Source organism: Synechococcus sp. CB0205 (assembly GCF_000179255.1).
In the GTDB taxonomy this organism is placed as follows: domain Bacteria; phylum Cyanobacteriota; class Cyanobacteriia; order PCC-6307; family Cyanobiaceae; genus Vulcanococcus.
Window position 1 is genome coordinate 1 of record NZ_ADXM01000050.1, and the last position, 55,936, is coordinate 55,936.

Sequence of the window (55,936 nt, forward strand, 5' to 3'; positions counted from 1 at the left end):
ATGTCAGCCATGGTCTCGGGGGAGAGGGCCTGGGGCTGATCGAACACGAAGATCGCCTGACCGGTGCGACCATCCCGCGAACGGGTCATACGGATATCGGGCACGACCGGCTCATCCACACCGGGGAAAAACTGGATCGCGGCCATCGCCCGTTATCGCAAAGGCTGATCCTAGTGATGCTGCCCGGCGGATCTGGTTGCCGCTCCGCTTTCGATCAGTTGCTCGGCGGCTCCCTGCGCAGTGAGCCCCGCACAGTCGAGTCGCTCCCGTGGGCTTGGCTCTTCGGTTTGACCATGGCGCTCGAGCTCGTGGTCGTAGCAGCGGTCGTAGTAGTCCAGCATCTGCGCACAGGCGCCATGCCAATCCGCTTGCTCGATCGCCTCGAGGGCGGTTTTGGTGCGTTGGGGACCCAGGCGTCTGGCGATCCGTTGGGTGGCATCGGCAAGGGCCAGGGGGTCCTGGATCCCGTAGACCGCCACCAGCTGCTCCAGTCGCTCCTCAACCGGTCTTGTGATTTCCAGCAGCGGAGCCCCCTGCATCTGCTGCCAGAGCCCCGAGGGAATCCGGCAGCGGCCCACCTGCACGCTTTCGGCTTCAACCCAAATCTCTTGGGCCGAGCGGTGCTGCTGCAGCACTTCAGCGATTTTGTTTTCGAAGTGCTCCGTGGTCGGCTGGGCCGGCAAACCCAAGCCGCCAAAGCTGCTGCCGCGGTGATTCGCCAGTCCTTCGAGGTCCAGCACCGCCACGCCTTGTTCCGCCAGGGCCACCAGAAGGTCGGTCTTCCCCGTCCCTGTCCGTCCGCCGAGAAGGCGAATGGGCCAGGGCTGCTCCATCAGCGCGAGGACCCACTGGCGATAGCTCTTGTATCCACCCTCCAGCAGCAGAACCTCAAGATCGAGGGTTTCGGCTAGCCAGGCGATGCTCCCCGAGCGCATTCCGCCGCGCCAGCAGTGAATTTTCAGGGGTTGCCCTGGATGGCTTTTGCTGAGTGTCTGCAGCTTTTCCCCTAGGAAGGCCAGCTTTGGCCCCACCAGCGAGAGGCCGAGCTGCACCGCCGCAGTGCGCCCCTGCTGCTTGTAGCTCGTTCCGACCTCTGCACGCTCCTGGTCGCTGAACAGAGGCAGGTTCTGGGCCCCAGGGATATGGCCCTTTTCGAATTCAGCTGGGGCGCGGACATCCACCACCGGACCCGGGTCCTGCAGGAAAGCCTCAATCGATTGGCGATCAGCCATGGCGATGATCCTGGGTGGGCTTCTCGCCGCTATGGGACTGCAATGCCTGACATAGTGGGCCAACGCTGTCGCACCAGCGTCAGGTCAGCCCGTCTCCATGCTCTCCGGACCACCCGTCACAACCACGGTCAGCGCTGACCAGTTGATCGAGCGCTTTCTGACGAGCGCTCCGCGCCAACGGCGCTCCCTTCTGCCGCAGGTGCTGCAGCTCAGCAGTGAGTGCCGTTCTTTGATCGCCGATCAAATTGACCGCTGGGATGCCACTGGAGACGACTGGGCCTGCGGGACCCTGATCCAGTTGTTGGTCTCCGAGGACGACGCCCTCTCCCAGGCTTTTTGGACCCGTTTCCCAGAGGGCTGGCTCGCAGTGACCAGTGGCCAGGGCCTGGATTACGGCCCCCTGCAGTTGGCCTTGATTCGTCAGGACTTCGAGGAAGCCGACCGTCTAACGAGCGAGCACCTGCGCCAGTTGGCTGGACCGGCAGCCGAAAAACGCGGCTACGTCTATTACTCCGAGGTCCCGCCGATGGCCTCCGTGGATCTTGAGAGTCTGGATCGCCTTTGGGTGACCTTCTCCCAGGCTCGTTTTGGTTTCTCCGTTCAACTGCGTTTGCTGCGCAACCTGGGCAACCGCTGGGAGCAGCTTTGGCCGCGGATTGGCTGGAAGCAAGCGGGGATCTGGACCCGTTACCCCAAGGCCTTCACCTGGACCCTCGAAGCTCCGGAGGGGCACATGCCCCTGGTGAATCAGTTGCGGGGGGTCCGTCTGATGGATGCCTTGCTCTCTCACCCAGGGGTGCAACAACGCGTGGCGTCCTGAAGCACGGCGCTTCACTCGGCGGTAGGGTCAAACCGTTCGCTGTTCCCCTCTCCGGGGCTCTATGGCGCTGCGTTGGGCTGACTACATCACCCCATCGACCCTGCATCTCGCTCCGCTGCTGGAGCTGTTGCTGGAGCCGATTCAATGCGCCGAACAACAGGCCACGCTCCAGTTGGGCCTCCAGGAGGTCCTGGTCAATGCCGTGCGCCACGGCAATGGCAACGACCCCCTGAAGTGCGTTCGGATTCGCCGGATCCTCTCCCCCAGGTGGTGTGTGTTTCAGGTTCAAGATGAGGGACCTGGCCTGCCTGCCCAAGCCCGCGTCGCTGCGCTTCCGGACCGACTCGATGCTGCGAGTGGCCGGGGCCTGTTCCTGATCCACCAGTGCTTCGAAGATGTGCGCTGGAGCCGCAGGGGCAACCGCGTCCAAGTGGCGATGCGCAGGGCCTAGTGGCCGTGCGTCGGGCAGCCGGGGTCCTTCAGGTCACCCTTGAGCCAGCCGAGGGCATGCTCCACCAGGGCCGTCGCCTGTTGCCTCTGTGCGCTCACGCCAGCTGAGGCCGGGCCGTTGGCTGGATCCAGCAGCAGCACCAGTGCTGCTGTCAGTTGCTCGGCTGCCCGCCGTTGGGGCTGTGCCTTGAGCGCATGCCAGTCCTGGTTGCTGATGGCCAGCTTCTGATGCAATGCCTGCGCCAACTGCTGGCTCTCCAGGGGCCACTCCCGCGGATTTTGCTTCGCCTGTTGAGCCTGCACTGGACGGATCCGTTGGGACCAGGCCATCCTGACGCCATGCAACAGCGACCGCGCTCCCCCTACCAGCCGATCCGCTGGCTGCATCAACTGGCCAACCTGCTGGCCACCGTGTCGGCCGCTGAGCGCCTGGAACCCTCCGACGACAGCCTCCAGGCCCGTCGTTTGCGACAGCGGCTCTCAGCAGCCCAGCGACTGTTGGATCCGCTCCCAAGTCCGCTTCAGGCCACCCTCTGGAGTGAGCGGGTTGTTTGGCAATTCCTGCGTTGGGGCGGCGTGGGCGCCCTCATGGCCGTCCTGTTGAAGCGTTGAACCGTCACGTTCAGGCGGCGACGCGAATCAGCGAACGTCCGGTGGGGCTAGGAGCCTGTTCTTGACTGCTGCCCTCAGGAGTCAGGCCATCTGGACTATTCGCCTTGAGTCGCTCTCCCCTGAGCCAGGCGGCATGCAGGGCACGGCGGCGCCGGTCCTCTGCCAGAACCAGGCGATCAGCGGCTGCCGTCGGGCTCTCGCCAGCTCGCACCGGAGTCCGCAGACAGATTCCGAAGCCTCGTGCTTCCACTTGAACTGCCCCCTCCATCAGCACGGTCTGGAAGGACCAGCCGTTGAGCCAGCGCACGTGAAAGGGGTTGCTCATCAGCAGACCCTATGGAGCGAGCGAGTAGTGGCAAGCCCTGTGTCAGGGCTTGGTGGCAGTCCAGACCCGGGTCATCAGATGGGATTGGGCACGAATTCCGCTGAATCCTGCTGCGCTCAGGCGAGCGTCGATGTCATCGCCGATGTAGTCGCGGTAGTACGGCTCATGGAACATCCGGCGGAAGTTGTCCATGGCGACTTCAAATTGCGGTGAGTCAGCCAGCTGGACGGAATCCGCAAGCACGAGGACACCACCAGGTTCCAGAACCCTGAAGCAGTCTTCGATCACGGCCTGACGCGCTTCGCCTGGAAGTTCGTGCATTAGGAAGACGCAGGTCACCCCCTGCATGCTCCCTTCTGCAAAGGGCATCGACTCGGCGTTGCCCTGGACCAGCTGCGGTAGTTCCGATGGACGTTGCGAGAGCCAGCGATTGGCCTGGCGCAGGTAGGCCGATGACAGATCCAGGCCCACGAGCTGCGCCTGGGGCAGGGCTGCTCGCAGTTGATGCAGGGTCCGGCCCGTACCGGTGGCGACGTCCAGAACCCGAAGGGAGCTGCTGGGTCGGTCACCGAAGGCGCGAAGGCCTTGGACCAACGGCTTGATCACCCGCCGGCGCATGGGATCGGCCGTGCCGTTGAACAGGATCTCGACCTGCAGGTCGTAGAGGGTCGCCGAGTGATCACTCAGATAGCCATCGGTTTGATGGTGAAAGTTCTGCAGGTAGTAGTCGGGATAGTTCTCGGTCTCGACATTGGTCGGAAGGTCACGGACGTTGCGCTCGGAGCGCCTGGTCCAGGTGCTGGGCATGTCCAGCCAGACCAGGGGGTAGCGCGCGGCCCAATCGCCCCAGGGGGCATCAAAGAGCAAGTTGGTGGGATACAGCCCCGCTTCTGCTTCTTGCCAATCCAGGTCCAGCAGGGCCTTGTGGGAGGCCTGCAGGTCCCGCAGCATCTGGGGCGGAATGGGCAGGGTTTTGGGCGCTCCATCGGGCGCCACAAATTCCATCAGGCGTGTGCTGATCTCCTTGTGGGCGACCCCGACCAGGCTCTTGCCCTGCTGTAGGGCCTCGTAGGCGAGCTTGGTGACGGCGTCAGCCATGGGCGGGATGCCACTGATCTCATGTGGCACCTATTTCAGCCGATGGGATGCAGTCGCCGTGGACTTGTATCGGCTTGAACTCTGATCAAGATTGATGGAGATGCGCGGAAACTGGTAGCAACAGCTACAGAATGAATCTGTGAAACATGATGGAGGAAGTCAATGATCGATACCACCCCCTCTGCTCGTTTGAATGAGCCGCACTATGTCGCCTGGGTGCGAGAGCGCCAGCGTGCTGCCCGTCGGCTGAGCGGCTGGCTGTCACAGCGCCGGGCCAAGCCCGACCTGGACCATGAGGAGCGGGTCGACGCTCAGACCTTGGTTTGGGCCCAGCGCCATGCCCATGAGCAACGGCTGCATGACAGCGCCATCGAGCAGCTGCGTCACAGCTGACTCGCCATCAAAAAGCCCCGGCCGAAGCCGGGGCTGCCATGAACGAGACCCTGATCAGGCGTCGTAGTACATGGTGAATTCGTGGGGGTGGGGCCGCTGGCGCAGCTGCTGCACCTCCTCGTACTTCAGGGCGATCCAGTTGTCGATGAAGTCTTCGGTGAAGACGCCACCGGCCAACAGGTACTCGTGATCAGCTTTGAGGGCTTCCAGTGAGCCGTTGAGGGACGCGGGAACGGTCGAGATCTTCGCAAGCTCCTCGGCGGGCAGTTCGAACAGGTCGACGTCGGTGCCATTGCCCGGGTCGATCTGGTTCTTGATGCCGTCGATGCCGGCCATGAGCATGGCGGCAAAGCCCAGATAGGGGTTTGCCAGAGCGTCGCCTGAGCGGAATTCCAGGCGCTTGGCCTTGGGATTCATGCCGGTCAGCGGGATGCGGACGGCGGCGGAACGGTTGCCCTGGGAGTACACCAGGTTCACCGGTGCTTCAAAGCCGGGCACCAGGCGCTTGTAGCTGTTGGTGGTCGGGTTGGTGAAGGCCAGGAAGCTGGGGGCGTGCTTCAGCAGGCCACCGATGTACCAACGGGCCGTTTGGGACAGGTTGGCGTAGGTGCCGTCGCCCCACATCAGGGTGTCGCCGTTCTTCCAGATGCTCTGGTGAACGTGCATGCCGCTGCCGTTGTCGGCAAAGATCGGCTTGGGCATGAACGTGGCGGTCTTGCCGTACTTCTTGGCAACGTTGCGCACGACGTATTTGTAGATCATCACGTTGTCCGCCGCGGTGATCAGCTCGGCGAACTTCATGCCCAGCTCATGCTGGGAGGTGGCGACCTCGTGGTGGTGCTTCTCGATGGGCACACCCAGGGAGCCCATGGTGAGGAGCATCTCGGTCCTCATGTCCTGAAGGGTGTCGTTCGGGGCGACGGGGAAGTAGCCCTCCTTCAGTTGAATTTTGTTGGCGAGGTTGCCGCCTTCTTCAACGCGATCGGTATTCCAGGGGTTCTCGATCGAGTCGACGCTGTAGAAGCTCGAGCCATTGGCGCTCTTGTAGCGGACGTCGTCGAAAACGAAGAACTCGGGCTCGGGTCCGAAGTAAGCCGTGTCGGCCAGGCCGCTGGAGCTCAGGTAGTCCAGAGCCTTCTGTGCCAGGGCACGGGGGCAGCGGGAGTAAGGCTTGCCACTACGGGGCTCCTGAATGGAGCAAATCAGGCTGAGGGTTTTGTGGCCGTAGAAGGGGTCGATCCAGGCGGTGTTCGGGTCGGGCACCATGGCCATGTCCGACTCGTTGATGGCCTTCCAGCCGCGGATGGAGGAGCCGTCAAAGGCAACGCCCTCGGTGAAGGCTTCCTCTTCAACCAGATCAGGGGTGACGGTGAGGTGCTGCCACTTGCCGTGGAGGTCAATGAACTTGAGGTCAATCAGTTCAATGCCTTCGTCCTTGATCTGACGGAGGACGTCCTGGGCGGTCTTGGCCATGACGCGTTGAGAATGGCTTGGTGAGTGCCGGCCTGTACCGGACGGCTCAGACCGTAGTGATCGGCGTTGACCCCGCTTTGTATCGCCCGTAACCAAATAGAGGACTGATCGGCCTGTTTTGGACTCCTCCGCTGGTTTGAGTAACCGTTTCTGTCAACTTCTTCAAAACCTCGATCCAGCAAGGGATCTGGACGTTTGCCGGTGCTACGGTCCAACCCAGGTGCGTCGATCTCACACCCCCAATGCGTGATGCCATCACCGGTCTGATCGGCCGTTACGACCAGCTCGGCCGTTATCTCGACGGCTCGGCCATTGACCGAATCGCCACCTATTTCTCTGAATCGTCGTTGCGTCTTGCTGCGGTTGAGCTGATCAACTGCGAAGCCGCTGAAATCGTCCGCGAGGCCAGCCAGCGCCTCTGGCAGTCGGATCCCGAGCTGTTGCTACCCGGCGGCAACGCTTACACCACGCGCCGCTGGGCTGCCTGCCTGCGGGACATGGATTACTTCCTTCGCTACGCCAGCTACGCCTTGGTGGCTGACGACAGCACAATCCTGAACGAGCGGGTCCTGAACGGCCTCGATGACACCTATAAGAGCCTCGGTGTCCCCACTGGTCCCACCGTTCGCAGCATCGCCCTGATGGCCGATGTGATTAGCGAGAAATTGCTCGATTCCGGTGCCGCTAATGCGGAGCTCATCAACAGTGTTGTGCGTGCTCCTTTTGAGCACCTTTGCCGCGGCTTGGCTGATACCAACGTGCGCGCCCGCTGATTCGCTCGCACCTGCGACTGCGTAGTCTCAACCCATCCAGCCCCCTCCCAGGCCTTGGCTTCCATCTCATCAACCGTGTCAGATCGACATCGGCTGTCGCTTGCTCCGATCGATACTCCGGAGCGCTTGCTGCTGGGACCTGGCCCCTCCAATGCCCACCCGACGGTTCTTGAGGCCCTCAGCCGCTCGCCGATCGGCCATTTGGACCCCCTGTATGTCGCCCTGATGGGCGAAGTGCAGGAGCTCCTCCGCTACGTCTGGCAAACCGATAACCGCCTGACCCTGCCGATGAGTGGCACGGGATCGGCGGCTATGGAAGCCACGATCGCCAACATCGTTGAGCCTGGCGACACCGTCCTCGTGGCGGTTAAGGGCTACTTCGGTTTGCGTCTTCAGGACATGGCGGGCCGTTACCGCGCCAATGTCCAGACCATCGAGAAGCCCTGGGGCGAAGCCTTCATTCTTGATGAGATCGAAGCGGGCTTGAAGCAGCACAAGCCCAAGGTCCTGGCGATGGTCCATGCCGAGACCTCAACGGGTGTCTGCCAGCCCATGGAGGGCATCGGTGACCTCTGCCGTCAGCACGACTGTCTCCTGCTGCTGGACACGGTGACCTCTTTAGGTGCAGTGCCCCTGTATCTCGATGAATGGAAGGTTGATCTGGCCTACAGCTGCAGCCAAAAGGGCCTGAGCTGCCCTCCCGGCCTCGGTCCCTTCTCGATGGGTCCCCGCGCCGAGGAGAAGCTGGCTGCCCGCAGCGGCAAGGTGCCCAACTGGTACCTCGACGTCAGCTTGCTGAATCAGTACTGGGGCAGTGACCGGGTGTATCACCACACCGCACCGGTCAACATGAACTTCGGCATGCGCGAGGCCCTGCGCCTGATCGCAGAAGAAGGTCTTGCGAACGTCTGGGCGCGCCACCGCCGCAATGCTGAGCGCCTTTGGTCAGGTCTTGAGAGGCTTGGGCTTGAACCCCACGTTCCCCTGGAGCTGCGTCTCCCCACCTTGACCACTGTTCGCATTCCAGAAGGTGTCGATGGCAAGGCCTTCACGACTCACCTGCTGAACAAGCACGGCATTGAAGTGGGCGGAGGCCTGGGTGCCCTCGCAGGCAAGGTCTGGCGCATCGGGCTGATGGGCTACAACAGCCGCGAAGAGAACGTGGATCTCCTGCTCAACCTGCTTGAGCAAGAGCTTCCGGCCTTCCGCTCTTCTGCGCCTGCCGCTGCTGCCGCCGCTGCTTGAACCAGGCCTCGAGCCTGCTCTTGCATTCCAGCTCCAGCACTCCGCCCATCACTGTCATGTGGTGATGGGCGCTCGGATCCGTCGCCAAGTTCAGACAGCCGCCGAGAGCACCGCGCTTGGGGTCATGGGCCCCAAAGATCACCTGTCCCATGCGCGCTTGCACCAGGGCGCCTGCACACATTGGGCAGGGCTCCAGCGTCACGATCAGGCTGCAGTCGTTAAAGCGCCAGTCGCCCCTCAGGCGTGCGGCTTGCTCCAAGGCCATTAACTCCGCATGCCCCAGGGGCCTTTGCTCCCGTTGCCTGCGGTTGACCCCCCAGCCCAGGGCCCGTCCATGGCCATCCAGCAGGACGGCCGCCACAGGGATTTCACCCTTCTCTCCAACGGCCTCTGCCCGGCGCAGCAGCCGCCTCATCCAGAGTTCATGGCGCTGAGCTTCGTTCAACCCCGAGGTCGATTCGCAGGCTTCTTCAACCATGCCAGCACGGCGGGTCCGATGACACGGGACAATGGGCGCTGAACGCTCAGGGCCATTGGCTCAAGCCCAACCGAGCCAGCCGCAGCGCAGCGTTGCCTGCTTCCCGGATCCCCTGCGGGAGGATCCCGCGTTGGAAGCCTTCTTGAGCTCGGCCAGCACGCGTCTCTGCCAGTGGTGGTCCAGTGCCGCTGAGCGCTCGCCCTTGCCCCTGCTGAGCGTTCTTCCCGAGCCGGCTCCACTGCAACAGGGCCTGTCTGCTGAGGCTTTGCTTGAGGATCTGCAGCTGGTGATGGATGGGGCCTACAACCCCGTCCACCCCGGTGCGATGGCCCACTTGGATCCCCCACCGCTCACCGCATCGGTGGCGGCTGATCTCGTCTGCGCCGGCCTCAACAACAATTTGTTGGCCGAGGAGCTCTCGCCAAGCCTGTCGCGGCTCGAGCGCAGCTTGACCCACTGGATGGCTGAACAACTGGGCCTCGGAGAGACGGCCGGTGGTGTCGCAGCCAGTGGCGGCAGCCTCAGCAATCTGATGGCCTTGGTCGTGGCTCGCCATCAGCTCGCCCATGGCGAGACCTCCGACTTGACGGTGTTCTGCAGCGCAGATGCCCACGTCTCCATCGGCAAGGCCCTGATGGTGATGGGCTTACCGAAGCAGAGTCTCCAGACCATCCAGACGGACGGCGCCGGCTGTCTCTGCCCCACGGCTCTTGCCGCTGCTTTGCAGTCGGCCGAGCAAGAGGGACGTCCTGTCCTTGCCGTTGTGGCCACCGCCGGAACCACGGTGCGGGGTGCCGTCGATCCCCTGGCGGCCATTTCTGATCTGTGCCACCGCCACGGGGTCTGGCTGCACGTGGACGGCGCGATTGGTGCGGTGTTTGGCCTCAGCCAACGGCACAAACACCTGGTCCCCGATCTGGACCGGGCCGACTCCCTCACGGTGAATCCCCAGAAGCTCCTGGGCATCACCAAGACCTCCTCCCTGCTGCTGCTGAAACGTCCTGAACTGCTGGCCTCCTGCTTTGGCACTGGCCTGCCCTACATGGAGCCCAGTTGGCTGCATGCCCATGGCGGTGAATGCGGCCTTCAGGGAACGCGGCCGGCCGAGATCCTCAAGCTCTGGCTGGGACTGCGCCAATTGGGTTTGGATGGAATCGATGCGTTGCTCCAGGGGGCCCTCCAACGGCGCGCTGCGCTGGAGCAGCACCTCTGCGGGCTGCCCTTGCAGATGCGCAGCGGCCCATTGCATCTATTGGCCTTCACCCCGAGTGCGATGGGGGCCAGCGAATCGGAGCGATGGTCGAGCCAGACCCGGCAGCAGTTGCTCGAACAGCAGTTGATGCTCTCCCGTCCCTTCTATGCGGGGAGGCATCACCTCAAGGCCGTACTCGGCAATCCCCACACCCGATCCACTGACCTGGCTGCCGTGGCCTCGGTCGTTCAGCGGTCGTTGACTTGCGTTTGAGATGAATCAACCGAACCCCCAAGGCCGCTGGGTCGCCATCGTGACCGGTGCCATCTCGATTCTGATCGCGGTGGCCTATCTGGCCTTCATCACCGTCCTGGATGCCCGTGGACCGATGCAGCCACCGCCGCCGGAGGCCTTCAGCGACGCTCGGGCCGTGGCGGCAGTTGCCCCTGCTTCCCCTGACGCTGCAGCGGTTCCACCACACGCTTCATCGCTGCCGACAGAAATGCATTGAGGGCGGATTCACGGCGGTTCAGGTCGTACTGACGCTGCACGACGTCCTGGATTCCGCCATCCCCCCAATCCTGATCCTGCTGGAAGTAGTTGATGAAACTGCGTCCGGCGATTCGAGTCAGCCAGCCTGCACCCACCGCCTGCACGGCACGGCTCAGCAGCAGCGCCGGAAGGTTCAGGCTGAGCGCGGCCCCGACCAGGCTGATGCCGCTCTTGATCAAGCCCAAGCTGGCCAGGGTTCGTCCCACGGAAACAGCCAGTTCCTGGGCCGAGGTTTTCGACAGGCTGACCCCATAGACGCGGCCGATTTCCATCACCATCTGGGCATTGACGGCGGCGGCCCCGAGCAAATCGATGCCCGGAAGCGGAGTGGCCGCGAGCACCCCGGCGCTGATCCAGCTGTAGCGATCGACGATCGACTCCGCATCCTGTTGCCGCTGCTCCGCCAGCAGACGGCGTCCCGCGTCGCTGAGCCTGCTGCTCTGCATCAGGATGTTGTCGGCAATCAGCTCCTCCCCGTCGCTGTGCAAGACCTGCGCGATCCTCCGCAGGAGCCGATCGATCTCCGGTGCTGGTTGCAGCGGTTGACCACCCGGCATCGGAACCGATTGGGGTGATGCACTGGCCGTCAGCACGTCCTCCAGTGCAATGCGGCCCTGGGTTCTGCGTCGAAGCAGCTCGAGGAGGCGTTTCTCTTCTTCTTCACCCCGCAGATCGCACTTGTTGAGGACCAGCAGCAGCCGTTTGCCCAAGCTGGCGAGCGCCGCAAACACCTCGAGCTCAGCGGCCCGAAGATCCCCATCGACAACAAGAAGTAGGAGATCGGCATTCGAGGCCTGATCGCGGGCAATCTGCTCGCGCTTCTGCCCCTCGATGCCCGCTTCCAAAATCCCCGGCGTGTCAACCAGTCGGATGCCTCGCTGCAGGTTGCGCAGGCGGAGGCGATAGCTCGTGGTTGTCGTCGTTGAACCCATGGCTGCTCCGACCTCGCCCACGACGTCGCGCAGCAGCGCCCGGATTAGGGAGGTTTTCCCGGCGGAGCCGGTGCCAAACACCACGATCACTAAATCGCCGCGTTCAAGCTCCGCTGCAACCCTCTCTCGTTCTTGCCTGAGGGCCTCACGTTGGACCTCGTCCCGGATGCCCTGCAGGAGCGTCTCGATCCCTGCAAGGTTCTTTTGAGCTGCTTCCTTGCGGTTGACGGGAGCCTCAATCGGCGCACTGGTGCGCGAACCGGGATCTTTAAAGACCTTCCAGCCTGAGCGCCGGATGCTGTTGAACCAGGGCCAAGCAAAGCGAGCGATCAGCAGTGCTGCCCCGCCGAAGAGCAGCAGGCTGAAGGGGCCAACAAGCCAGCTTGGAAGCAGGTAGCTCAGCTGCCAGAGCAGGTTGTTGACGGCCTGGAGCACGGCGGTGACGACCACCAAGACCCCGAGGGCCAGACCAAGCCAAAGCCAGATTCGACCAGGAGGTTTCACGCCAGCATCCCTTGGTGGAGGTCAAGGGCTCCTTGACCACGCGCTCCGATGATCCCCTTGATTAGTGCCTGCGCCAAGCGGGAAAGAGCGAGAGCGCTAGGCAAAGAACCGCGAGGTTGATGGCGACATCCGCGAGGTTGAAGATCGGGAAGGAGATCGGCACAAACTCCAGGAAGTCCACCACCCGCCCCAAGCGCCAGCGGTCGATTCCATTGCCAACGGCTCCTCCCAGCAAGAACCCCAGGCCCATGGCCTGCCAGCGATCCAGTGGACCGCTCGTCTGGATCCAGAACACAAGCCCCACGGCGACCGCGAGGCTGACCACTCCCAACAGGTTGGCGTTTCCCTCCAGCATGCTGAAGGCCGCACCGCTGTTGAAGACCAGCTGCAGTTGGAGCAGTCCTGGAAGCAGCGGACGAACGCCCACTCCGGCCAGATGGTCCACGGCCCAGGCCTTGCTGATCTGGTCCATCAGCACAACGGCGATGGCGATCCAGTAGCTCCGCTTCATCAACGGTCCAGCAACAACAGGCGTCGGCTTGGCCAGGCGAGAACGGCCACCGCACAACAGAGGAGCAGTTGGGGAAGCAGCGGCCCAAGGCTGTAGGTCAGCACCAACTGGGGCAGCTGTCCGCCCCAGCGCTGGAACAGCCCGCCGAGCAGGAGGTTGGCCAGGCCGCAACCCTGAAGGATCAACAGCCCCAGGACCGCTGCAGCCACAAGATTCAGCAGGTCATCCATGTCCTGCTGCTGGGCGAGGCGGCCGGTCAGCCAGGCAGCTGGTAGGAACCCAGCCAGATAGCCAAAAGCGGGATCGCTGAGGTAGCTCAACCCGCCGCCACCCTGAAAAACCGGGAGCTGGAAGAGCCCCAGGCTGATGTAGGCCATGCCGGCCAACATGGCCGGACGATGTCCGCAGACCAAGGCCGTAAAGAGCAGGGCTGGCACCTGCAAGGTCATGGGCAGGGGCACGAACGAGACGCCCTGGCTGCCTGGCCAAGGGATCGCGGCCTGAATCAACCCTCCACAGAGGATCAGCAGCAATCCAGCGAGGGCACCACTCCAGTTGGCAAGGGCGCGCACAGTTGGCCTCTCAGTGGGACCATCCTGCAGGAGAGTGGTGGTCTTGCAACGACCGATGTCCCAGGAATCCATCAGCGTTGGCACTCAGGTGCGTCTGCTGGCTCAACCCAGCTATCTCAAGACAGCCGACGCGATGTCGATGCTGCGCCCGCCTGATTTGATCGACGCCGACGAGGTTGGCCAGGTGGTAGCCCTCAAGGCCTTGGATCAAGTCGCCGTCCGTTTCCGTCGCGGCACCTTTTTGCTGGAGCTCAAGCAACTTGAACCGGTTTAAGACCGGTTCAGTGGATGCCCCGTCCAGACCGCCGTTGCTGCCTCAATCGCGTCCTGCGGTCCGCAGAGGCTCAAGGACGGTCCCTGCAGCAGCGCCTGCGCTGCTTGGTGGAGATCGTTCGGCGTCAGCGCTTCAGCTTCGAGAAGACAGCGATCGGCAAAGTCGAAGGGCAGGCCATGGCCGAGGACCAGGGCGTGGCGATCGGCCACTTGGCTGCAGGTTTGGCGCCCTAACGCCTCCTGACCTTTGAATTTCGCCTTGGCCAGCTGGAGTTGTGCATCACTGATGGGCTCCTCGAGCAGGCGCAGCCATTCATTGAGCAGCTCGCGGGTGGCGTCCTCAGCGCGGTCGCTCGAGCTGGAGAGATGGAACACGAAGGGGGCATCCCCGAGGCGCGCGGGGTAGTGCACCCCCACGTCGTAGGCCAGGCCGTGTTCCTCCCGTAGGGCCACAAAGAGGCGGCTGGACATGCCGATGCCCAGGTGGCAATGCAGCAGCCGTAGGGCCAGGGCCTGCTCACTGCCAAGGGGAGCTGTGGTGGTCCCCAGCATCAAGACCAACTGCTCAGTCTCATCGACGTTGCTCGCCAGTGAGACCTGCTTGAGCCCGGAGGCGCCGGCCAGTCGCTTTGGCGCCTGGGTCCTCCAGCTCTGGCCGTCGAGCTGATGCAGCAACAGTTGCTCGGGCTCCGCTGGGATCTGGCCCGCCAGGACCATCACGGCACCCTCTTGCCCGAGCTGGTGGGTCATCTGCTCGAGTTGCGGTCGAGCCAGTGCGCAGAGTTCGGCCTCAACACCCAGGGGGTCGTGGCCGTAGGGCCCTGAGCCGTAGAGCTGCTGACGCAGTTGATCGTGGGCGACCTGGAAGGGGTCCTCCTTCTGCCGCTGCAGGGTTTGCAGATTGAGTTGACGCTCGAGGGTCACCTGGTCCTCGACCAGCCACGGGCTGGTGACCATCTGCAGGACCAGCGGCAGCAAGAGAGCCGCGTCATCACTGGCGCACTTCAGGCTGATCAAGGTGCCGTCTTCGGCGGCCTCACAGCGCAGTCCTGCGCCCCGGCCTTCAACGAGATCAGCCAGGGCGTCGCCACTGAACGGCCCGCAGCCCCGGCTCAGCACCCCCGCGAGCAGTTGGGAAGCCCCCCGCTGGCCAGAGGGGTCGGCGCTGCTTCCGCCGCGGATCCAGAGCTTGGCCGAGAGGATGGCTGGACCTGGACGCTCGATGAGCCAGAGCGGACAGCCTCCGCTGAGCTCACGTTGTTGCACGCCGGCGCTGCTCATGCTGGAACCGCCTCCAACACAAAGGCTTGCTCCGGCTGCAGTTGTGGGACGACGTCCTGCACCAGGCGCTGTCCGTCCCATTCCTCGAGCCAGTCGAGCGGGGCTTGTAGGTTGTGCTTGCGATCCCACAGCGCGCTGTTGCCAACCATCGCGGCGACGGCGCTTGGTGCCTCCAGGCTGAAGCGGTAGCCGTTGCCGACCAATCGCCGGGCGCGCTCCACCTCGGCTTCGCTTGGGATCTCCTGCTGCAGTGCCTTCAGGACGCCATTGATTTCCGCTCGAACACGGCTGAGGTGTTCGGGCTCACAGACCGCCTCAAGCAAGACAAGGCAGCCGGACTCCAAGACGTTGAGATCGAGATCGACGCTTTCCACCAGCCGAAGCTGCTCCCGCAGTCGCTCCACCAGGCGACTGCGCCGTCCCTCCGCCAACAGGGTGGTCAGCAGGTCCCCACCAACCACAGACATTTGGTCAGCTGCACCGGGCAGCGGCCAGGCCATTAAGAGCCTGGCGGCCTCCAGCCGGGGCAGTTCCAGTCGCTCTTCACCGGGCATGAACTGCAGTGGAGCAGGCCTTGCGTCGGCTTCGGAGGGGACCAACTCCGCCAAGGCTGAGCGCTGCAGTTGCTCTTCCAGTTGCAACGCCGCCAGCGGCCCTGCCACCGAAAGGCAACAACGATCGGCGCGGTAATGACGGGCATGGAAGCGCGCCATGGCCTCCGGGGTGTGGCCAAGGAGTGCGTCCCGGTCCCCCAGGATCGCTTTGCCATAGGCGTGATCCAGGCAGCTTTGCTTGAGCAGCTGCTGAAAAGCCACTTCTTCCGGTTGGTCCTCACTCTGGGCGAGTTCCTCGAGCACCACCTGACGCTCCATGTCGAAATCGCTCCGGTCCAAGCGCGGTTGAAGCACCAGATCAGTGAGCAGCTCCAGTGCTTCAGCGCAGGCTTCGGGCGGAATCAGGACGTGATAGTGCACGTCGTCGAAGCCGGTGGCTGCATTGCTGTTGCCCCCAAGCGCTTCGATGCGCTGGTCAAATTCACCGGCTTGAAGGCTGTGACTTCCTTTGAAGACCATGTGCTCGAGGAAGTGGGCGATCCCCGCCTCCCCGGGGGCCTCCACTCCACTGCCGGAGCGGCACCAAAAGTCAAGGCAGACCACAGGTGCATTCGGCAGATCGAGTTGCACCAGGGACGTTCCGTTGGCGAGCTGACCACGCTGCGGTTCAGGCAGCGGAGCGGTGTTCAGACCTGACAACGGATTGAGAACCTGTGGTTCGCCCCATTCTGCTGGCAGGATCGCCAGGACGGTCGCCGCTTCAGCCCCGATGAGTTCTGCTGCCCTCGGCATTCATCCGCTCGTTGACGCCCTCGCTGAGCGCATCCGTCAGCAGTGGTCCTCCTTGCCGGAGCTGCAGCCACTGGCGGTAGATCCCCAATTGGAGGCCATTAGCGGCAGCCTCGATGGGGAGGACCTCTTCATCCGCAATGAATTGCGCTCCAGCCGCGGTCTGCGCAAGTTGCACCTGGAAACCGCACGGCTTGGAGCCGGCCTGCAGATCCTCCACTGCGTCTTTTTCCCCGACCCCCGCTATGACCTGCCCGTCTTTGGGGCGGACATCGTTGCCGGCCGTGGCGTGGTCTCTGCTGCAATCGTTGATCTCTCGCCCGTGGATGGCGCCCTGCCGCAGGCGGTCCTTCAGCGTCTGGAGGCCCTGCCGAAGCGCGCGTTCAGCCAGGAGCGTGAGCTGCCTGAGTGGGGGACGATCTTTTCTCCCTATGTCCGCTTTGTCCGTCCTGCGGATGCAGCGGAAGAGCAAAGCTTTATCGAGCTCGTCAGTGATTTTCTGCGGGTGTTGGGTGAGGCCAGTGCAGAGGCCGTTCCTCAGCCCATCGATCACCCAGATACGGTGAGGCGACATAGCGGCCAGCTCTCGTATTGCCAGCAACAGAAGCGCAACGACAAGACCCGCCGCGTGCTCGAGAAAGCCTTCAATCCCGAGTGGGCCGATCGCTACATCGAGGAGTTGCTCTTCGACGATCCACTGCCCCTGCAGTGATGCTGCAGTGGCTGAAGCGATATCCCTGGCGAAGTGGCGGTGGAGCAGTGGCTCTGCTGCTGCTCGCCGTGGTGATTGGTCGTGCCCTGGACCGGCCCGCGCCGGTGCCTCCGGCCCCGGTTGTTCAACCCAGAATTGAATCCGTTTCGGCCCTGGGTCGACTGGAACCCGCCGGCGATGTCCGCAAGCTGGCCGCTCCCATGGGGTCGATGGGCGGCAGCCCCCGCATCAGCGGCCTTTCGGTCCAAGAAGGTGACCGGGTCAAGCGCGGTCAGATCCTGGCCACCTTTGATAACCGCCCCGGACTCTTGGCCGATCTCGCGGCGATCAATGCCCGTATTGGCACCCTGGATCGCTCGATCGCGATGCAGCGTCGTGAGGTGAGTCGCTACCGCGAAGCCTCCAGGGAAGGTGCCGCCAGCATGGTGCTGCTGGAGGAGAAGCAAGACGAGCTGGTGACTTTTGAAGGACAACGGCGTCAAGCCCTCGCTGAGAAGCGAGGCATTGAAGTGGACCTCAAGGACAGCCAACTCCGCTCACCCATTGATGGGACGGTATTGCGGGTCTATGCCCGTCCTGGGGAGCGTCCTGGTTCGGACGGCATCCTGTCGGTTGGCGCCAGCGACCGCATGGAGGCGATCGCCGAGGTCTACGAAAGCGACATCGGTCGGATTCGCCTGGGCCAGAGTGCTTCGTTGATCAGTGAAAACGGAGGCTTCAGCGGCAAGCTGAAGGCTGAAGTGCTGCGGATTTCTCCGCAGATCCGGCAGCGGGATGTGCTCTCCACCGATCCAACGGGCGATGCGGACGCTCGCATCGTCGAAGTGCGACTCGCCCTGGATCCCGCCGATGCCAAGCGTGTGCAGCAGCTCTCGGGCCTGAAGGTCATCGCGCGCTTTGAGCCGTGAGTCTTCAGCGTTGGTTTGAGGGGATCTGGCAACGCCGGCGCATTCCCCTGGCCCTGCTGCTCTTAACCCGGCAGCCAGTGCGTCTGGCTGTAGCGCTTGCGGGCATCAGTTTCGCCGGGATCCTGATGTTCATGCAGCTGGGCTTCCGTGACGGGCTGTTTGATGCCAGCGTCACGATTCACCGGCTGTTTGACGCCGATCTGGTGCTGATCAGTCCCCGGTCCACCAGTTCGGTGAGCATGGCGGGCTTCCCCAAGCGCCGTTTGGTCCAGACCATGGCGGCCCCAGAGGTGGAGGGGATCACGCCGGTTCACTGGAATTTGTTGCTCTGGCGCAACCCCGAAACGCGGGGCACACGCTCCATTTTGACCCTGGGCTTTGAGCCCAATGATCCCCTCTTCACCGATCCTTCGCTGGCCCCAAAGGCGCGGGCGCTGACTCAAAAGGGGCGGGTTCTTTTTGATGAGCAGTCCCGACCGGAATTTGGACCGGTGGCCGAGTGGTTCCGTGAGGGGCGCACGGTGGAGAGTGAAATTGCCGGCAAGCGCGTCCGTGTGGCTGGTTTGGTTGGCTTGGGAACCTCCTTTGGAGCGGATGGAAATCTGCTGACCAGCTCGGAGACCTTCATCGATCTGCTTCCCAACACCCCGCCCGGGAGCATCGAGGTCGGCTTGGTTCGCCTGAAACCCGGAAGCGATCCCATCGCCGTCGCCCAACGTCTGCAGGCTCAACTGCCCAGCGACGTCAAGGTGCTCACCAAGCAGGGCTTTATTGATTTCGAGCAGAACTACTGGCGCACCAGCACCTCCATCGGCTTCATCTTCACGCTCGGGGCTGCCATGGGATTCGTCGTTGGCTGCGTGATCGTCTATCAGGTGCTCTATTCCGACGTGAGTGACCACCTGCCGGAGTACGCGACCTTGATGGCGATGGGCTACAAGCTGCCCAGCCTGCTTGGGGTCGTTGCCCGCGAAGGACTGCTGCTGGCCGCCTTTGGCTATCTCCCGGCCTATGCCGCAGGCCAGGGCCTCTATCTCATGGTGCGCTCTGCCACCCAACTGCCGGTGTTCATGGACTCCGCCCGCGCCATCACCGTGTTCAGCATGATTCTGGTGATGTGCATGGCGTCAGCAGGGCTGGCCATGCGTCGCCTGGCCGACGCCGATCCCGCAGAGATTTTCTGACCCGATGGCCACCTCCGCTGCAGTTGATCTTCGGGAGCTCTCCCATTTCTATGGATCGGGGACCATGCGGCGCCAGGTCCTCCAGGGTGTCAACCTGACTGTTGCGGCCGGCGAGGTCGTGCTGCTGACGGGACCCTCCGGCTGCGGCAAGACCACCCTGCTGACCCTTGTCGGCGCCCTGCGCTCCGTTCAAGAAGGATCTGTAGAGGTGTTGGGCCAACAGCTGGCCTGTGCCAGTCGCCGCGATCGTCAGCGGCTGCGCCGCTCGATCGGCATGATCTTTCAGGGACACAATCTGCTGCGCTGCCTGACGGCGGAGCAAAACGTCCAGATGGGATCGGACCTGCTGCCTGGCCTGAGCTACCGCGCCCGGCGTGATCAATCCAGGGAGTGGCTTCGGGCCGTGGGCCTCGGGGACGAACTGCATAAGTTGCCCCATGACCTCTCCGGCGGTCAGAAGCAGCGCGTGGCGATTGCCCGTGCCCTCGCAGCCCACCCGCGCTTGCTGCTCGCCGATGAACCCACCGCAGCGTTGGATTCGCAAACGGGTCGTGAGGTGGTGGAACTTTTAAGGCGTTTGGCCCGCGATCAGGGCTGTGCGGTCCTGATGGTCACCCATGATCCGCGGATCTTGGATATCGCTGATCGCCTGGTGCGTATGGAGGATGGCCGTCTGCTGGAGGCAGGAAAGCCCGCGTTATCCGTTCAGCACTGAGGACGATTCAGTACTGTGGGGACTAACCCGAACTTCACGCCGTTTCGATGGCCAAACGCCGCAACCTCAAGAAGGAAAAGCAAGAGCGCAACCGCGCGTACGCCCGCAAGTTCAAAAAGCGGAAGATGCGTAACGACGGTCGCGGCGAAGGCGCAGGTAATGGCGTGACCGGCACCGCCAACAACGGCGGCGCGGCTGACTGATCAGCTCTCGCAATTTGACTGCTCTGGGATCCTGAGGGATCCCTTTTTTTTGCTCGAATCGTCGACCTGGCCATGTTCCTCAGCGTCGTCATCCCCACCTACAACCGTCTGCCGATTCTCGAGAAGTGCCTGCGCGCCCTCGAGAGCCAGCGACTGGCTGCACCGATCAGCAACTACGAGGTGGTGGTGGTGGATGACGGGTCCACCGACGACACCGTGGCTTGGTTGGGCCGCCATCAGGCCGATCTCCCCCACGTCCGCCTGGTCCAACAGGACCACGGCGGACCGGCTGAGGGGCGCAACCGCGGGGTCGATCACGCCCGCGGTGACGTGATTGTTTTTATTGACAGCGACCTGGTGGTGACGGAGGACTTTCTCCTGAGTCACGCCAGCCAGCTGAACCAGAGCTGGCAGGAGCGGGGCGATCGCCTCTGCTTCACCTATGGAGCGGTGATCAACACCGCCAATTTTGAAGATCCGACCAGCGAACCCCACAAGCTCCGCGATCTTTCCTGGGCCTATTTCGCCACCGGGAATGTCGCGATTGATCGTGAGGTTCTTGAGCGCAGTGGCCTGTTTGACACCCGCTTCCGGCTCTATGGCTGGGAAGACCTGGAGTTGGGCGAGCGGCTGCGGCAGATGGGCGTCGTACTGGTCCGTTGTCCAGCTGCGGTTGGCTATCACTGGCACCCGCCTCTGAGCTTGGAGCAGGTCCCCCGCCTGATCGCCGTGGAGGGGGAGCGGGCCAAGATGGGTCTGGTCTTCTACAAAAAACACCCCACCCGGCGGGTGCGGTTCATCATTCAATTCACCATCCTCCACAGGGTGCTCTGGGAGCTACTGACCCTGGGTGGTCTCGTGAATGAGCGCAGCCTTCGGCCGCTGCTGGCTTGGCTGATTCGTCAGGGCCAAGCGGCATGGGCCATGGAGCTACTCCGGCTTCCTCTCAATCGCATCGGTGTCAGGGCGCTTTATGCCGAGGCTCGGGCCGCCGGTCTGCGCTGAGCAGAAGGCCCGTTTGGTAGTGTTTCCAGGCACTTTCAAACCGCACACCTGCGCGTTTCGGGTGATCAACCGGTGATTCAGGTTCGTCCTGTTCGGTGGATCCCTGGCAGGTGGAGGCAAACCCGAAACCTCAACACAACATGGCTGTCGTCACTCTCGCCGAAATGATGGAGGCGGGTGCTCACTTTGGGCACCAAACTCGCCGTTGGAACCCCAAGATGTCGCGCTACATCTATTGCGCGCGCAACGGCGTCCACATCATTGACCTCGTGCAAACCGCGGTTTGCATGAACAACGCCTACAAGTGGGTCCGCAGTGCCGCACGCAGCGGCAAGCGCTTCCTGTTTGTGGGAACCAAAAAGCAGGCCTCTGAGGTGATTGCCCTCGAAGCCAGCCGCTGTGGTGCTGCCTACGTGAACCAGCGCTGGCTGGGCGGCATGCTCACCAACTGGACCACGATGCGTGCCCGCATCGACCGCCTGAAGGACCTCGAGCGGATGGAGTCCTCCGGCGCCATCGCCATGCGTCCTAAGAAGGAAGCCGCAGTCCTGCGCCGCGAGCTGGACCGCCTGCAGAAGTACCTGGGTGGTCTCAAGAACATGCGTCGCCTCCCCGACGTGGTGGTCCTGGTGGACCAGCGCCGCGAGACGAACGCCGTGCTCGAAGCCCGCAAGCTGGACATTCCCCTGGTGTCCATGCTCGACACCAACTGCGACCCCGACCTCTGCGACGTGCCCATCCCCTGCAACGACGACGCAGTGCGCTCCGTTCAACTGGTGCTCGGCCGTCTGGCGGATGCCATCAACGAAGGTCGCCACGGCTCCAACGAGCAAGCTGCCTACGACGACGTTCAGGCCTGATTCGTTCCTGACCCCAGTGGTTGATGCCAGGAGCTTCCCCCCGGGGAGGCTCTTCGGTGTTAAGCCCCTGTTTTGATTTTTCCCCTCTTCATCACCGCAACGCACCATGGCTGAGATCTCCGCCAAGCTCGTCAAAGAACTGCGCGACATGACCGGCGCAGGGATGATGGACTGCAAGAAGGCCCTCAACGAAACGAAGGGCGACAAGGACAAGGCCGTCGAGTGGCTGCGTCAGAAGGGCATTGCCTCCGCCGAGAAGAAGGCTGGCCGTGCCGCAGCTGAGGGCGCGATCGGTAGCTACATCCACACCGGTGCCCGCGTCGGCGTTCTGGTTGAAGTGAACTGCGAAACCGATTTCGTCGCCCGTGGCGAGATCTTCCAGGAACTCGTGCGCAACGTGGCCATGCAGGTCGCTGCATGCCCCAACGTTGACTACGTCAAAGTCGAGGACATCCCCGCCGAAGTCGCCGAGCGCGAGAAGCAGATCGAGATGGGCCGCGATGACCTCGCCGGCAAGAAGGAGGAGATGAAGGAGAAGATCGTGGCTGGCCGTATCGGCAAGCGCCTCAAGGAGATGTCCCTCCTCGATCAGGCCTACATCAAGGACAGCGCCTTGACCGTCGACGAACTGGTTAAGCAGGTCTCCGGCAAGGTCGGCGAGAACATCCAGGTGCGCCGCTTCGTTCGCTTCAACCTGGGCGAGGGCATCGAAGTCGAGAAGATGGACTTCGCGGCTGAAGTGGCTGCCATGCAGGCTGCTTGATCGGGACTCGTCCCTTCAGCGCTCTGGTCCCGTGAGTCGTCCTCTGGATCCCAACACACGATCCCTGGACGAGGCCAAGGCACAACTCCTCTCGCTGCTTCAGCAGCAAGAGGAGTTCACTCCGGCCCTCTACCGCGACCTCGCCCTGTACCTGCAGGTTCTGCGGGATGGCCTGTTGCACAGCGTGCAGCAGGCCTGTTTTCATTTGGCGACCCAGGTGGTCCCTGAGCGCTACAACCAGCTGACACCAGAGCGCCGTCAGACGTTTCAGCGGCGTCTCCAAAGTTTGGTGAAACGCTCCTGTTCCCTGCTGACCGTCGAGCAGGTGATGGGTCTGGCCGCCCAGCAGGCCCGCAAGCAACAGCGCCGGCAGCTGCAGGAGCAGCAAAAAATTCTGCAAAGCATGCTGGAGGGGCAAGAAGAAGCCCCCCCGAGCCCTGCGCCCGCTGAACGGCCTGATGAGGCTCCATTGCCCCAGTCCATCAATCTCAGCCTGGATCTCCCCCTGGGGGCCGATCTGTTTGACCGAGGTGTGCCGGGATTGCCAGCATTGAACCAGCGTCCTCGTGTAGCCGAGGAAGACGAGGTTCCGTCTGCCGAGCCAGCTCCGCCTGAGGGGGATTTAGCCCTGCTTCAGTCCCTGTTCTCGATGGCTTCCGAGACCCTGTCAGCACGGTCCTCCGAGTCCGAGACCCCTGAGGTTGAGGAGTCTGGGGACGAGGTGGGCGATTCCGAAGGCCTTCCGTTCGAGAGCTTCGACTCGGACGTCGTCAGCTCGCATCTGCCTCGCGATCCCCTGCTTCAGGTGCGCTGGTGGGCCCATTTCGATCGTGCTCTGCGCCGACGTCTGCGCAACCTCTCCCATGCCATCAATGTGGAGATGATGCGCGTGGGTCTGGCGCAGGGCTTGCTCCCTTTGAATCTCCTGGATGCGGTCTTGGATGGACAGGTCGAGGCCCTGCCTGCGCCAGCCAATGTCCTGCGGATGGCTCTGCCTCTCACCCTGAATCCAGCGGCGCCCTCCCTCGCCCCGACCGAGGTCTTGACCCTGCTGTTGCGTGGTTCGGATCTGGAGTTTGAACAACCCCGTTTGCGCACCTGCCGTCAGCGCTTGGAACAGAGGCGCCGCACATTGCGCACAATGGCCAAGCGGTATCGCACCTGGCAGCGCCGGGTCAGTGCCCTCGAGGCAGAGCAGCAGTGGTTTCAGGACAGCGCCCCCACCCAGAATCCAGCAACGGATCGCAGCTAGCGCTCCAGGCTTGGTTGCGTCCGCTGCAACAGGCGCTCCAGCTCGAGGCTGAGCGTGGTTTTGAGGACCTGCTCGGCCGCAAGGAGCGCTTCAGCAGCTTTCTGCAGCGGGCCCTGGCGGCGCCACCGGAGGAGCTCGATCGCCAGCGCTTCTCTGGCTTGGGGGAGCTGGCCGGTGACTTTGCTCGGTATGGCGAACTGAGCCAGTCCCGCCGCCAGAGCCTGGTGCGCCGAAGCCGCCAGTACCTGTTTGAACTGCAGAAAGCACTTCAGCCGGTTCAGCCGGTCTCTCCCCCTCGACTGCGCCTTCTCTCCAGTGAGTCCCCAGGCGCTCCCCGCTCCCAGACGATCCAACCGGATACCCCCTTAAGCGAGGTCCGCGGTGTGGGCCCTAAAAGTGCCACGCGCCTCGCTGCCTTGGATCTTTGGCTTGCCCGAGACCTGGTTCGCTATTACCCCCGCGACTACCTCGATTACGCCAACTTGGTGCGCATCGCCGGCCTCGAGCCCGGCAAGACGGCCACGATCGTCGCCACGGTTCGCCGCAGCCACAGCTTCACCAGCCCGCGCAACCCGAACCTCTCGATCCTCGAGCTGCATTTGGCCGATATCACCGGCCGGATTCGCGTCTCGAAGTTCTTTGCGGGGAAGCGGTTCAGCTCACCGGCTTGGCTTAAGGCCCAACAGCGCAACTATCCCGTCGGGGCCTCTGTTGCCATTAGCGGGTTGGTGAAGGAGACCCCCTACGGACCGGCATTCCAGGACCCCTTGATGGAGGTCCTGGAGAGTCCCAATGCCTCGGTTCGCAGTGACCAGATTGGCCGCCTCTTGCCTGTCTACGGCCTGACCGAAGGGCTGACGGCCGACCGCCTGCGCAATCTGATCCGTCCCGTGGTGGCGGCTGCAGGCCAATGGGGTGATCCGTTGCCGGCTTCGCTGCAGGCGCGGGAGGGCTTGGTGCCGCTGCCGGAGGCCCTGCTCCAGATCCATGGTCCGACGAGCCAGGCGTCTCTGAGCGAGGCTCGCCACCGTCTGGTCTTTGACGAGTTCCTTCTGCTGCAGCTGGGTTTGCTGCAGCGGCGCCGCCAGCTCACCAGTCGTCCCGCCCCTGCCCTGGCGGTTGAGGGTGACGCATTGCTCCAGGCGTTTTTGCAGCTGCTCCCCTTCCCCCTCACCGGAGCCCAGCAGCGCGTCTTGGCGGAGATCCGGGCTGACCTGCGGCGGGACCAGCCGATGGCCCGTCTGGTGCAGGGGGATGTCGGTAGCGGCAAGACCGTGGTCGCGATCGCTGCTCTGCTCACCGCGATTGATTCCGGCTGCCAGGGGGCCCTGATGGCACCGACGGAGGTGTTGGCTGAACAGCACTACCGCAAGCTCTGCGAGTGGCTGCCCCAACTACATGTCACCTGCGCCCTACTGACCGGATCGACACCCCTGCGCCGGCGGCGAGAGTTGTTGGCGGATCTGGCCAATGGAACCCTGAAGATGCTGGTGGGGACCCATGCCCTTCTGGAGGATCCCGTTCAGTTCCAGCGCTTGGGTCTGGTGGTCGTCGATGAGCAGCATCGCTTTGGCGTCCACCAGCGCAACCGCCTGCTGGACAAGGGCCTGCAGCCTCACCTGTTGACCATGACGGCGACGCCGATCCCAAGGACCTTGGCCCTCTCCATTCATGGTGATCTGGAGGTCAGCCAAATCGACGAGTTGCCGCCTGGCCGCACCCCCATTCGCACGAGCCTCTTGGCAAGCGCCGATCGCGACGAGGCCTACAGCTTGATTCGAGAGCAGGTGGCCCTCGGCCAGCGGGCCTATGTCGTCCTGCCCCTGGTGGAGGAGTCCGAGAAGTTGGACCTGCGCTCTGCCGTCGATGTGCATCAGCAGCTCAGCGAGCAGGTCTTCCCGAACCTCCAGGTCGGTCTCCTGCATGGACGCATGCCCAGTGCCGATAAGCAGGCGGCAATCACAGCCTTTGCGAGCGGCGAGACCCAGGTGCTGGTCAGTACGACCGTGGTCGAGGTGGGCGTGGATGTGCCCGAGGCCAGCGTGATGGTAATTGACCATGCCGATCGCTTCGGCCTAGCCCAGTTGCACCAGTTGCGCGGGCGCGTTGGCCGAGGGGCTGCGGCGTCCTACTGCCTGCTGGTGAACGACAGCCGCAATGTGCTCGCACGGCAGCGCCTGGAGGTGCTGGTGCGCTCCAACGACGGCTTTGAGATCGCGGAAATGGACCTGCGCCTGCGGGGTCCCGGTCAGGTCCTAGGCACCCGCCAGAGTGGACTGCCAGATCTGGCGCTCGCCAGCCTCACCGACGACGGGGAGGTGCTGGAGCAGGCCCGCCGCGTTGCCCAGGAGATCGTGGCGGAGGATCCTGACCTGGATCAACACCCGGGCCTTGCCAAAGTGCTGAGCGACCAGCGTCATCGGGTCGCCCAAGCTGCCCGCCTGAACTGATGCCCCTGCGGCCCTGGAGTGACATCGTCATCCGCGACTGCGCCGAGTCGCTTGCCCCCTTGCCTGCGGCTCTCTGTCGGATCGAACCCCACCCCTATGTCGTCGTTGGTGCCCCCTATGGCGAGGGTGCCTGTCCCTTTCGCCTCCGCACCGGAGTCATCCAGCGTCTCCTCCAGGCCCAGACGATTTTAAGCACGGCTGAACCCGGCTACCGCCTGGCGATCTTTGACGCTTGGCGTCCGATTGCTGTCCAGCGCTTCATGGTGGACTACGCCATCGCCCAGGAGTGCAGCAACCGAGGCCTAAACCCCAGCTCGGCCAGCCCAGCCGTGGCGGCTGTCATTGACGAGGTGAGTCGCTTTTGGGCTCCGCCCAGCCTGGATCCTGCGACACCACCTCCCCACAGCACCGGAGCGGCGGTTGACCTCACCCTGCTGGATGGGGCGGGCGAACTCGTCGACATGGGTTCTGACATCGACGCGATCGGTGCTGTATCAGAGCCGCACCACTACCGCGCCGTTGCCGATACGACGCCTGACGGTGTGGAGCGCCAACAGGCCCTTGAATGGGATCGACGGCGCCGACTCCTCGCTGATGCGATGGAATCGCAGGGCTTCGCCCAACACCCCAACGAGTGGTGGCACTTCAGCTACGGCGACCAGCTCTGGGCCTGGCAGCGGAGCCAGAGCGAGGCGATCTATGGCCGTGCGTCAGACGGCTGAGCGGACCAGCTCTTCAACGGACTGGCGGCCGAGCTTGGCGACATAGTCACCGAAGCTGCGGCGGCCACCTGCGGCCTTCCAGCCCTTCAGTAGCGGTTCAATTGTGCTCTCGAGTTTCTCAAGCGGCATCCGCTCGAGGTAGGGCTCGGCCAGACGACTCAAGTTCGGTGTTCCACCAAGCCAGAGTTGGTACTGATTGACGCCATCACCCACCAGGCCCAGTTCAGCCATGTAGGGACGGGCGCATCCATTCGGACAGCCGGTCATGCGCACCAGGATTGATTTCTCAATCTCGAGGCGCCGCAGTTGTGCATCCAGCCGCGCCAGCACATCGGGAAGAATCCGCTCGGCCTCGGTCACCGCCAACCCGCAGAGGGGGAGCGCAGGACAGGCAATGGCGTGACGCGCCAGTTGCTCCGGTGTTTCGGGCGTCTCAACGCCAAGAGTGGCGAGGGCTTCTTTCACCGCAGCCCGCTGGGCCGTGCCGATGTTGCAGAGCAGCAGATCCTGGTTGGGGGTGAGACGAATCTCCAATTGATAGGTCTCCACCAGCTGGCGAAGGCCCCGCTTGAGATCGCCCGAGAGACGGCCACACAACAGCGGGATGCCGACGAACCACTTGCCGGCGCTGATGCGATGCCAACCCAGATAGTCCTCAAGCTTGGCTTTGGGCTCAGTTCGTAGACCCTTGATCGGGTGCGAGAAGTACTTCGCCTTGAGTTCGTCTTTGAACCAGCGAATGCCTTGATCGTGGATCAGGTACTTGAGCCGTGCGTGACGACGGTTGTTGCGGTCACCGTGGTCCCGTTGCAGGGCGAGGATCGCCTGCACCAGATCAAAAATGTGTTCAGCTTCCACATAGCCGAGGGGATCAGCTGTGCGGGCAAACGTCTCCTCCTTGTTGTGGGTGCGGCCCATGCCACCACCCACATAAACGTTGCAGCCACGGAGTTCGCCGTTGGCATCAGCAAAGGCCACCAGGCCGATGTCCTGGGTCAGCAGATCGACGGAGTTGTCCCCAGGCACCGTCACGGCCACCTTGAACTTCCGGGGTAGGTAGGTGCCGCCGTACAGAGGCTCTTTGGCGTCCCCGCTAAAGACACCCCCTTCCTGTTGCCGCTCGCGTGCCTTCTTCACGGGGCGGCTGGGTTTGATCCGGTAACTCAGATCGCCATCGACCCAGAGGTCCAGGTAGCTGCCCTCAGCGGCCTGCGGGCTGAGGACGTCAGCGATGTCGTTGGCTAATTGGCGGGCCGCTGGATAACCGCCTTTTTCAAAGGGGGCCGCCGGTGCCATGACGTTGCGGTTGATGTCGCCGCAGGCCGCCAAGGTCGAACCCATCGAGCGAACGATGGTGCCGATCACCTCCTTGAGATGTCCCTTCCGAATGCCGTGCATTTGGAAGGCCTGACGGGTGGTAGCCCGCAGCGTTCCATTGCCGAGGCGATCGGCCAGCTCATCCATCGCCAGATACAGGCCGGCCGGGATCCGTCCAGCGGGGCTGCGCAGGCGCAGCATCATCTGCCAGTCCTTGTCTTGACCCTTCTGCCTGTTTTCGCGGTTGTCCTGTTGATAGCTGCCGTGGAATTTCAGCAACTGAACGGCCCCGTCACTGAAGTGACTCAGGTCGTTCTGCAGCTCTGCAGCGAGAGGGTCCTTCAGGTAGTCGCTGTCGGCCTTGAGTTGCTCAAACTTGGTGCGCTCTGCGCCTGTGGCGATGGAAGGGGAAAACGTCCGTTCCTCGGGGCTCTTCTGCTCCACTTGCCCCACGGACTGCCCTTCGGCCACGCTCACGCACCACAAACAGTGATCTTTGAACGTAGCGAAGCGTCGACCAGGCTTGGCTTCGGAGCCGTTTCAATAAGCTGATCGGCTGCTGAGGCTGCCTGCTCCGTGTCCACCTTTCTGCTTGAGATCGGGACTGAGGAGTTGCCCGCGGATTTTGCGCGCCTGGCGCTGCCGCAGCTGGAGCAGGCGGTGAAGCGTGATCTGAGTGCAGCGCGACTGAGCTACGGCCAGGTTGAGACCACCAGCACTCCCCGTCGCCTGGTGGTCCAGGTGAGTGATCTGTCTGAATCAGCCCCCGATCTGCGCGATGAGCGCAAGGGGCCACCCGCAGCACAGGCGTTCAAAGACGGTGTCCCTACCCAGGCCGCCATTGGTTTCGCCAAGCGCTGCGGGATTGATCCCGCTGCCCTTGAGGTGCGTGACACCCCCAAGGGTCCGTTTGTCTTTGCGGAAGTCCTGGAAGCCGGACGCCCAGCCCGTGAGCTCCTGGCGGAGACCATTCCCCAGTGGATTGCAGCCCTCCAGGGCCGTCGCTTTATGCGTTGGGGCGTGGGAGAAAGCCGCTTTTCCAGGCCCGTGCGGTGGCTGGTGGCGCTGCTGGGTTCCGAGCTGATCCCCGTCACCCTCTCCGGCAGCGACCCCGTCGTGCAGTCCGGCCAGACCAGCCGCGGCCACCGTCTCTACAGCGACGCCGTGGCGATCCCGTCGGCCGATGCCTATGCCGCTGCCCTGGCCGATGCCGGGGTGGTGGTCAATCGCTCTGATCGGGCTTCATTCATTCGCATGAGCGTTGAACGCAGTGCCGCCGCCTTGGATGCGGTTCCGGATTTACCCAGTGACCTCTTTGAGGAACTGACCGATCTCGTTGAGACCCCTCTGTTGATCGAGGGAAGCGTTGCGGACCATTACCTGGCTCTGCCCGCGGAGGTCTTGAGCACCGTGATGCGTGCCCATCAGCGTTACGTGCCTCTGTATCGCAAGGACGCGGATTCCGACCCCCTGGCCTTGGACGCCCGCAAGAGTTTGCTGGCGCGGTTCCTCTGCATTGGCAATGGCCTTGCCGAGGCCAGCGACAGCGTCCGCCGGGGTAATGAGCGGGTCCTGAAGGCCCGGTTGGCTGACGCTGAGTTCTTTGTCCAGGCCGACCGCGCCGTCGCCAGCGCTGAGCGGCGGGAGCTGCTCAAGCGGGTGACCTTTGCTGAGGGCCTGGGTTCACTGCTCGATCGCGTTGAGCGGCTCGAGTGGCTCACTGCCCTACTTGCTGAGCAGCTCGAGCTGCCGAACCAGGTGGCCGACCACGCCACCCGCGCGGCTCACATGTGCAAGCACGATCTCGTCAGCCAGATGGTTGGTGAGTTCCCAGAGCTGCAGGGCGTCATGGGCGGCAAATATCTGCTCGCCGAGGGTGAACCCCGCGAGGTGGCCCTGGCTGTGCTGGAGCACTACCAACCCAAGGGGGCCGGTGATGCCCTGCCGAGTTCGGTGGCAGGTGCTGTGGTGGCCCTCGCGGAGCGTTTTGAACTGCTTCTGAGCATTTACGCCAAGGGTGAGCGTCCCACCGGTTCCTCGGACCCCTATGCCCTGCGCCGGGCTGGTAACGGCATCCTCCAGATCCTTTGGGATCAAGGTTGGAGCCTCAACATCAAGACGCTTCTGGAACGTGCGACGCAGCATTGGGCCAAGCTGCTGCCCCATTTCAAGGTCGATGCAGCGGCATTAGCTCAGGAACTCTCCGAGCTCATGGGGCAACGCCTGCAGAGCCTGCTGGAAGAGGCCGCCATTGATTCCGATCTGGTTCAAGCCGTTGCTGGTGAAACGGTTTCTCTCGAGAGGCTCCTGGCCGACCCGGGTGATGCGCGTCAACGGGCTTCTCTCCTCCAGAGCCTGCGCTCTGGCGGCGAGCTCACCGCTGTCCAGGCCGTGGTCACCCGTGCTGCGAAGTTGGCCACCAAAGGGGATCTGCCTCAGACGGTTCTCTCGGCCAGCGCTGTTGTCGATGCAAGCCTCTTTGAGAAGTCCAGCGAAGCCGGGATGCTTTCGGTTTTGAACAGTCTGGAGCCCGTCGCCACCGGCAGTGATCCCGATCGCTACGCCCAACTGGCCCAGGGATTGATCGCTGGTGCGTCGGCCCTTGCGAATTTCTTTGATGGAGAGGACAGCGTGATGGTGATGGCTGAGGACTCATCGATCCGCGCCAATCGCCTCAATCTGTTGGGTGTTCTCAACAACCAGGCATCGGTTCTGGCTGACTTCAGCCGGATCAGTGGCTAACGCTCTGTAACAAGAGGTCTTAGCCTGTTTGCAACAAAGAGGCTGATCCGCTGACGACTTCCATCCGCTCAGCAGAGCTCGACAGGCCACTGAGTCGCGGCGATTTCTCCCTCGCTTCTTTTCGCCAGTCCAGCAACGCCAGAGCGCTCTGGCAGGTCCTCGTGACCGTTCTTCCCATTGCCTGTCTCTGGGCCGTCATTCCCGTTTGCGCGGCTGATCCTGGTTTGCGCTGGCTTTTGGTGCCGGTGCTGCTGGCACTGGTGTTGTTCTCTGCCCGCAGCTTCTCGCTGATGCATGACTGCGGCCATGACACGCTCTGGTCAACGCGATGGTGCAACCGACTGACGGGCTTTGGCTTGGGTTGCTTGAACGCCATTCCGCAGTTCCCCTGGTCCCGGGGTCATGCCTTTCACCACAAGCACAACGGCAATTGGGATGTCTATCGGGGGCCGTCGTCCCTTTTGACGGTGGAGCAGTTTCTCCAGTTGTCCCCTTCTGCCCAGTGGCGCTATCGCCTGATCCGCCACCCCCTGATGCTCTTTCCCGGTGGCTTCTTTTACCTGGTGATCCGTCCCAGGCTTCAGCTACTACTCGGCTCAGCTGAATTCGCGGGCGCAGCACTGAAGCAGGCCATTCGCTTCCCTAGGACGGGACCCTCCGGTTGGAAGCGCTTTGTTCTGGACTTTAAGTCCAGCCACTGGTACACCACAGGTGAATGGATGGACCTGGTCGCCAACAACGTCGTGGTTCTGACCAGTTGGGTTCTCATGGCTTCCTGGTTGGGCCTTGGGCTTTTTCTGAGCTGCTATTCCTTCGTGATGGCCTGCTCAGCGGCCATGTTTATCTGTGTCTTCTTTGTCCAGCACAATTTCCAGGGTTCTTACACCAGTGGAACCTCTGGTTGGAGTTATTTCAAGGGTGCCATTGATGGCAGCAGCAACCTTGTGCTTCCGGGGATCTTGAACTGGTTCACGGCTGATATTGCTTTTCATTCTGTCCATCACCTTTGTGAACGCATTCCCAATTACAGACTCCGGGACTGCCACCGCTTCCATTCGCATTTACTGCAGAACTGCACCTATCTGACCCTGAAGGACATTCCCCATTGCTTTGACCTCATTCTTTGGGATTCCAAGGCCCTGGAGTTGGTCAGCATTGATAAAGCACTGAGCACCGCCTCGGCTTAAGCACAAAAAAAGGCAGTGGAGTAATCCACTACCTTGTTGACCAACCAGGTCCTTATTTGCCGCTCAACGCCGGCTCACGATCGGCTTTGGCTTTGGCCTTCTGGTTCCCGACGCGAATACCACCTTTGATGGTGCTCACGGCCAGCATGGCGTTGACCTCGCCGTCCTCGCGGACGGCGCTGGGAACGGGCTTGTAACCCTGCGGTGCCAGGGCGTTACCGCGGAGAACGGAGCCGAGGGTCAGCAGGGTCAGCTTGAGTTGCTGCCAGGGGTTCATCGCTACCACGCGCTTGTAGAGGTAGCTGTCAAACGTCAGGCGCTGAACGTCCTTGTCATCGCACATCTCGACGAAGGCTTCACGGGCCGCGTCGTTGCGGTAGAAGACGTTCTGGAGAATCTCGAGCACCTTGTAGGTGGCGCCGTACTGGCGATCCCACTTCTTGAGGTACTTCTTCAGGTCGGCTTCAGTCGGAACCCGCTTGCCGCCTTGGCTGGCCTCAACGATCTGCTCGGCGCACATCCGACCACTCTTGGCGGCGAAGTAGATGCCCTCACCGGAGCTCTTGGTCACATAGCCGGCGGCATCACCAACAAGCGCCATCCGGCCGACGACGCGGCGGGGACGAGGGTGTTCAGGAATCGGGTGGGCCTCAACCTTGATGACTTCGCCATTCACCAGACGCTTCTTGGCGCGTTCGCGAATGCCCTCCTGCAGGCTCTTAATCAGCGCCTGGTTTTCCTGCATGGTCCCGGTGCCGACCGCGACGTGGTCGTACTTAGGGAACACCCAGGCGTAGAAGTCGGGGGACACATCAGTGCCCACGTACATCTCGGCCAGGCTCTCGTAGTACTTCATCTCCTCAGCAGGCAGCTTGATGCGCTCCTGGAAGGCGATGGCCACGTTGTAGTCACCAGCGTCCATGGCCTTGGCCACGCGGCTGTTGGCACCGTCGGCGCCAATGATCAGGTCCACCTCGAGACTCTTGGTCTCACCAGTGGCCTCACCCTCGCTGTAGTCGGAGTAGGTGAGGGTGTAGGGCCCCTGGCGGTTGGCGCCGGTGTCGATCTTGGTCACCAGACCGTTGACCAAGTTGGCGCCGAGTTCAGCGGCGCGGTTGCGCATGAAGGCATCCATGACCTCCCGGCGGCACATACCGATGTATTCGTTCTCGTTTTCGAGATTGATGTCCACCTCACGGTTGGAGGGGGAGATCATCTTCATGTTGCGGACCTTGCGGTCGATGATCGACTCGGGCAGGTCGAACTCCTCGACCATGCACAGAGGGATGGCCCCACCACAGGGCTTGGCGTTATCCAGCTTCCGCTCGAAGATCCAGGTCTCAATTCCCGCCTTAGCCAGAATTTCAGCAGCACAGGAACCACTCGGGCCGCCGCCCACCACCGCGACTCGCAACATCTTGAAACCCGCTCCGCCAGAAGGATGTTGACGCGAAGCTAACACCGCTTGATAGGCAACCGCTGGCAACTCCAGCGCGAGCTCGTAACATCACATAACCCCAGTTCCAACGGGAGTTCTCGCTTGCCTAGCCCCGGTCGTCAGACCAGCCAGTACCGGGCGGGCGCAAGCAAGGGCGGCGCTGAACCCTCCGGCATGGATGACATTCCTCTCGCCAGGCGCACCCTCTCCCCCAGCCTGCAGCGCAAACGTCGGACTCCCGTTGCCGTAGCCAGCGCCTCTGCAGCACTCGTTCTCGTTGCAGCTGTGGCCTATGCGTTGCGGGCTCCACTGCTGCAACGGTTGGCTCCCGTTCCCGTTGCCGGGCTGAGTGCCCGTCTGAGTTCCGACGGCCGCCTGCTCGGTCACTTCCCCTATCCCGAGGCGGAGGATTCCCAACTGATCAGTATTGGCCCAGGCGTGGCACTCAATGCCCAGGCGGCCGAGGCTCTGCGTCAGATGCGCCGCGCTGCTGATGCCGAGGGTGTGGACCTGCGGGTGCTCAGTGCCTTCCGCTCGATCTCCCTTCAAAAGCAGATCTTTTTTGACGTCAAATCAGAGCGCAATCAAAGTGCTCGGGAACGAGCGCAGGTCAGTGCACCGCCCGGATTCTCTGAGCACAGCACGGGCTACGCCGTTGACTTTGGCGATGGTCGACGCCCCGAGACCCATCTTTCCCAAAGTTTCGATCGCACCGAGTCCTTTGCCTGGCTTGAGCGCAACGCCAATCGCTTTCATTTCGTCCTCTCCTTTCCGAAGGACAACCGTCAGGGCGTGAGCTACGAGCCCTGGCACTGGCGTTTTGAGGGATCCGCCGATGCGCTGAAGACCTTCGATGCCGCCGGCCGCTTCTCGGAGTAATCCATGGAACTGATGCATGGCTGAGGCCCCATTGCCGGAATTGCTGGCGCCGGCGGGTTGCTGGGAATCCCTCAAAGCGGCCGCCGTCAACGGAGCTGACGCGGTTTATTTCGGGGTCGAGACCTTCAACGCACGGCTGCGGGCCGAAAACTTCAAGGCGTCTGATCTCCCCGAGGTGATGGATTGGCTCCATCGCCGCGGCCTGAAGGGTTTCCTGACCTTCAACGTCTTGGTCTTCACCGACGAGCTCAGCCGAGCGGCGGAGTTACTGCTGGCCGCTGACGCTGCCGGAGTCGACGCCCTCATCGTCCAGGACATTGGCCTTGCCGCATTGGCCCAGCAGCTCACCCCGGAGCTGGCTATCCACGGCTCGACCCAGATGTCCATCACCAGCGCTGCCGGTGTGGCCATGGCTCAAGAGTTGGGCTGCCAGCGCGTGGTCCTGGCGAGGGAGTTGAGCCTCAAGGATCTGCAGCGGATTCAGCAGCAGCTGGTGAAGCGTCAGCTGGAGATGCCCCTTGAGGTCTTCGTTCACGGCGCCCTTTGTGTGGCCTATTCCGGCCAGTGCCTCACCAGTGAGGCCCTTGGCCAGCGCAGTGCCAACCGCGGCGAATGCGCCCAGGCCTGCCGGCTTCCCTATGAACTGATTGTTGATGGAGAAGAGCTGGACCTCGGCGAGCAGCGCTATCTGCTCTCACCCCAGGACCTAGCCGCCTGGGATCTGTTGCCGGAGCTGGTGGATGCCGGCGTGGCCAGCTTGAAGATCGAGGGCAGGCTCAAAGACCCCACCTATGTGGCCGCGGTCACCGACGCCTACCGCCAGGGCCTCGACCAGCTCTCAGGAGAGCGCGCGCCTGTGGCCCACTCAGAGCAGCGCGAGCTTCGGCGAAACCTGGAGTTGAGTTTCTCGCGCGGGCTCAGCACCGGTTGGCTCGCAGGCATTGATCACCGTCAGCTGGTCCATGGGCGCTGGAGCAAAAAGCGCGGCCCCTGGCTTGGGCGCTTGGAGCGTGTTGATGGGGACTGGCTGCTTTTCAAGGGACGTCTGGATTGCAAATCCGGTGACGGACTCGTGCTGGAGGTCCCCCATTCCGATCCCCTGTTGCCCCCTAAGGAAGTCGGGGGACGGGTGATGGCGATCGAGCCCAGGCCGAAGGGGGGATGCGCCGTGCGACTGGGTCCCAAGCGCGTTGATTTGCGTGGCTTGCGCCGGGGCAGTCCCTGCTGGCTGACAAGCGATCCCCAGCGGGAGAGCCGCTTTCAGCGCATGGCCGAGCGCTCCCTGGAGGAGCAGCGGCGCCCTTTGGTGTTGAAGGCCTCGGGCTCGTGCGGGACCGCCCTTCGGCTTGAGGTCGTGAGGTCGGCCGGTCTGTCGATCGAGGGATGCTTCGTTCTCAGTGAGCAGCCCCTCGCACCTGCGCAGGGTCAAGCCTTGAACCGCGAACGCCTGGAGCAGCAACTCGGACGGCTTGGCGGCAGCCCTTGGCATTTAGAGCAGCTGGAGCTGGAGCTTGAACCGGATCTCTTTCTTCCGCTCGCCCAGTTGAACCAACTGAGACGGCGACTGGTGGATCAGCTCGCGCAGCAGGCCACTCCAGTCCCCCCAACGATCCGGGAGCAGCGCCCAGCGGCTGACCTCCTGGAGGCGTTGATTCCTCCCATTGCTGAGGCCGAACGGCTGGAGCCCCAGTTGAGCGTTCTGGTGCGTGACCTCAACCAGCTCGATGCCCTGAAGGATCTTCCAGTCGATCGGGTGATCGTTGACCTGGAGCATCCTGCGCAGCTGCGGGAGGCCGTCAAACGCGGCAAGGGGTATTGGCCCGGCGGCCTCTGGTTGGCGGGTCAGCGGATCTGCAGGCCCGATGAGTCCTGGAGTCTGGAGCCGCTGATTCGAGCTGAGCCGGACGGCTATTTGGTTCGGAATGTGGATCAGCTGGAGCGGCTCACGCCTCTGGCCCCCTGCCAGGGCGATTTCTCCTTGAACGTCGCCAACCCCATTACTGCCCGTTGGTTGATTGAGCGCTGGGGCCTGGAACGTCTGACGGCGAGCTACGACCTGGCTTTGGATCAGCTGTTGGCCCTCGTCAGGACCTGTCCTCATGAGGCCCTCGAGCTGACCCTGCACCAGCACATGCCGCTCTTTCATATGGAGCACTGCCTGTTTTGCGCCTTCCTCTCTGAGGGGCACGACCACACCGACTGCGGCCGTCCCTGTGAGCAGCATCAGGTTCTCCTGCGGGACCGCAGCGGCGCAGAGCATCCCCTGCGCGCTGATCTGGGTTGCCGCAATACCTTGTTCAACGCCCGTGCGCAGACCGCCGCTGAGGCCATTCCCGAATTCCTGAAGGCTGGCGTTCGCCACTTCAGGCTCGAACTGCTGCAGGAAACCGCCGCGGATACCCAGCGCCGTGTCGCCCTCTACCGCCAGGCCCTCAACGGAGAGATCAGCGGGCAGGTGGTCTGGCAGAGCGAACAGTTGGAAAGCCGCCTGGGGGTGACCCGCGGAACCCTCTCCGAGCGCCACTAGAGCGGTTTGTTGCTGAGATAGATTGCGTTAACGCACCGAAGGGTTCTTTGGTTTTGGTGTGTGGTCGTTCGTCACGAACGCTCCAGACACATCAGCCACGCTGCAAGAGATACCGGCTTTGTTCGATCAGGTTCATTCCTGCGACGTTGCCCATGGGTTTCAGCCACCGTTCCCAAGCCAACGCCTGCTCTTGAGTTGAGCGTTGCGGCCGTTAGCTGCGGCGTGCTCCAGCCAGACCATCCCTGACCTCCTCCCTTGAGCCCCATCCATGAGCGGCGAGCATCCCGGAACACCGATCCGCAATATCGCGATCATTGCCCACGTCGACCACGGCAAAACCACACTGGTGGATGCCCTGCTGGCCCAGTCGGGCATCTTCCGCGACAACGAGGCCGTCCCCACCTGCGTGATGGACTCCAACGAACTGGAGCGTGAGCGGGGTATCACGATCCTCTCCAAGAACACTGCGGTGGACTTCGAAGGGATCCGGATCAACATCGTTGACACCCCTGGTCACGCTGACTTCGGTGGCGAAGTGGAGCGCGTGCTCGGCATGGTCGACGGCTGTCTGTTGATCGTGGACGCCAACGAGGGGCCGATGCCCCAGACCCGTTTTGTGTTGAAGAAGGCGCTCGAGAAGGGCCTGCGTCCGATCGTTTTCGTCAACAAGATCGACCGCGCCCGCGTTGATCCTGAGCAGGCCGTCGACAAGGTTCTGGATCTGTTCCTGGAGCTGGGTGCCGACGACGATCAGTGCGACTTTCCCTACCTCTTTGGTAGTGGCATGGGTGGCTACGCCAAGCCCGACATGGCAACCGAGAGCGACAACATGCGTCCGCTCTTCGATGCCATCCTCCGCCACGTCCCGCCCCCGGTTGGCGACCCCGAGAAGCCCCTGCAGCTTCAGGTCACAACCCTCGACTACAGCGATTTCCTCGGCCGAATCATGATCGGCCGGATTCACAACGGCACGATCAAGGGCAACCAGCCGGTCGCTCTGTTGCGTGACGACGGCAGCGTCAAGCGCGGCCGCATCAGCAAGTTGCTCGGTTTCCAGGGCCTTCAGCGAGTTGAGATTGAACAGGCGCGCGCCGGTGACCTGGTGGCCGTCTGCGGCTTTGACGAGGTCAACATCGGCGAAACCATCGCCTGCCCTGACGAGCCCAAGGCGCTACCCCTCATCAAGGTGGATGAGCCGACCCTGCAGATGACCTTTGTGGTCAACGACTCGCCCTTCGCGGGCAAGGAGGGCAAGTTCGTCACCAGCCGTCAGGTGCGTGACCGTCTGAATAAAGAGCTGCTGACCAACGTCGCCCTGCGGGTTGAGGACACCGACTCCCCCGATCGCTGGGCCGTCAGTGGCCGCGGTGAGCTGCACCTGGGCATCCTGATCGAGACCATGCGCCGTGAGGGCTATGAGTTCCAGGTCAGCCAGCCGCAGGTGATCTTCCGCACCATCGATGGCACCCCGTCGGAGCCCTTCGAAACCCTGGTGCTGGATGTGCCCGAGGAATCGGTGGGTGCCTGCATCGAGAAGCTCGGCGTCCGCAAGGCCGAGATGCAGAACATGGAGAACACCAACGACGGCCGCACCCAGCTGGAGTTCGTGGTGCCCTCACGAGGCCTGATCGGCTTCCGTGGTGACTTCATCCGCGCCACCCGCGGCGAGGGGATCATGAGCCACTCCTTCCTCGACTACCGCCCGATGCAGGGCGATTTCGACACCCGTCGCAACGGCGTGTTGATCGCCTTCGAGGAAGGCACCGCGACCTTCTATGCCCTGAAGAACGCCGAGGACCGCGGTCAGTTCTTCATCACCCCTGGCACGAAGGTTTACAAGGGCATGCTCGTGGGCGAAAACAACCGTCCCCAAGACCTCGAGCTCAACGTCTGCAAGACCAAGCAGCTCACCAACATGCGCTCGGCCGGTGCAGAGGAACTCGATACCCTCCAAGCCCCGATGCAGATGACCCTGGAGCGGGCGCTGGAGTACATCGGTCCCGATGAAATGCTCGAGGTCACCCCTGAGTCGATTCGCCTGCGCAAACTGCCCGCGAAGAAGCCCGCGAAACGTTGAATCAGTCCCTCGACCCTGAGGAAACCAGCCTGACGCGCGATCCCCGTTTCGGGGAGGCCGTCAGGCTTTTCAATTCGGGTGAGTGGTACGCCTGCCACGACGGCTTTGAGGAGCTCTGGCACGAGACCCAGGGACCTTGCCGCCGCACGCTGCAGGGGATCCTCCAGATTGCGGTTGCCCACCACCATCTCGACCGCGGGAATCAACGCGGTGCCATGGTTCTCCTGGGCGAAGGCCTCGGCCGTCTACAGGGGGCAGGGCCGAACCAGTTCGAGCTGGCCCTCGACCCCCTGAGGCAGGTTGCCCGTGAACGCCTCTTGGCCCTGCACGAGAACCGCTCGCTTGAGGGCATCCCCTTGCCCGAACTCAAACCCATTGATGCCGATTCCTGAAGGAACGCAGCGGTGCTCGGCGATACGATGGATGTCACCGCGTTGCTGGAGTGGGTTTGGCCGCAGATCGCAGCACTGCCCGTCTCTGGTGCAGTGCCCTCGCTAGTCGCGCGGCAAGCCTTGGACTCTTGATCGGCGTCTGCGCCCCAGGTTGGGCTCAGCAGACCGTTCCGGCGGCTGAAGTCATCAGCGTTGAAGAGGTCGTCAGCGCAGAAGCGGGCGATGGTTCTGCTCCCATTCCCACCAAGCCCCTGCGGTTGAACACCGGCCTGGTGACGATTGAGTCGGACCAACAGCAAGCGGATCAACAGACCGGTGTGATCACCGCCAGTGGCAACGTCCGCATCGTCTATCCAGATGAGCGGGTCGTGGCCACCGCCCGCCAAGCTCAGTACTTCAGCAATGAGGGCCGGGTTGTCCTCAGTGGTGACGTCGACATCCTTCAGGACGGCGGCAATTGGCTGCGTGCTGAACAGGTGATTTACCTGGTGGACAGCGAGCGCATGCAGGCCATCCCAGCACGCGGTCAGCAGGTTTTTAGCCGTGTCGTTCTCCAGACCCTCCCCAGCTCGGGCCCCGCGCAGCCATGAGCCTGGTCCTTGATCGCGTCGCCTTGACCATTGGCGGCCGCCCTTTGGTGAAGGAGGTCAGCCTCAACCTCAATCCTGGAGAGGTGGTTGGGTTGCTCGGCCCCAACGGTGCAGGAAAAACCACCACCTTCAATCTGGTGACCGGTCTGCTGCGCCCCGACTCAGGCGCCGTGACCATGGATGAGACCTGTGTGGCCGACTTCTCCATGCCGGAGCGTGCCCGCCTGGGCATCGGCTACCTCCCCCAGGAAGCCAGTGTCTTCCGGAGCCTGAGCGTCCAGGACAACCTGATGTTGGCCCTCCAGGAAAGTGGAGCCCCCAAGGAACAGCGCCGCGATCGGGTCGAGCAATTGGTGCAGGACTTCCACCTGAAGCCCTTTCAGCACCGCCTTGGCTATCAGCTCTCCGGCGGCGAGCGGCGGCGTTGCGAAGTGGCCCGTGCCCTGGCCGTCGGCGAAAGCGGTCCCCGCTATCTGCTGCTGGATGAACCGTTTGCAGGTGTCGATCCCCTGGCCGTAGCCGACCTTCAGACCTTGATCGCCGGATTGCGGGACCGAGGCATGGGGGTGCTGATCACGGATCACAACGTTCGTGAGACCCTTTCGATCACCGACCGCGCCTACATCCTGACGGAGGGAAGCATCTTGGCCAGTGGCCCCTCCCGTGAGATGGCGAATGACCCCCTGGTGCGTCGCCACTACCTCGGGGAGGACTTCCGGCTGTGACGATGGCACCGACCTGGACCGAGCCCCTGCGCCGGCAGTCTCAAAAGCTTCAACGCCAGTGGAGAACCCTGCCGCTGCTGGATCGCTGGCTGTTTGCCGAAATGCTCGGCCCGCTGCTCTTCGGCATCGCCGCCTTCACGGCCGTCTCCCTCTCGGTGGGTGTCGTCTTTGAGTTGGTCCGCAAGGTGGCCGAGGCGGGTCTGCCGCTCTGGGCCGCTGGCAAGGTCCTCGCCCTGCGGATGCCCGGCTTTCTGGTGCTGTCCTTCCCGATGGCGACCCTGATGGCCACCCTGTTGGCCTTTAGCCGCCTCTCGGGCAGCAGCGAGCTCACGGCCCTGCGCAGCATCGGCGTGAAGACCTGGCGCATGGTCGTCCCTGCTTTGGTGCTGGCGGCTCTGATGACGCTGCTGACATTCGTGTTCAACGACGTCATCGTTCCGAGCGCCAACTATTCGGCCTCCAACGTTCTGGATAGCGCTCTCGGTCGTGCCCTCTCCGCCCAGACGGGCAAAAACGTTGTCTATTCGCGCTTTGGCCGCATTACCCCCAAGGAACCCGGTGGCAATGCCGGAGAGGGACTGACCCAGCTCTTCTATGCCAAGGAGTTCAAGAACGGTGAGATGCAGGGCGTCACCCTGCTCGATTTCTCCCGTGAGGATCAGCAGCAGGTTTTGACCGCCAACACTGCGGTCTGGGACGAGAACAGGGCGATGTGGGAGTTCCGCAATGGCCGAATTCTCAACATCGATGCGGCCAATAACTTCACCACCTCAGCCAACTACACCAGTTACTACTACCCCTTCACCCGGGCTCCCCAGGATGTGGGCATGCTGCCCAGTGATGCGGCCCAGATGACCGTGGCCCAGGCGCGCCGCGCCGAGGCGCTTCTGGTTCAAGCCGGTGATCAAAAGGAAGCCCGGCGGCTGCGGGTGCGGATCCAGGAAAAATTTGCCTTCCCGGCCATCTGCCTGGTCTTTGGCTTGATCGGCAGCAGCCTTGGGGTTCGCCCCAATTCCCGCACCAGCCGCAGTCAGGGCTTCGGCATCAGCGTTTTGCTGATCTTTGGCTACTACCTGATGTCGTTCATCTTCAGCTCCCTCGGCATCAAGGGAACCCTCTACCCCTTCTTTGCCGCTTGGTTGCCGGTTTTGATTGGTCTTGGTGGCGGTCTTGTGCTGCTTCGCAAGGCCAGCCGCTGACCTTGCCTTTGGCGCGGCAGACTGTTCGCCATCTTTGATCTCGTCAGCGGTTTCGTGACCGATCCGGTTCTTGCGCTTGGTCTTGCTGCCTTTGCGCTGCTGCTCCTGGCCCTTCCCCTGTCCTTCTGGAGCGTCAGTGGCGGAGGCCAGGGCAGCACCGTGGTTCGCCTGCTGGTGGCGACGGCCAACTTGGCTCTGACAGCGCAACTGGTGCTGCGCTGGTGGCAGTCCGGTCACTTTCCGATCAGCAACCTCTACGAGTCCCTCTGTTTCCTGGCCTGGGCTTGCACCTTGACCCAGTTGCTGGTGGAGCGGACCTATCGCTCACCGCTCGTGGCGGCGTCCGCTACACCCATGGGTCTGGGCTGCGTGGCCTTCGCCTCCTTTGCCCTGCCGGATCAACTGCAGCAGGCCGCCCCACTCGTGCCCGCCCTGCGCTCCAGCTGGCTGGTGATGCACGTCAGCGTGATCATGGTGAGTTACGCAGCCCTCTTGGTCGGCTCTTTGCTCTCGATGGCGGTGCTTTTCACCGATCGCGGCCAGGCCTTGGAACTGCGCAGCAGCTCTATCGGCAGTGGCGGCTTCCGCCAGGCCAGCCTTGCCGCCGACGGAGCTCCGGTTGAGCTTTCGTTGAGCAGCGCCTCCCTCTCCCTCAGTGAGCAGCTCGACAGCCTGAGCTACCGCACGATCACCGTTGGCTTTCTGTTGCTCTCCGTTGGCATCGTCAGCGGTGCCGTCTGGGCAAACGAAGCCTGGGGGAGCTGGTGGAGCTGGGATCCCAAGGAAACCTGGGCCTTGATCTGCTGGCTTGTCTATGCCGCCTACCTTCACACCCGCCTGAGCCGTGGTTGGCAGGGACGCCGTCCTGCTTTGGTTGCTGTGGCTGGCTTTGTGGTGATCTGCGTTTGCTACATCGGTGTGAATCTGCTGGGCATCGGCCTGCACAGCTACGGCTGGTTCTTCAGCTAACCCAGCACATCGCTGCTGCACCTTGGGCCACAAAAAAAGCCCCGGCTTAGCCGGGGCTTTTTCGTGCCATCGGTGGGCTGGCTCAGGGGCGCTTGCTGTTGCGGATGCCGGTCATGGCATCGGCGTAGCTGGGCTGGTTGAACACGCCGGAGCCACTGACGATGGCGTTGGCACCGGCTTCGATCACCTTCCAGGCGTTCTCGGCCTTGATGCCGCCGTCCACTTCGATCCAGGGATCGAGGCCCTTTTCGTCGCACATCCGGCGCAGGTCACGGATCTTCTGCACCTGGCTCTCGATGAAGCTTTGACCGCCGAAACCAGGGTTGACGCTCATGATCAGCACCAGATCACAGAGCTCAAGGCAGTACTCGAGGGTGTCGATCGGGGTGCCGGGGTTGAGCACCGCACCGGCCATTTTGCCGAGATCTTTGATCTGGGCGAGGTTGCGATGCAGATGGGTGCAGGCCTCGACTTGCACGGAAATGATGTCCGCACCGGCCTTTGCGAAGTCGGGGACGTACTTCTCCGGCTCGACGATCATTAGGTGCACGTCCAGGGGCTTCTTGGTCACCGGGCGCAGGGCCTCGACGATCATTGGGCCGATGGTGATGTTGGGGACAAAGCGTCCGTCCATCACATCCACGTGAATCCAGTCCGCACCGGCTTCATCCACCGCACGCACGTCTTCCCCAAGCCGGGAAAAGTCCGCGGACAGAATCGAGGGGGAGATCACCAGGGACTTGGTGCTCATGGGGCGCAACCGCGGCTGAACAGGGGCCGATTGTAGGAATCGCCATCCCCCCTCTTTTTCAAAGGCTGCTTCGGCTCGGCGCGCCGTGAAGCACTGATACAGTGAGCGGCGCTAAAAGCCCGAAAGGCCCTGCTGGCGCTGGACTTCCACTCATTGACTGGTCCTCACGGCCGTCAATGCAGGTCTCCAGAGCCCCAGAGCCCTTTCAGCGCTTCAACCCTTCCCATCGCCGGACCGCCGTGGATCGCACCCTGATTCAAGAAATTCTCGAGGTTGTTGAGCAGGCAGGCATTGCTTCCGCCAAGCTCACCGGCATGGGCCTGAAGAACGAGGCCGACGCAGCCGCCGTGGAGGCGATGCGTGAGCGCATGTACAAGATCCAGATGCAGGGCCGCATCGTGATCGGCGAGGGCGAGCGCGACGAAGCCCCCATGCTGTACATCGGTGAGGAAGTCGGCAGCGGCACCGGCCCTGGCGTGGACTTCGCTGTGGACCCCTGCGAAGGCACCAACCTCTGTGCCAACAGCCAGCGTGGCTCGATGGCCGTTTTGGCTGCCTCTGACCGCGGCGGTCTCTTCAATGCCCCCGACTTCTACATGAAGAAGCTGGCTGCACCCCCGGCCGCCAAGGGCAAGGTCGACATCAACAAGTCGGCCACCGAGAACATCAAGATCCTGAGCGAGTGCCTGGGCCTTCCCGCTGAAGAGCTGGTCATCGTGGTGATGGACCGCGCTCGTCACAAGGACCTGATCAAGGAGATCCGCGCCACCGGCGCCCGCGTCCAGCCCATCTCTGATGGTGACGTGCAGGCTGCCATCGCCTGTGGTTTCGCAGGCACCGGTACCCACTGTCTGATGGGTATTGGCGCTGCTCCTGAGGGTGTGATTTCCGCAGCCGCCCTGCGCGCCCTGGGCGGTCACTTCCAGGGACAACTGGTGTACGACCCCGCCGTCGCTCAGACCTCCGAGTGGGAAGGCCTGACCAAGGAAGGCAACCTGGCCCGCCTGGCCGAGATGGGTATCACCGATCCCGACCGCGTCTACGAAGCCAACGAACTGGCCTGCGGCGAGAACGTGGTGTTCGCTGCCACCGGCATCACCGATGGTCTGCTCTTCGACGGCGTGAAGTTCGAGAAGGACTGCACCCGCACCAGCTCCCTGGTGATCAGCACCCTGGACAACACCGCCCGTTTCACCACCACGGTCCACATCAAGGACGGAGCCCAGAGCATCGCTCTGCGCTGATCGCCCGATCAGCTCGAGCCGGGTCTCCTCTGGGAGGCCCGGCTTTCTTTTAGCCGTCCCTGTTGCGCACCCCCGGATCCACCTTCATGCACATCGCCGTCGTCGGACTCAGTCACCGAACGGCCCCGGTTGAGATCCGGGAACGTCTCAGCATTGCTGAGCAGAGCATGGAGGACTCCCTCCAGCGCCTGCGGGCGGACGAACAGGTTCTTGAGGCCTCGATTCTCAGCACCTGCAATCGGCTCGAGATCTACACCCTGCTTCGCAACCCTGAGCAAGGAGTTTCAGCCGTCGGCAGTTTTCTCAGTCAGCATTCCGGCCTTGAGCTCTCTGAGCTCATGCCCCATCTCTTTGCCTACCACCACGAGGAGGCCATCGGGCACCTGATGCGTGTCGCGGCTGGCTTGGATTCTTTGGTCTTGGGGGAAGGCCAGATCCTGTCCCAGGTCAAAAAGATGTACCGCCTGGGCCAAGAGCATCGCTCGATCGGCCCAATCCTGAACCGCCTGCTCAACCAAGCCGTCAGCACCGGTAAGCGGGTGCGTTCGGAGACCAACCTGGGGACCGGTGCCGTTTCGATCAGTTCTGCAGCCGTTGAGCTCGCCCAACTGAAGGTTGGACAGGCCCGCGGGATTGACGATCTCGTTCCCCTCGATCAGGAACAAATTGCGGTGGTCGGCGCCGGTCGGATGGCCCGACTGCTTCTCCAGCACCTTCAGGCCAAGGGAGCCAGGGGTGTTGTCCTGCTCAACCGAACCGTCTCCCGTGCCGAGGAGATGGCGGCGGACTTCCCCGCTCTGCCGGTTCAATGCCGACCCCTAAGCGATCTCAATCACTGCCTGAGCACCTGTTCCCTGGTGTTCACCAGCACGGGTGCCGATGACCCGATCATTACGGCAGAGCGTTTGGAGCAATTAAACCGACGCTCCTCCTTGATGTTGGTGGATATCGGCGTGCCACGGAACATCTCAGCGGATGTTTCCGAGCTCAGCGGCATCGCTGCCTATGACGTGGACGACCTCCAAGAGGTGGTTGCCCGCAATCAGGAGGCGCGCCGTGAAATTGCCGCTGAAGCGGAGGGCATGCTTCATCAGGAGGGGCAACAGTTCATCGAGTGGTGGGATGGTCTAGAGGCGGTCCCCGTGGCCAACAGGCTGCGCACCCAACTCGAGAAGATCCGCGAGCAGGAGCTCCAGAAGGCTCTGAGTCGGATGGGTCCTGACCTCTCCGCCCGCGAGCGCAAGGTTGTTGAGGCCCTGAGCAAGGGGATCATCAACAAAATCCTCCATGGTCCCGTCACGAAACTGAGGGCTCCCCAGCCCCGTCAGCAGCGGCACCAGGCGATGAAGGTCATCCAGGAGCTGTTCGAATTGGAGGACCTCCAGGGCTAAGTACCGCACCGGTTTTTCAAGGGATCACGGCTGTTCTGGGAAAAGCCGTACGAATTGCCGCCAATGTGCCCCAAAAGCCGTGGAGCGGCCTCAGTAATCGCTTAACGTCGCCGTGCTTTTGGCGTAGAGGGAAGCGGTGAAGCGCGTTCTGGCGATCATTCTGGGCGGCGGTGCAGGGACCCGCCTATACCCTCTGACCAAGATGCGGGCCAAGCCCGCCGTGCCCCTGGCTGGCAAATATCGACTGATTGATATCCCCATCAGTAACTGCATCAACTCCGACATCAACAAGATGTACGTGTTGACTCAGTTCAACAGCGCTTCCCTCAACCGTCACCTCACCCAGAGCTACAACCTCTCCTCTGGCTTTGGTCAGGGCTTTGTCGAGGTGCTGGCGGCCCAGCAGACCCCAGAGAGCCCCAGCTGGTTCGAGGGAACAGCGGATGCCGTGCGCAAGTACCAGTGGCTCTTCCAGGAATGGGATGTGGACCACTACTTGATCCTCTCCGGTGACCAGCTCTACCGGATGGACTACAGCGAGTTCGTCAACCACCACATCGCCACTGGCGCCGACATCAGCATCGGTGCCCTGCCGGTGGATGCCCCGCAGGCCGAAGCCTTCGGCTTGATGCACACCGACGAGAAAGGAAAGATTCGCGAGTTCCGCGAGAAGCCCAAGGGTGATGCCCTGAAGGAGATGTGGGTCGACACCTCCCGTCTGGGGCTCTCCCCAGAGGAAGCCGAGAAGCGCCCCTATCTCGCATCGATGGGGATCTACGTCTTCAGCCGCGAGACCCTGTTCGATTTGCTGGCGAAGAATCCGAGCGCGACGGACTTTGGCAAGGAGCTGATCCCTGCTTCCCTGGAGCGGGGTGACCACATCCAGAGCTATCTCTTCGATGACTATTGGGAAGACATCGGAACGATTGGCGCCTTCTACGAGGCCAACCTGGCCCTGACCGACCAGCCGAACCCGGCCTTCTCGTTCTACGAGGAGTCCTTCCCGATCTACACCCGTCCCCGTTACCTGCCCCCCAGCAAATTGCTGGACTCCCAGGTGACCCAATCGATCATTGGTGAGGGTTCGATCCTCAAGGCCTGCAGCATCCACCATTGCGTTCTGGGTGTTCGCAGCCGCGTCGAAGAAGATGCCGTCCTCCAGGACACCCTGGTGATGGGCAACGACTTTTTTGAGTCATCCGCCGAACGCAATGCTCTGCGTCACCGCGGCGGAACTCCTGTCGGCGTCGGTCGCGGCACAACGGTTAAGCGCGCGATCCTCGACAAGAACGCCCGTATCGGCGACAACGTCACCATCGTCAACAAGGACAACGTCGAAGAAGCAGATCGCCCTGAGCTCGGCTTCTACATCCGCAACGGCATTGTCGTGGTGGTCAAGAACGCCAGCATCCCCGACCACAGCGTCATCTAGTCGCTCTCGATTCGTTGCTCTACCCCTCTCTGGCTTTGCAGAGAGGGGTTTTTTGTTGGTAACTCAACCTGTTTCAGTGTTCGCCAACAACGGTTCACGCCGTTGGAAGAGCTCGCCACACTGGTGACATTGGATCCGTCTTCAAAGCTCCATGGATAAGGCCCATTTCGGCTTGATCGGTCTCGGTGTGATGGGCGAGAACCTGGTGCTCAACGCTGAGCGCAATGGTTTCTCCAGCGTGGTCTACAACCGCACCTATGCCAAAACCGAGGAGTTTCTCTCGGGGATGGGCGCCGGCAAGAACATTGTTGGTTCTACGAGCCTGGAGGACTTTGTCAGCAAGCTTCAGCATCCGCGCCGGATCCTGATGATGGTCAAGGCCGGTCCTGCGGTGGATGCGGTCATCAAAGACATTTCGCCCTACCTCGAAGCAGGCGACCTGCTGATCGATGGTGGCAACTCGGAGTACCACGACACCGAACGTCGTGTGGCTGAGCTCGAGAGCAAGAGTTTTGGCTTTATCGGGATGGGGGTCTCAGGCGGTGCCAAAGGAGCCCTCGAAGGGCCGAGCATGATGCCCGGTGGCACCAAGGCCTCCTACGACGCGATTGAGAGCCTGGTCTGCAAGATGGCGGCCCAGGTGGAAGACGGACCCTGCGTCACCTACATCGGTCCCGGGGGCTCCGGCCACTTCGTCAAGACCGTCCACAACGGCATTGAGTACGGCATCGAGCAGATCCTTGCCGAGGCCTATGACCTGCTCAAGCGGGTTGGTGGTCTCAACGGCACGCAGATGGCCGACATCTTTGGCCATTGGAACAGCACCGAGGAGTTGGCCTCCTATCTCGTTGAGATCACCGAGATCTGCCTGCGCACGAAGGACCCCGCCGATGGCAGCGATCTGGTGGAGAAGATCGTCGATCAGGCGGGTCAAAAGGGCACTGGTCTTTGGACCGTGGTGAGTGCACTGCAGATGGGTGCACCGGTACCCACCATCTATGCCGCCCTCAACGGCCGCGTGATGAGCTCGATCAAGCCCCAGCGCCAGAACGCCGAGGCGATCCTCCATGGTCCGGCGGTCCAATCCTTTGAACTCTGCGGCAACGACGGCACCGGTCCGCTGATGGATGCTGTCGTCCTGGCCTGCATGGCGAGCTATGCCCAAGGCATGGAGCTGCTGCGCATCGCCTCGGCTGAGCATGACTACAACCTGAACATGCCGTCCATCGCCCAGATCTGGAAAGGGGGCTGCATCATTCGCGCGCGTCTGCTCAAGCGCATTCAGGACGCCTTCAATGCCAATCCCCAGCTGGTCAATCTGTTGATCGACCCTTGGTTCGCCGAGCAGGTGAATCGGCGCCTCCCTGGTCTGGCGAAGGTTGTTGCCGGTGCTGCGGAGGCCGGGATCCCGGTCCCTTGCCTGAGCAGCACCCTCGATTACATCAACAGCTACCGCACCGCCCGCCTGCCGCAGAACCTGGTGCAGGCCATGCGCGATTGCTTCGGCTCCCACACCTACCAACGGGTCGACCAAGAGGGGACTTTCCACACCGAGTGGCTCGATTGAGAGGCAACCGGCCATGACCCACTACCGCATTGAACGGGCAAGCGACGGCCAGGCCCTGGCCCGCCTCGCTGCCCAGACCATTGCTTCCCATCTGGATCTAGCCCTCGACCAACGGGATCGGGCCCAGTTGGCTCTCTCTGGCGGGAGCACCCCAGCGGTGGCCTATGGCCTGCTCGGCCAGGAACATCTCCCTTGGGAAAGGGTCGATGTGTTCCTCGGCGATGAACGTTGGGTCGATGCAGAGGATGCCTCGAGTAACGCCCGCATGCTTAGGCAGACCCTGCTGAAGGACGGTCCCGGCAGCAAGGCCGCCTTCCATCCCGTGCCGACGGTGAGCCTGCCGACCCCAGAGGAGAGTGCCGCGTCATTCGCTTCGGCCATCCAGAGGGTCTGTCCTGGCGAGCCCCCGATTTTTGATCTGATGGTTCTCGGCTTGGGTGAGGACGGCCATACGGCCTCCCTGTTCCCCGACACCAAGGCGCCGACGATCACCGATCGGTGGACCACGGTCGGTCGCGGTAAGGGACTTGAGCGCATCACCTTGACCGCACCTGTTTTGAGTGCGGCCCGCCAGGTGATCTTTTTGGTGAGTGGATCAGGGAAGGTGCAGGCCCTCAGCCGCCTGCTGGATCCGAGTGAATCACCCGATAGGACCCCCGCCAAGTTGGTCACTCCCCGCAATGAGGTTCTTGTCCTGGCGGATGAGGCCGCGCTCGTTGGTGTGACTGCGGCAGGCTGACGCCGTTGCTTTGGATCGCATCCATGCTTGCGCCACTGGTCCTGGCACAGGGAGCTGACTTCCCTGGATGGCACACCCTCAACGACACGATCATGGGGGGACGCAGCCAGGGTCAGTGTCACTCCACCGCGTCTGGCTTGCTGATGGAGGCGGTCGTTGAACCCGAGGGGGGTGGCTTTGTGAGTTGCCGCTCAGCGGTGCTGGATCCACCGCTGGATCTCTCCTCCTACGGAGCCCTCGAGCTCGAACTCGATGGCGATGGTCGCCGCTACAAGCTGGCCCTGGCCAGCCGTGATGGGGTGGCCGGCCTCACGGAACTGATCCCAGGTGGATTGCGTTGGGTGGCGGAGTTCTCCACCCGGCCCAACGGCACCTCTGTGTTGACGATTCCCTTTAGTCGTCTCACCCCCAGCGTTCGGGCCACCCCCGTTGGCCTGCCCCTTCGCTTTGATTCCGCGCGGGTGACCAGAATTCAGATCTTGCATTCCAAATTTGGAGACATGGGCGGCCGTAATCCCGGCTTCCGGCCCGGTGCCCTGCGCTTGCTGCTCCGCTCGATCCGAGCCGTGGCCTGACTGTGGACCTCGAACCCCTCCTGAGCGAATTGGCCAAGGCCGCCGATGTCTGCCTGAAGCCCTATCGCCACGCCCTGCGTTTCAGTGGCGAACCGCCCTCCACCGTCGGGGACTGCAGTGATTGCTGTCTCTTGATCGAAGCGCGCGACACCGATGGGGTTCGCCACCCGGATCGCGATCTCGAGCTGGAGATCTACCGCAGCGGCGACGAACTAAACCTGATGCTCAGCATGGTGGCCGATGAGCAGGCACCCATGCTTTGGCATGGCAGCCATCCCGTCTGGATGCAAGCGAACTCGGGGGAGCGCTGCGAACGCCCCAGCGCCGGCGCCCCCCTTGAAGCCCTCTGCAGGCGAATTCGCGCCTTGATTGCTGGCGAGGCCTAGAGGTCAGGCTGGTCGGTCACAGCACCTTTGCTGCTGGAGCTCACCAGCCGGGCGTACTTACCCAAAACACCGGTGCGGTATCTCGGCTCAGGCTTGCTCCAGGCGGCCCGGCGGGCGGCCAGTTCGGCGTCATCAACATTCAGTTGGATCAGCAGTTGGCTGGCATCAACGGTGATGCTGTCGCCTTCCTGGACCAGACCGATGGTTCCGCCCACGGCCGCCTCGGGCGCCACGTGGCCGACCACCAGGCCAAACGAGCCACCAGAGAAGCGTCCATCGGTGATCAGGGCCACGGAATCCAGTAAGCCCTGGCCCACGATCGCGGCGGTGGGGCTGAGCATCTCGCGCATGCCGGGGCCACCCACGGGACCCTCCTGGCGCACCACCACCACGTCGCCTGGGTTGATCTGCTTATCGAGGATGGCGGCCAGGCAGGTTTCCTCGCTTTCAAACACGCGGGCGGGGCCGGTGATGACCGGATTCTTCACCCCGCTGATCTTGGCCACGGCACCCTCTTCGGCCAGGTTGCCTTTGAGGATTGCCAGGTGGCCCTTGGCGTAGAGCGGATTGCTCAGCGGCCGGATCACGTCTTGGCCGGCTGGGGGCACCGCGGGAACATCGGCGAGCACCTGTTTGAGTGTCTTGCCCTCGATTGTTTTGCAATCGCCGTGGAGCAGACCGGCATCCAGTAGCAGCTTCATCACCTGGGGGATGCCACCGGCCTGGTGGAGATCCACGGTGACGTAGCGGCCGCTGGGCTTGAGGTCGCAGATCACGGGCACCCGTTGGCGGATGGTCTCGAAGTCATCGATCGAGAGATCAACGCCAGCGGTGCGGGCCACGGCAAGGAGGTGGAGCACGGAGTTGGTGGAGCCTCCGACGGCCATGATCACGCTGATGGCGTTTTCAAAGGCCTCGCGGGTCATCAGATCGCGGGGAAGGATGTTGGCCTTGATCGCCTCAGCCAGCACCTCCGCGCTGCGGGCGGCGCTATCGGCTTTTTCGGGATCTTCTGCCGCCATCGTGGAGCTGTAGGGCAGGCTCAGGCCCATCGTTTCGAAGGCCGCACTCATCGTGTTGGCGGTGAACATGCCGCCGCAACTGCCGGCGCCAGGGCAGGCGTTCTTCTCAATGGCCGTGAGCTCCTGCTCGTCGATCCGTCCGCCGCTGAACTGACCCACCGCCTCAAAGGCACTCACAACGGTGAGGTCGCAGGCGCCGAGCTTTCCGGGTTTGATCGTGCCGCCGTAGACAAAGATCGAGGGGATATTCATCCGAGCCATGGCGAGCATGGCCCCAGGCATGTTTTTGTCGCAGCCGCCGATGGCGAGCAGCGCATCCATGCTCTGACCGTTCACGGCTGTCTCGATTGAATCCGCGATCACCTCGCGGCTCACCAGGGAATACTTCATCCCTTCGGTGCCCATCGAGATGCCATCACTAACGGTGATGGTCCCGAACATCTGGGGCATGGCACCCGCCGCGTGAGCAGCATCCTCAGCCCGGCGGGCCAGATCGTTGAGGCCCAGGTTGCAGGGCGTGATCGTGCTGTAGCCGTTGGCGATGCCGATGATCGGTTTGTTGAAGTCAGCGTCTCCAAAACCGACAGCCCGCAACATGGCGCGGTTGGGGGAGCGCTGAATGCCCTGGGTGATCGCGGCGGAGCGAAGCATGGCTGCGGGGTTGTCTTCCCAGCAACCTACCGAGGAGCCCTGTCAGCTCTGGGGGCTCAGCCCCTCGAGCTGCCTGCGAACGTCTTCGATCGCTTGGTTGAGCTCTTGAACCTTGTCCTGAAGTTCAACCTCCCGGACCACCGGGCGGTCGCTGTTGGGGTCAAAGGCTTGATCGTCGTGATCGGCCAGCCGACTTAGGCGCAGGCTTCGCTGTTGCAGGGTGTTTTGCTGGCGCCGCTCAGCCTCGGAATACAGCCACCAGGCAAAGCCAGCGGCACCGATCACAGCACCAACCAAGAGGGTGCTCAGAGAACCTGAACCGCCGTCTCGGTTGGACATCGCGTGGACCTGCTTTGAAGTTGCCTCAGCCTACGAAGCCTGACTGCGGCCTGCCATACAGACGGTCGCCAGCGTCACCTAAGCCAGGAACGATGCGCTGCTGATCGTCCAACTCGGCGTCGATACAGCCGGTGTAGATGGTCAGATCGCTGTAGCGCTCACCGAGGGTTTTCAACCCGGGACTGGCGGCAAGTGTGGAGATCACCCGCACCCGTTGGCCAGTCACCCCCTTGGTCTCCAGCTGTTCGAGCACGTTCAGGAGCGTTCCAGCAGTGGCCACCATGGGTTCAAAGACCAGCACCCCTGCATTGGCGGGGATGGTCTCCGGAAGACCGTTGAAGTAACACCGGCAGCGACCGCTGGCCTCATCCCGTTGCAGGCCCATGTGGGCGACGGCAGCGCTAGGGATCACCGACTTGGCTCCGTCCCATAGCCCCAATCCAGCTCGGAGGATCGGCACAGCCAGTACCGGAATCGAACCGTCAATGATGGTCCCTTCCGTCTGGGCCAGTGGTGTCTGCACCTGCACCCGCTGGTAAGGAATCCAGTCCCGCATGGCCTCATAGGTCAACCATCGACCCAGTTCGGCCATGGCCGTTGCAAAGAGGGGCTGAGGGGTCTCTCGATCCCGCAACACGGTCAGCCAATGGCCAATGAGGGGATGGGGAGGGACCACCACCCGAAGGGTCTTGCTCATCGGTCGCGCTCCGGTATCCGCCTGCAATAACTTGAGCGCCCAAGTTAAAGCTGCAGTGCGGAACCTCGTTGCGCTCGTTCAGTTGCTCGTGGCCCGCTCACTGAGCACCCTCGCCCTCGGCGTTGTTCTGCTGCTGGCGTCTGTTCTTCCAGTGGCCTCCCCGGCCTTGGCGATTACCGCCCCCGAACTACGTGGTCAGCGCAGCGCTCAGGACCTGCAACCGGACATGCACGGCCGAAACCTTCAGCAGCAGGAGTTTCTAAAAGCCTCCATGGAGGGGTTTGACCTCAGTGAGACCGACCTGCGCGGGGCCGTGTTCAACACCGCCAATCTGCAAAACGCCAACCTCTCGGCGGCTGATCTCGAGGATGCCGTGGCCTTCGCCACCCGCTTTGACAACGCTGACCTCAGCGGTGCGGTCTTTCGCAACGCGATGCTGATGAACAGTAAGTTCACCGGCGCGGTCATCGAAGGCACGGACTTCACCGACGCGGTTCTGGACCTTCCGCAGCAGAAGGCCCTTTGTGCCCGGGCCAGCGGCGTCAATCCACGTACGGGTGTCGATACCCGCGAAAGCCTGGCCTGTCGTTAATCAGCGCTTAGGCTCAGTGCTCCGGTTCTTCGGGGGATCAGCCCGAGGAGGAAACGGGGAAAGTCCGGTGTAATTCCGGCGCTGTCCCGCAGCTGTGAAGAGTCCTGTCCCCAGGGCTCCAGTCAGAACGCCCGCCGGTTCACTCCCATAAATCACCTGGCGCGGACCAGTCCTATTGATGTTCAAGCGTTTCGGGGCCCCTGCGCTCCTGCTGGCTTCCCTCTCTGCCGCGCCAGCTCTGGCCCATCACCCGATGGAGTCCATGGCGCTGGTTCCCTCACCGGTGAGTGGATTGATCAGTGGTCTGGCCCACCCGCTGCTGGGGCCTGACCATCTGCTCTTTCTGATTGCCCTGGCCCTGGTCGGCTTTCAACGCTCCATGCGTTGGACCATGGCGTTGCTGCTGGTGGGCCTCAGCGCCACGGCACTGGGTCTTTGGTTGCCCGGTCTGCCTGGTGCCGAGGCACTGGTCTCCCTCTCCCTGGTGGTCGAGGGCCTCGTGATCGTGGGCCGTCTTCCTGCCCTCAGCTTAATTCCCGCCTTCGCTCTGCACGGTTATGTGCTCAGCGCCTCGGTGATTGGCTGGGAGTCCACCCCCATTGCCTTTTACCTGCTGGGTTTGTTGCTCAGCCAAGGCGCTCTGTTGACCCTCTCCCTCGTTGGCCTGCGTCGCTTCAGCCAGGAGCTCCCGCTGAGCCAGAAACAGCTCCTCGCCGGTGTGATGGTCGGCATCGGCGCCGCCTTCACCTGGACCGCGCTCGTCGCCTGACCATGACTGTGGCACCCGCATCACGCCTCCCGGTCACGGTGGTGACCGGGTTTCTTGGCGCTGGTAAATCGACACTGTTGCGTCAGCTGCTGGTCTCCAGTGGCCTGCGGCTTGCCGTTCTGGTGAACGAGTTTGGTGAGGTGGGGATCGATGGCGATCTGATTCGCAGCTGCGGCTTTTGCCCTGAGGATGAGCTCGACGGACGGGTCGTTGAGCTGGCCAACGGTTGCCTCTGCTGCACCGTCCAGGACGAGTTTCTGCCGGTCATGCAGCAGTTGCTGCAGCGCGCTGACCAACTCGATGGAATCGTCGTCGAAACCAGTGGCCTCGCCCTGCCCGTGCCCCTGGTGCAGGCCTTCCGCTGGCCTGAGATTCGCACCAAGACCCGTGTGACGGGCGTGGTGACCGTTGTCGACGGTGAGGCATTGAGTGGCGGAAGTGTCGTTGCCGATCCCAGTGCCCTCGAGGCCCAACGACAGGCCGATCCAAGCCTGGATCACCTCAGTGACATCAACGCGCTCTTCGACGATCAGCTCGAGGCCGCCGATCTCGTGCTGATGAGCCGGGCGGATTGTTTAAGCGAGGAGGCCGTCGACCGTCTCCGCTGCCGCTTGAGCGACCAGGTCCGCAGCGGCGTGTCTGTTCTGCCCATGGCCCGCGGCGACGTCCCAGCGGCTCTGCTGATGGGACTCGATCGCCCCGAACACGACGACGATCATCACCACGACCACGACCACGACCACGACCACGACCACGACCACGATCACGATCACCATGACCACACCCACGTGGCGATGGAGTCGGTTGCCTTCCGGTGGCAGGGAGTGACCAACAAAGCCCAGCTCGAAGCCCTGTTGCCGGCTTGCATTACAGACCAAGGCCTGCTCCGTCTCAAAGGACGGGCTT

57 protein-coding genes and 1 riboswitch (1 of these 58 cut by a window edge) are annotated in these 55,936 nt (G+C 62.8%); of the genes, 39 read left to right on the plus strand and 18 right to left on the minus strand.

Annotated features, from left to right (window positions below; all coding sequences use genetic code 11):
* Both psb28 and mnmH read right to left on the minus strand, forming a co-directional pair.
* The coding region (gene psb28, locus CB0205_RS14645) for a photosystem II reaction center protein Psb28 (RefSeq protein WP_010316865.1) at nt 1-146 on the minus strand (146 nt) is incomplete at its 3' end.
* 24 nt (nt 147-170) lie between these two features.
* Nucleotides 171-1,232, minus strand: coding sequence for a tRNA 2-selenouridine(34) synthase MnmH (mnmH, locus tag CB0205_RS0109660; protein ID WP_010316866.1), 1,062 nt, complete (start codon nt 1,230-1,232; stop codon nt 171-173).
* Nucleotides 1,233-1,329: 97 nt separating this feature from the next.
* On the opposite strand from mnmH, the gene CB0205_RS0109665 reads away from it, so the two are divergent.
* The gene (locus CB0205_RS0109665) at nt 1,330-2,052 is read left to right on the plus strand and encodes a GUN4 domain-containing protein (RefSeq protein ID WP_010316867.1); all 723 of its coding nucleotides are present in this window, start codon (nt 1,330-1,332) and stop codon (nt 2,050-2,052) included.
* Nucleotides 2,053-2,113: 61 nt separating this feature from the next.
* Nucleotides 2,114-2,503: an ATP-binding protein gene (locus CB0205_RS0109670; RefSeq protein WP_010316868.1), complete on the plus strand. Its 390-nt coding sequence runs from the start codon at nt 2,114-2,116 to the stop codon at nt 2,501-2,503.
* Here the strand turns inward: CB0205_RS0109670 and CB0205_RS0109675 are convergent.
* Entirely contained in the window at nt 2,500-2,832 is a 333-nt protein-coding gene (locus CB0205_RS0109675) for a DUF6439 family protein (RefSeq protein WP_010316869.1), read from the minus strand. The genes CB0205_RS0109670 and CB0205_RS0109675 overlap by 4 nt on opposite strands.
* 9 nt (nt 2,833-2,841) lie before the next feature.
* Here CB0205_RS0109675 and CB0205_RS0109680 point away from each other — a divergent pair, with 9 nt between their 5' ends.
* The gene (locus CB0205_RS0109680; protein ID WP_010316870.1) at nt 2,842-3,114 is read left to right on the plus strand and encodes a hypothetical protein; all 273 of its coding nucleotides are present in this window, start codon (nt 2,842-2,844) and stop codon (nt 3,112-3,114) included.
* Between the two features lie 10 nt (nt 3,115-3,124).
* On the opposite strand, the gene CB0205_RS0109685 is transcribed toward CB0205_RS0109680, so the two are convergent.
* Both CB0205_RS0109685 and CB0205_RS0109690 read right to left on the minus strand, forming a co-directional pair.
* Entirely contained in the window at nt 3,125-3,439 is a 315-nt protein-coding gene (locus CB0205_RS0109685; protein ID WP_010316871.1) for a hypothetical protein, read from the minus strand.
* 42 nt (nt 3,440-3,481) lie between these two features.
* Nucleotides 3,482-4,537 carry a class I SAM-dependent methyltransferase gene (locus CB0205_RS0109690; RefSeq protein WP_029626287.1) on the minus strand — a complete coding sequence of 352 codons (1,056 nt, stop codon included), beginning with the start codon at nt 4,535-4,537 and terminating at the stop codon, nt 3,482-3,484.
* 216 nt (nt 4,538-4,753) lie between these two features.
* On the opposite strand from CB0205_RS0109690, the gene CB0205_RS0109695 reads away from it, so the two are divergent.
* Nucleotides 4,754-4,930, plus strand: a complete 177-nt coding sequence (locus CB0205_RS0109695; RefSeq protein ID WP_232197292.1) for a hypothetical protein — start codon at nt 4,754-4,756, stop codon at nt 4,928-4,930.
* Nucleotides 4,931-4,984: 54 nt separating this feature from the next.
* Here the strand turns inward: CB0205_RS0109695 and glnA are convergent, their stop codons facing one another.
* Nucleotides 4,985-6,403: a type I glutamate--ammonia ligase gene (gene glnA / locus CB0205_RS0109700; protein WP_010316874.1), complete on the minus strand. Its 1,419-nt coding sequence runs from the start codon at nt 6,401-6,403 to the stop codon at nt 4,985-4,987.
* 242 nt (nt 6,404-6,645) lie between these two features.
* Here glnA and CB0205_RS0109705 point away from each other — a divergent pair, with 242 nt between their 5' ends.
* Together CB0205_RS0109705 and CB0205_RS0109710 are read left to right on the plus strand one after the other, a co-directional pair.
* Nucleotides 6,646-7,176: an allophycocyanin subunit beta gene (locus CB0205_RS0109705; protein WP_010316875.1), complete on the plus strand. Its 531-nt coding sequence runs from the start codon at nt 6,646-6,648 to the stop codon at nt 7,174-7,176.
* Between the two features lie 75 nt (nt 7,177-7,251).
* Complete coding sequence (locus CB0205_RS0109710; protein ID WP_232197293.1) at nt 7,252-8,421, plus strand: alanine--glyoxylate aminotransferase family protein; 1,170 nt, start codon at nt 7,252-7,254, stop codon at nt 8,419-8,421.
* On the opposite strand, the gene CB0205_RS0109715 is transcribed toward CB0205_RS0109710, so the two are convergent.
* Nucleotides 8,351-8,899, minus strand: coding sequence for a nucleoside deaminase (locus CB0205_RS0109715; RefSeq protein ID WP_010316878.1), 549 nt, complete (start codon nt 8,897-8,899; stop codon nt 8,351-8,353). The genes CB0205_RS0109710 and CB0205_RS0109715 overlap by 71 nt on opposite strands.
* Before the next feature lie 55 nt (nt 8,900-8,954).
* Between CB0205_RS0109715 and CB0205_RS0109720 the strand changes: the two genes are divergently transcribed.
* Nucleotides 8,955-10,364 carry a pyridoxal-dependent decarboxylase gene (locus tag CB0205_RS0109720; protein WP_010316879.1) on the plus strand — a complete coding sequence of 470 codons (1,410 nt, stop codon included), beginning with the start codon at nt 8,955-8,957 and terminating at the stop codon, nt 10,362-10,364.
* Nucleotides 10,365-10,504: 140 nt separating this feature from the next.
* Here CB0205_RS0109720 and CB0205_RS0109725 read toward each other — a convergent pair whose 3' ends face one another.
* The 3 genes from CB0205_RS0109725 to CB0205_RS0109735 form a co-directional block, all read right to left on the minus strand.
* Nucleotides 10,505-12,079: a YcjF family protein gene (locus CB0205_RS0109725; RefSeq protein WP_010316881.1), complete on the minus strand. Its 1,575-nt coding sequence runs from the start codon at nt 12,077-12,079 to the stop codon at nt 10,505-10,507.
* A 61-nt stretch (nt 12,080-12,140) separates the two neighbouring features.
* On the minus strand, nt 12,141-12,590 hold the full coding sequence (lspA, locus tag CB0205_RS0109730) for a signal peptidase II (protein WP_010316882.1): 450 nt from the start codon (nt 12,588-12,590) through the stop codon (nt 12,141-12,143).
* Nucleotides 12,590-13,162, minus strand: a complete 573-nt coding sequence (locus CB0205_RS0109735) for a biotin transporter BioY (protein ID WP_010316883.1) — start codon at nt 13,160-13,162, stop codon at nt 12,590-12,592. The genes lspA and CB0205_RS0109735 overlap by 1 nt, the downstream gene beginning before the upstream one ends.
* A gap of 55 nt (nt 13,163-13,217) precedes the next feature.
* Here CB0205_RS0109735 and CB0205_RS0109740 point away from each other — a divergent pair, with 55 nt between their 5' ends.
* On the plus strand, nt 13,218-13,436 hold the full coding sequence (locus CB0205_RS0109740; RefSeq protein WP_010316884.1) for a DUF3148 domain-containing protein: 219 nt from the start codon (nt 13,218-13,220) through the stop codon (nt 13,434-13,436).
* Here CB0205_RS0109740 and CB0205_RS0109745 read toward each other — a convergent pair.
* Together CB0205_RS0109745 and CB0205_RS0109750 are read right to left on the minus strand one after the other, a co-directional pair.
* Nucleotides 13,433-14,716, minus strand: coding sequence for a pitrilysin family protein (locus tag CB0205_RS0109745; RefSeq protein ID WP_010316886.1), 1,284 nt, complete (start codon nt 14,714-14,716; stop codon nt 13,433-13,435). The two genes, CB0205_RS0109740 and CB0205_RS0109745, sit on opposite strands and share 4 nt — an antisense overlap.
* Nucleotides 14,713-16,062: an insulinase family protein gene (locus tag CB0205_RS0109750; RefSeq protein WP_010316888.1), complete on the minus strand. Its 1,350-nt coding sequence runs from the start codon at nt 16,060-16,062 to the stop codon at nt 14,713-14,715. Before CB0205_RS0109750 ends, CB0205_RS0109745 begins: the two co-directional genes overlap by 4 nt.
* Between CB0205_RS0109750 and CB0205_RS0109755 the strand changes: the two genes are divergently transcribed.
* The 11 genes from CB0205_RS0109755 (at nt 16,040) to CB0205_RS0109805 (ending at nt 26,833) form a co-directional block, all read left to right on the plus strand.
* Nucleotides 16,040-16,771, plus strand: a complete 732-nt coding sequence (locus CB0205_RS0109755) for a phycocyanobilin:ferredoxin oxidoreductase (protein WP_010316890.1) — start codon at nt 16,040-16,042, stop codon at nt 16,769-16,771. The two genes, CB0205_RS0109750 and CB0205_RS0109755, sit on opposite strands and share 23 nt — an antisense overlap.
* Complete coding sequence (locus tag CB0205_RS0109760) at nt 16,771-17,679, plus strand: HlyD family efflux transporter periplasmic adaptor subunit (protein WP_010316892.1); 909 nt, start codon at nt 16,771-16,773, stop codon at nt 17,677-17,679. Before CB0205_RS0109755 ends, CB0205_RS0109760 begins: the two co-directional genes overlap by 1 nt.
* On the plus strand, nt 17,676-18,863 hold the full coding sequence (devC, locus tag CB0205_RS0109765) for an ABC transporter permease DevC (protein ID WP_010316893.1): 1,188 nt from the start codon (nt 17,676-17,678) through the stop codon (nt 18,861-18,863). Before CB0205_RS0109760 ends, devC begins: the two co-directional genes overlap by 4 nt.
* A 4-nt stretch (nt 18,864-18,867) precedes the next feature.
* The gene (locus tag CB0205_RS0109770; protein WP_010316895.1) at nt 18,868-19,578 is read left to right on the plus strand and encodes a DevA family ABC transporter ATP-binding protein; all 711 of its coding nucleotides are present in this window, start codon (nt 18,868-18,870) and stop codon (nt 19,576-19,578) included.
* Between the two features lie 47 nt (nt 19,579-19,625).
* On the plus strand, nt 19,626-19,781 hold the full coding sequence (locus CB0205_RS16075; RefSeq protein WP_006850288.1) for a hypothetical protein: 156 nt from the start codon (nt 19,626-19,628) through the stop codon (nt 19,779-19,781).
* A 72-nt stretch (nt 19,782-19,853) separates the two neighbouring features.
* Entirely contained in the window at nt 19,854-20,786 is a 933-nt protein-coding gene (locus CB0205_RS0109780) for a glycosyltransferase family 2 protein (RefSeq protein ID WP_010316909.1), read from the plus strand.
* Between the two features lie 140 nt (nt 20,787-20,926).
* Nucleotides 20,927-21,646 carry a 30S ribosomal protein S2 gene (rpsB, locus tag CB0205_RS0109785; protein WP_010316910.1) on the plus strand — a complete coding sequence of 240 codons (720 nt, stop codon included), beginning with the start codon at nt 20,927-20,929 and terminating at the stop codon, nt 21,644-21,646.
* Between the two features lie 106 nt (nt 21,647-21,752).
* A complete protein-coding gene (gene tsf, locus CB0205_RS0109790) occupies nt 21,753-22,409 on the plus strand; it encodes a translation elongation factor Ts (protein WP_010316911.1) in 657 nt (218 codons plus the stop codon).
* Nucleotides 22,410-22,440: 31 nt separating this feature from the next.
* Nucleotides 22,441-23,661 (plus strand): hypothetical protein, encoded by a 1,221-nt coding sequence (locus CB0205_RS0109795; protein WP_010316912.1) that lies wholly within the window; start codon nt 22,441-22,443, stop codon nt 23,659-23,661.
* A 14-nt stretch (nt 23,662-23,675) separates the two neighbouring features.
* The gene (gene recG / locus CB0205_RS0109800) at nt 23,676-26,111 is read left to right on the plus strand and encodes an ATP-dependent DNA helicase RecG (RefSeq protein ID WP_010316913.1); all 2,436 of its coding nucleotides are present in this window, start codon (nt 23,676-23,678) and stop codon (nt 26,109-26,111) included.
* Entirely contained in the window at nt 26,111-26,833 is a 723-nt protein-coding gene (locus CB0205_RS0109805; protein WP_010316914.1) for a M15 family metallopeptidase, read from the plus strand. The genes recG and CB0205_RS0109805 overlap by 1 nt, the downstream gene beginning before the upstream one ends.
* Here the strand turns inward: CB0205_RS0109805 and sir are convergent.
* Nucleotides 26,822-28,627, minus strand: a complete 1,806-nt coding sequence (gene sir, locus CB0205_RS0109810) for a sulfite reductase, ferredoxin dependent (RefSeq protein ID WP_010316915.1) — start codon at nt 28,625-28,627, stop codon at nt 26,822-26,824. The two genes, CB0205_RS0109805 and sir, sit on opposite strands and share 12 nt — an antisense overlap.
* Before the next feature lie 99 nt (nt 28,628-28,726).
* Here sir and glyS point away from each other — a divergent pair, with 99 nt between their 5' ends.
* A complete protein-coding gene (gene glyS / locus CB0205_RS0109815) occupies nt 28,727-30,892 on the plus strand; it encodes a glycine--tRNA ligase subunit beta (RefSeq protein ID WP_010316916.1) in 2,166 nt (721 codons plus the stop codon).
* A 161-nt stretch (nt 30,893-31,053) separates the two neighbouring features.
* Nucleotides 31,054-32,079 (plus strand): fatty acid desaturase, encoded by a 1,026-nt coding sequence (locus CB0205_RS14650; RefSeq protein WP_010316917.1) that lies wholly within the window; start codon nt 31,054-31,056, stop codon nt 32,077-32,079.
* Between the two features lie 52 nt (nt 32,080-32,131).
* Here CB0205_RS14650 and chlP read toward each other — a convergent pair whose 3' ends face one another.
* A complete protein-coding gene (gene chlP, locus CB0205_RS0109825; protein WP_010316919.1) occupies nt 32,132-33,496 on the minus strand; it encodes a geranylgeranyl reductase in 1,365 nt (454 codons plus the stop codon).
* A 195-nt stretch (nt 33,497-33,691) separates the two neighbouring features.
* Between chlP and CB0205_RS0109830 the strand changes: the two genes are divergently transcribed.
* The 8 genes from CB0205_RS0109830 to ccsB all read left to right on the plus strand — a co-directional run bounded on the left by CB0205_RS0109830 (nt 33,692) and on the right by ccsB (nt 42,875).
* Complete coding sequence (locus CB0205_RS0109830; RefSeq protein ID WP_010316920.1) at nt 33,692-34,396, plus strand: D-alanyl-D-alanine carboxypeptidase family protein; 705 nt, start codon at nt 33,692-33,694, stop codon at nt 34,394-34,396.
* A 16-nt stretch (nt 34,397-34,412) separates the two neighbouring features.
* Complete coding sequence (locus CB0205_RS0109835) at nt 34,413-36,923, plus strand: U32 family peptidase (protein ID WP_010316921.1); 2,511 nt, start codon at nt 34,413-34,415, stop codon at nt 36,921-36,923.
* A gap of 268 nt (nt 36,924-37,191) precedes the next feature.
* Nucleotides 37,192-39,000, plus strand: coding sequence for a translational GTPase TypA (typA, locus tag CB0205_RS0109840; RefSeq protein ID WP_010316922.1), 1,809 nt, complete (start codon nt 37,192-37,194; stop codon nt 38,998-39,000).
* Complete coding sequence (locus CB0205_RS0109845; protein ID WP_010316923.1) at nt 38,997-39,392, plus strand: DUF309 domain-containing protein; 396 nt, start codon at nt 38,997-38,999, stop codon at nt 39,390-39,392. Before typA ends, CB0205_RS0109845 begins: the two co-directional genes overlap by 4 nt.
* A gap of 50 nt (nt 39,393-39,442) precedes the next feature.
* Nucleotides 39,443-39,982, plus strand: a complete 540-nt coding sequence (locus tag CB0205_RS0109850; protein WP_010316924.1) for a hypothetical protein — start codon at nt 39,443-39,445, stop codon at nt 39,980-39,982.
* Nucleotides 39,979-40,707 carry an LPS export ABC transporter ATP-binding protein gene (gene lptB / locus CB0205_RS0109855; RefSeq protein WP_010316925.1) on the plus strand — a complete coding sequence of 243 codons (729 nt, stop codon included), beginning with the start codon at nt 39,979-39,981 and terminating at the stop codon, nt 40,705-40,707. The genes CB0205_RS0109850 and lptB overlap by 4 nt, the downstream gene beginning before the upstream one ends.
* 2 nt (nt 40,708-40,709) lie before the next feature.
* The gene (locus tag CB0205_RS0109860; protein ID WP_050778476.1) at nt 40,710-41,906 is read left to right on the plus strand and encodes an LptF/LptG family permease; all 1,197 of its coding nucleotides are present in this window, start codon (nt 40,710-40,712) and stop codon (nt 41,904-41,906) included.
* A 54-nt stretch (nt 41,907-41,960) separates the two neighbouring features.
* The gene (ccsB, locus tag CB0205_RS0109865) at nt 41,961-42,875 is read left to right on the plus strand and encodes a c-type cytochrome biogenesis protein CcsB (RefSeq protein WP_010316928.1); all 915 of its coding nucleotides are present in this window, start codon (nt 41,961-41,963) and stop codon (nt 42,873-42,875) included.
* An 82-nt stretch (nt 42,876-42,957) separates the two neighbouring features.
* On the opposite strand, the gene rpe is transcribed toward ccsB, so the two are convergent.
* The gene (rpe, locus tag CB0205_RS0109870; RefSeq protein ID WP_010316929.1) at nt 42,958-43,626 is read right to left on the minus strand and encodes a ribulose-phosphate 3-epimerase; all 669 of its coding nucleotides are present in this window, start codon (nt 43,624-43,626) and stop codon (nt 42,958-42,960) included.
* 239 nt (nt 43,627-43,865) lie between these two features.
* On the opposite strand from rpe, the gene glpX reads away from it, so the two are divergent.
* The 7 genes from glpX (at nt 43,866) to CB0205_RS0109905 (ending at nt 50,960) form a co-directional block, all read left to right on the plus strand.
* Nucleotides 43,866-44,870, plus strand: a complete 1,005-nt coding sequence (gene glpX, locus CB0205_RS0109875; protein ID WP_010316931.1) for a class II fructose-bisphosphatase — start codon at nt 43,866-43,868, stop codon at nt 44,868-44,870.
* 86 nt (nt 44,871-44,956) lie between these two features.
* Complete coding sequence (locus CB0205_RS0109880; RefSeq protein WP_029626295.1) at nt 44,957-46,261, plus strand: glutamyl-tRNA reductase; 1,305 nt, start codon at nt 44,957-44,959, stop codon at nt 46,259-46,261.
* Nucleotides 46,262-46,397: 136 nt separating this feature from the next.
* Nucleotides 46,398-47,693, plus strand: coding sequence for a glucose-1-phosphate adenylyltransferase (locus CB0205_RS0109885; RefSeq protein ID WP_010316935.1), 1,296 nt, complete (start codon nt 46,398-46,400; stop codon nt 47,691-47,693).
* Nucleotides 47,694-47,844: 151 nt separating this feature from the next.
* Nucleotides 47,845-49,260 carry an NADP-dependent phosphogluconate dehydrogenase gene (gndA, locus tag CB0205_RS0109890; RefSeq protein WP_010316936.1) on the plus strand — a complete coding sequence of 472 codons (1,416 nt, stop codon included), beginning with the start codon at nt 47,845-47,847 and terminating at the stop codon, nt 49,258-49,260.
* A gap of 13 nt (nt 49,261-49,273) precedes the next feature.
* Entirely contained in the window at nt 49,274-49,999 is a 726-nt protein-coding gene (gene pgl / locus CB0205_RS0109895; RefSeq protein WP_010316938.1) for a 6-phosphogluconolactonase, read from the plus strand.
* Between the two features lie 23 nt (nt 50,000-50,022).
* Nucleotides 50,023-50,574 (plus strand): CIA30 family protein, encoded by a 552-nt coding sequence (locus CB0205_RS0109900; protein ID WP_010316939.1) that lies wholly within the window; start codon nt 50,023-50,025, stop codon nt 50,572-50,574.
* A 2-nt stretch (nt 50,575-50,576) separates the two neighbouring features.
* On the plus strand, nt 50,577-50,960 hold the full coding sequence (locus CB0205_RS0109905; RefSeq protein WP_010316940.1) for a hypothetical protein: 384 nt from the start codon (nt 50,577-50,579) through the stop codon (nt 50,958-50,960).
* Here the strand turns inward: CB0205_RS0109905 and ilvD are convergent.
* The 3 genes from ilvD to upp are packed head-to-tail and all read right to left on the minus strand — an operon-like array spanning nt 50,957 to nt 53,669.
* Nucleotides 50,957-52,633 (minus strand): dihydroxy-acid dehydratase, encoded by a 1,677-nt coding sequence (ilvD, locus tag CB0205_RS0109910; RefSeq protein ID WP_010316941.1) that lies wholly within the window; start codon nt 52,631-52,633, stop codon nt 50,957-50,959. The two genes, CB0205_RS0109905 and ilvD, sit on opposite strands and share 4 nt — an antisense overlap.
* A 42-nt stretch (nt 52,634-52,675) precedes the next feature.
* On the minus strand, nt 52,676-52,972 hold the full coding sequence (locus tag CB0205_RS0109915) for a hypothetical protein (protein WP_010316943.1): 297 nt from the start codon (nt 52,970-52,972) through the stop codon (nt 52,676-52,678).
* A 25-nt stretch (nt 52,973-52,997) separates the two neighbouring features.
* The gene (gene upp / locus CB0205_RS0109920; protein ID WP_010316945.1) at nt 52,998-53,669 is read right to left on the minus strand and encodes a uracil phosphoribosyltransferase; all 672 of its coding nucleotides are present in this window, start codon (nt 53,667-53,669) and stop codon (nt 52,998-53,000) included.
* A gap of 55 nt (nt 53,670-53,724) precedes the next feature.
* Here upp and CB0205_RS16370 point away from each other — a divergent pair, with 55 nt between their 5' ends.
* From CB0205_RS16370 to cobW, 3 genes are all read left to right on the plus strand, one after another.
* On the plus strand, nt 53,725-54,261 hold the full coding sequence (locus tag CB0205_RS16370) for a pentapeptide repeat-containing protein (RefSeq protein WP_010316948.1): 537 nt from the start codon (nt 53,725-53,727) through the stop codon (nt 54,259-54,261).
* A gap of 5 nt (nt 54,262-54,266) precedes the next feature.
* A riboswitch (cobalamin riboswitch) is annotated at nt 54,267-54,415 on the plus strand.
* A 24-nt stretch (nt 54,416-54,439) separates the two neighbouring features.
* Entirely contained in the window at nt 54,440-55,030 is a 591-nt protein-coding gene (locus CB0205_RS0109930; RefSeq protein WP_010316949.1) for a HupE/UreJ family protein, read from the plus strand.
* 2 nt (nt 55,031-55,032) lie between these two features.
* A protein-coding gene (gene cobW, locus CB0205_RS0109935; RefSeq protein WP_043705898.1) for a cobalamin biosynthesis protein CobW crosses the window boundary here: on the plus strand, nt 55,033-55,936 show its 5' portion. The gene runs 179 nt beyond the window's last position; only the first 904 of its 1,083 coding nucleotides appear in the window; it begins with the start codon at nt 55,033-55,035; its stop codon lies beyond the right edge, outside the window.

Coding starts and splice junctions, on each gene's coding strand:
- mnmH (WP_010316866.1), bottom strand. CDS start 1,232: ATGGCTGATCGCCAATCGATTGAGGCTTTCCTGCAGGACCCGGGTCCG.
- CB0205_RS0109665 (WP_010316867.1), top strand. CDS start 1,330: ATGCTCTCCGGACCACCCGTCACAACCACGGTCAGCGCTGACCAGTTG.
- CB0205_RS0109670 (WP_010316868.1), top strand. CDS start 2,114: ATGGCGCTGCGTTGGGCTGACTACATCACCCCATCGACCCTGCATCTC.
- CB0205_RS0109675 (WP_010316869.1), bottom strand. CDS start 2,832: ATGGCCTGGTCCCAACGGATCCGTCCAGTGCAGGCTCAACAGGCGAAG.
- CB0205_RS0109680 (WP_010316870.1), top strand. CDS start 2,842: ATGCAACAGCGACCGCGCTCCCCCTACCAGCCGATCCGCTGGCTGCAT.
- CB0205_RS0109685 (WP_010316871.1), bottom strand. CDS start 3,439: ATGAGCAACCCCTTTCACGTGCGCTGGCTCAACGGCTGGTCCTTCCAG.
- CB0205_RS0109690 (WP_029626287.1), bottom strand. CDS start 4,537: ATGGCTGACGCCGTCACCAAGCTCGCCTACGAGGCCCTACAGCAGGGC.
- glnA (WP_010316874.1), bottom strand. CDS start 6,403: ATGGCCAAGACCGCCCAGGACGTCCTCCGTCAGATCAAGGACGAAGGC.
- CB0205_RS0109705 (WP_010316875.1), top strand. CDS start 6,646: ATGCGTGATGCCATCACCGGTCTGATCGGCCGTTACGACCAGCTCGGC.
- CB0205_RS0109715 (WP_010316878.1), bottom strand. CDS start 8,899: ATGGTTGAAGAAGCCTGCGAATCGACCTCGGGGTTGAACGAAGCTCAG.
- lspA (WP_010316882.1), bottom strand. CDS start 12,590: ATGAAGCGGAGCTACTGGATCGCCATCGCCGTTGTGCTGATGGACCAG.
- CB0205_RS0109740 (WP_010316884.1), top strand. CDS start 13,218: ATGTCCCAGGAATCCATCAGCGTTGGCACTCAGGTGCGTCTGCTGGCT.
- CB0205_RS0109745 (WP_010316886.1), bottom strand. CDS start 14,716: ATGAGCAGCGCCGGCGTGCAACAACGTGAGCTCAGCGGAGGCTGTCCG.
- CB0205_RS0109755 (WP_010316890.1), top strand. CDS start 16,040: ATGAGTTCTGCTGCCCTCGGCATTCATCCGCTCGTTGACGCCCTCGCT.
- CB0205_RS0109750 (WP_010316888.1), bottom strand. CDS start 16,062: ATGCCGAGGGCAGCAGAACTCATCGGGGCTGAAGCGGCGACCGTCCTG.
- CB0205_RS0109760 (WP_010316892.1), top strand. CDS start 16,771: ATGCTGCAGTGGCTGAAGCGATATCCCTGGCGAAGTGGCGGTGGAGCA.
- CB0205_RS0109770 (WP_010316895.1), top strand. CDS start 18,868: ATGGCCACCTCCGCTGCAGTTGATCTTCGGGAGCTCTCCCATTTCTAT.
- CB0205_RS16075 (WP_006850288.1), top strand. CDS start 19,626: ATGGCCAAACGCCGCAACCTCAAGAAGGAAAAGCAAGAGCGCAACCGC.
- CB0205_RS0109780 (WP_010316909.1), top strand. CDS start 19,854: ATGTTCCTCAGCGTCGTCATCCCCACCTACAACCGTCTGCCGATTCTC.
- rpsB (WP_010316910.1), top strand. CDS start 20,927: ATGGCTGTCGTCACTCTCGCCGAAATGATGGAGGCGGGTGCTCACTTT.
- tsf (WP_010316911.1), top strand. CDS start 21,753: ATGGCTGAGATCTCCGCCAAGCTCGTCAAAGAACTGCGCGACATGACC.
- CB0205_RS0109805 (WP_010316914.1), top strand. CDS start 26,111: ATGCCCCTGCGGCCCTGGAGTGACATCGTCATCCGCGACTGCGCCGAG.
- chlP (WP_010316919.1), bottom strand. CDS start 33,496: ATGTTGCGAGTCGCGGTGGTGGGCGGCGGCCCGAGTGGTTCCTGTGCT.
- CB0205_RS0109830 (WP_010316920.1), top strand. CDS start 33,692: ATGGATGACATTCCTCTCGCCAGGCGCACCCTCTCCCCCAGCCTGCAG.
- CB0205_RS0109835 (WP_010316921.1), top strand. CDS start 34,413: ATGGCTGAGGCCCCATTGCCGGAATTGCTGGCGCCGGCGGGTTGCTGG.
- typA (WP_010316922.1), top strand. CDS start 37,192: ATGAGCGGCGAGCATCCCGGAACACCGATCCGCAATATCGCGATCATT.
- lptB (WP_010316925.1), top strand. CDS start 39,979: ATGAGCCTGGTCCTTGATCGCGTCGCCTTGACCATTGGCGGCCGCCCT.
- CB0205_RS0109860 (WP_050778476.1), top strand. CDS start 40,710: ATGGCACCGACCTGGACCGAGCCCCTGCGCCGGCAGTCTCAAAAGCTT.
- rpe (WP_010316929.1), bottom strand. CDS start 43,626: ATGAGCACCAAGTCCCTGGTGATCTCCCCCTCGATTCTGTCCGCGGAC.
- CB0205_RS0109880 (WP_029626295.1), top strand. CDS start 44,957: ATGCACATCGCCGTCGTCGGACTCAGTCACCGAACGGCCCCGGTTGAG.
- gndA (WP_010316936.1), top strand. CDS start 47,845: ATGGATAAGGCCCATTTCGGCTTGATCGGTCTCGGTGTGATGGGCGAG.
- pgl (WP_010316938.1), top strand. CDS start 49,274: ATGACCCACTACCGCATTGAACGGGCAAGCGACGGCCAGGCCCTGGCC.
- CB0205_RS0109900 (WP_010316939.1), top strand. CDS start 50,023: ATGCTTGCGCCACTGGTCCTGGCACAGGGAGCTGACTTCCCTGGATGG.
- ilvD (WP_010316941.1), bottom strand. CDS start 52,633: ATGCTTCGCTCCGCCGCGATCACCCAGGGCATTCAGCGCTCCCCCAAC.
- CB0205_RS0109915 (WP_010316943.1), bottom strand. CDS start 52,972: ATGTCCAACCGAGACGGCGGTTCAGGTTCTCTGAGCACCCTCTTGGTT.
- upp (WP_010316945.1), bottom strand. CDS start 53,669: ATGAGCAAGACCCTTCGGGTGGTGGTCCCTCCCCATCCCCTCATTGGC.
- CB0205_RS0109930 (WP_010316949.1), top strand. CDS start 54,440: ATGTTCAAGCGTTTCGGGGCCCCTGCGCTCCTGCTGGCTTCCCTCTCT.